The sequence below is a fragment of the Campylobacter sp. BCW_6873 genome (assembly GCF_001762365.1).
Lineage (GTDB): Bacteria > Campylobacterota > Campylobacteria > Campylobacterales > Campylobacteraceae > Campylobacter_D > Campylobacter_D jejuni.
On record NZ_MJWS01000065.1, the window covers coordinates 230686 to 288356 of the forward strand.

General features: G+C 30.9%; 56 protein-coding genes and 1 pseudogene (2 of these 57 only partly in view). 44 read left to right on the top strand and 13 right to left on the bottom strand.

Annotated features, from left to right (window positions below; genetic code table 11):
* From rpsF to AJ932_RS05060, 8 genes are all read right to left on the bottom strand, one after another.
* Window positions 1-57, bottom strand: partial view of a 30S ribosomal protein S6 gene (gene rpsF / locus AJ932_RS05025; RefSeq protein ID WP_002812868.1) — the 5' portion only. Its footprint begins 321 nt before the window's first position; 57 of the gene's 378 nt are visible here — the first part of the coding sequence; the start codon lies at window positions 55-57; its stop codon lies off the left edge, out of view.
* Window positions 58-143: 86 nt separating this feature from the next.
* A complete protein-coding gene (locus AJ932_RS05030; protein ID WP_002812869.1) occupies window positions 144-1010 on the bottom strand; it encodes a VirK family antimicrobial peptide resistance protein in 867 nt (288 codons plus the stop codon).
* Complete coding sequence (gene rseP, locus AJ932_RS05035) at window positions 1003-2109, bottom strand: RIP metalloprotease RseP (RefSeq protein WP_002812870.1); 1107 nt, start codon at window positions 2107-2109, stop codon at window positions 1003-1005. Before rseP ends, AJ932_RS05030 begins: the two co-directional genes overlap by 8 nt.
* Window positions 2106-2642, bottom strand: coding sequence for a CDP-diacylglycerol--glycerol-3-phosphate 3-phosphatidyltransferase (gene pgsA / locus AJ932_RS05040; protein ID WP_002812871.1), 537 nt, complete (start codon window positions 2640-2642; stop codon window positions 2106-2108). Before pgsA ends, rseP begins: the two co-directional genes overlap by 4 nt.
* Before the next feature lie 124 nt (window positions 2643-2766).
* Window positions 2767-3372, bottom strand: a complete 606-nt coding sequence (locus tag AJ932_RS05045) for an NAD(P)H-dependent oxidoreductase (protein WP_070278113.1) — start codon at window positions 3370-3372, stop codon at window positions 2767-2769.
* Window positions 3372-3992, bottom strand: coding sequence for an NAD(P)H-dependent oxidoreductase (locus AJ932_RS05050; protein WP_002869051.1), 621 nt, complete (start codon window positions 3990-3992; stop codon window positions 3372-3374). Before AJ932_RS05050 ends, AJ932_RS05045 begins: the two co-directional genes overlap by 1 nt.
* Before the next feature lie 63 nt (window positions 3993-4055).
* The gene (locus tag AJ932_RS05055) at window positions 4056-4481 is read right to left on the bottom strand and encodes a GNAT family N-acetyltransferase (protein WP_002777060.1); all 426 of its coding nucleotides are present in this window, start codon (window positions 4479-4481) and stop codon (window positions 4056-4058) included.
* 11 nt (window positions 4482-4492) lie between these two features.
* Window positions 4493-5581 carry a CinA family protein gene (locus AJ932_RS05060; protein WP_002853490.1) on the bottom strand — a complete coding sequence of 363 codons (1089 nt, stop codon included), beginning with the start codon at window positions 5579-5581 and terminating at the stop codon, window positions 4493-4495.
* 98 nt (window positions 5582-5679) lie between these two features.
* On the opposite strand from AJ932_RS05060, the gene ileS reads away from it, so the two are divergent.
* The 23 genes and pseudogenes from ileS to AJ932_RS05170 all read left to right on the top strand — a co-directional run bounded on the left by ileS (window position 5680) and on the right by AJ932_RS05170 (window position 30970).
* Window positions 5680-8433, top strand: coding sequence for an isoleucine--tRNA ligase (ileS, locus tag AJ932_RS05065; RefSeq protein ID WP_070278111.1), 2754 nt, complete (start codon window positions 5680-5682; stop codon window positions 8431-8433).
* Window positions 8427-8537, top strand: a complete 111-nt coding sequence (locus AJ932_RS05070) for a membrane protein (protein ID WP_002869114.1) — start codon at window positions 8427-8429, stop codon at window positions 8535-8537. Before ileS ends, AJ932_RS05070 begins: the two co-directional genes overlap by 7 nt.
* Window positions 8534-9895 carry an Asp-tRNA(Asn)/Glu-tRNA(Gln) amidotransferase subunit GatA gene (gene gatA, locus AJ932_RS05075; protein WP_070278109.1) on the top strand — a complete coding sequence of 454 codons (1362 nt, stop codon included), beginning with the start codon at window positions 8534-8536 and terminating at the stop codon, window positions 9893-9895. The genes AJ932_RS05070 and gatA overlap by 4 nt, the downstream gene beginning before the upstream one ends.
* Before the next feature lie 9 nt (window positions 9896-9904).
* Window positions 9905-11362, top strand: a complete 1458-nt coding sequence (gene guaB, locus AJ932_RS05080; protein ID WP_002852968.1) for an IMP dehydrogenase — start codon at window positions 9905-9907, stop codon at window positions 11360-11362.
* A complete protein-coding gene (gene xseB / locus AJ932_RS05085; protein WP_002853034.1) occupies window positions 11359-11532 on the top strand; it encodes an exodeoxyribonuclease VII small subunit in 174 nt (57 codons plus the stop codon). Before guaB ends, xseB begins: the two co-directional genes overlap by 4 nt.
* The gene (locus AJ932_RS05090; protein WP_002853489.1) at window positions 11525-12301 is read left to right on the top strand and encodes a carbon-nitrogen hydrolase family protein; all 777 of its coding nucleotides are present in this window, start codon (window positions 11525-11527) and stop codon (window positions 12299-12301) included. The genes xseB and AJ932_RS05090 overlap by 8 nt, the downstream gene beginning before the upstream one ends.
* Window positions 12302-12312: 11 nt before the next feature.
* A complete protein-coding gene (locus tag AJ932_RS05095) occupies window positions 12313-14286 on the top strand; it encodes an LTA synthase family protein (RefSeq protein ID WP_070278107.1) in 1974 nt (657 codons plus the stop codon).
* A 63-nt stretch (window positions 14287-14349) separates the two neighbouring features.
* Entirely contained in the window at window positions 14350-15648 is a 1299-nt protein-coding gene (gene murC / locus AJ932_RS05100; RefSeq protein ID WP_083261765.1) for a UDP-N-acetylmuramate--L-alanine ligase, read from the top strand.
* Window positions 15641-15991, top strand: coding sequence for a membrane protein (locus AJ932_RS05105; protein WP_002869116.1), 351 nt, complete (start codon window positions 15641-15643; stop codon window positions 15989-15991). The genes murC and AJ932_RS05105 overlap by 8 nt, the downstream gene beginning before the upstream one ends.
* The gene (locus AJ932_RS05110; protein WP_083261764.1) at window positions 15981-18191 is read left to right on the top strand and encodes an endonuclease MutS2; all 2211 of its coding nucleotides are present in this window, start codon (window positions 15981-15983) and stop codon (window positions 18189-18191) included. Before AJ932_RS05105 ends, AJ932_RS05110 begins: the two co-directional genes overlap by 11 nt.
* Window positions 18192-18199: 8 nt before the next feature.
* Window positions 18200-21457 (top strand): annotated as a pseudogene (locus tag AJ932_RS05115) (N-6 DNA methylase); the annotation flags it as partial.
* An 11-nt stretch (window positions 21458-21468) separates the two neighbouring features.
* Window positions 21469-21927: a restriction endonuclease subunit S gene (locus tag AJ932_RS11025; RefSeq protein WP_410002269.1), complete on the top strand. Its 459-nt coding sequence runs from the start codon at window positions 21469-21471 to the stop codon at window positions 21925-21927.
* A gap of 153 nt (window positions 21928-22080) precedes the next feature.
* On the top strand, window positions 22081-22782 hold the full coding sequence (locus AJ932_RS05120) for an SIR2 family NAD-dependent protein deacylase (RefSeq protein WP_002827318.1): 702 nt from the start codon (window positions 22081-22083) through the stop codon (window positions 22780-22782).
* The gene (locus AJ932_RS05125; RefSeq protein ID WP_002861777.1) at window positions 22775-23374 is read left to right on the top strand and encodes a LysE family translocator; all 600 of its coding nucleotides are present in this window, start codon (window positions 22775-22777) and stop codon (window positions 23372-23374) included. The genes AJ932_RS05120 and AJ932_RS05125 overlap by 8 nt, the downstream gene beginning before the upstream one ends.
* Window positions 23375-23377: 3 nt before the next feature.
* The gene (dapE, locus tag AJ932_RS05130) at window positions 23378-24475 is read left to right on the top strand and encodes a succinyl-diaminopimelate desuccinylase (RefSeq protein ID WP_070278102.1); all 1098 of its coding nucleotides are present in this window, start codon (window positions 23378-23380) and stop codon (window positions 24473-24475) included.
* A 9-nt stretch (window positions 24476-24484) separates the two neighbouring features.
* Window positions 24485-24676 carry a sulfur carrier protein ThiS gene (gene thiS, locus AJ932_RS05135; protein WP_002858367.1) on the top strand — a complete coding sequence of 64 codons (192 nt, stop codon included), beginning with the start codon at window positions 24485-24487 and terminating at the stop codon, window positions 24674-24676.
* Window positions 24673-25476: a thiamine biosynthesis protein ThiF gene (thiF, locus tag AJ932_RS05140; RefSeq protein WP_083261763.1), complete on the top strand. Its 804-nt coding sequence runs from the start codon at window positions 24673-24675 to the stop codon at window positions 25474-25476. The genes thiS and thiF overlap by 4 nt, the downstream gene beginning before the upstream one ends.
* 2 nt (window positions 25477-25478) lie before the next feature.
* A complete protein-coding gene (locus tag AJ932_RS05145) occupies window positions 25479-26255 on the top strand; it encodes a thiazole synthase (protein WP_070278098.1) in 777 nt (258 codons plus the stop codon).
* A gap of 2 nt (window positions 26256-26257) precedes the next feature.
* Window positions 26258-27403, top strand: a complete 1146-nt coding sequence (gene thiH, locus AJ932_RS05150; protein WP_070278096.1) for a 2-iminoacetate synthase ThiH — start codon at window positions 26258-26260, stop codon at window positions 27401-27403.
* Window positions 27393-27998, top strand: coding sequence for a thiamine phosphate synthase (locus tag AJ932_RS05155; protein WP_070278094.1), 606 nt, complete (start codon window positions 27393-27395; stop codon window positions 27996-27998). Before thiH ends, AJ932_RS05155 begins: the two co-directional genes overlap by 11 nt.
* On the top strand, window positions 27995-28885 hold the full coding sequence (locus tag AJ932_RS05160; RefSeq protein WP_002861771.1) for a helix-turn-helix domain-containing protein: 891 nt from the start codon (window positions 27995-27997) through the stop codon (window positions 28883-28885). Before AJ932_RS05155 ends, AJ932_RS05160 begins: the two co-directional genes overlap by 4 nt.
* A gap of 62 nt (window positions 28886-28947) precedes the next feature.
* Window positions 28948-29799: an ATP-binding protein gene (locus AJ932_RS05165; protein ID WP_002861770.1), complete on the top strand. Its 852-nt coding sequence runs from the start codon at window positions 28948-28950 to the stop codon at window positions 29797-29799.
* 7 nt (window positions 29800-29806) lie between these two features.
* Window positions 29807-30970 carry an MFS transporter gene (locus AJ932_RS05170; protein WP_070278092.1) on the top strand — a complete coding sequence of 388 codons (1164 nt, stop codon included), beginning with the start codon at window positions 29807-29809 and terminating at the stop codon, window positions 30968-30970.
* On the opposite strand, the gene murG is transcribed toward AJ932_RS05170, so the two are convergent.
* Both murG and ftsW read right to left on the bottom strand, forming a co-directional pair.
* Window positions 30941-31969 (bottom strand): undecaprenyldiphospho-muramoylpentapeptide beta-N-acetylglucosaminyltransferase, encoded by a 1029-nt coding sequence (gene murG, locus AJ932_RS05175; RefSeq protein ID WP_002870575.1) that lies wholly within the window; start codon window positions 31967-31969, stop codon window positions 30941-30943. The two genes, AJ932_RS05170 and murG, sit on opposite strands and share 30 nt — an antisense overlap.
* Window positions 31966-33129, bottom strand: coding sequence for a putative lipid II flippase FtsW (gene ftsW / locus AJ932_RS05180; protein WP_002870576.1), 1164 nt, complete (start codon window positions 33127-33129; stop codon window positions 31966-31968). Before ftsW ends, murG begins: the two co-directional genes overlap by 4 nt.
* A 139-nt stretch (window positions 33130-33268) precedes the next feature.
* On the opposite strand from ftsW, the gene AJ932_RS05185 reads away from it, so the two are divergent.
* Genes AJ932_RS05185 through AJ932_RS05200 form a run of 4 tightly spaced genes read left to right on the top strand, consistent with a single transcriptional unit; the run spans window position 33269 to window position 36495 of the window.
* Window positions 33269-34714 (top strand): acetyl-CoA carboxylase subunit A, encoded by a 1446-nt coding sequence (locus AJ932_RS05185; protein WP_002856595.1) that lies wholly within the window; start codon window positions 33269-33271, stop codon window positions 34712-34714.
* 3 nt (window positions 34715-34717) lie between these two features.
* Window positions 34718-34969, top strand: coding sequence for a hypothetical protein (locus AJ932_RS05190; RefSeq protein WP_070247870.1), 252 nt, complete (start codon window positions 34718-34720; stop codon window positions 34967-34969).
* Complete coding sequence (locus AJ932_RS05195) at window positions 34969-35688, top strand: arginyltransferase (protein WP_002870578.1); 720 nt, start codon at window positions 34969-34971, stop codon at window positions 35686-35688. Before AJ932_RS05190 ends, AJ932_RS05195 begins: the two co-directional genes overlap by 1 nt.
* Window positions 35689-36495 (top strand): adenylosuccinate lyase, encoded by an 807-nt coding sequence (locus AJ932_RS05200; protein WP_002861764.1) that lies wholly within the window; start codon window positions 35689-35691, stop codon window positions 36493-36495. It abuts the gene before it with no gap.
* 23 nt (window positions 36496-36518) lie between these two features.
* Here AJ932_RS05200 and cmeF read toward each other — a convergent pair whose 3' ends face one another.
* The 3 genes from cmeF to cmeD are packed head-to-tail and all read right to left on the bottom strand — an operon-like array spanning window position 36519 to window position 41550.
* Window positions 36519-39536, bottom strand: coding sequence for a multidrug efflux RND transporter permease subunit CmeF (gene cmeF / locus AJ932_RS05205; RefSeq protein ID WP_032603345.1), 3018 nt, complete (start codon window positions 39534-39536; stop codon window positions 36519-36521).
* Between the two features lie 2 nt (window positions 39537-39538).
* Window positions 39539-40279 carry a multidrug efflux RND transporter periplasmic adaptor subunit CmeE gene (gene cmeE / locus AJ932_RS05210; RefSeq protein ID WP_070210233.1) on the bottom strand — a complete coding sequence of 247 codons (741 nt, stop codon included), beginning with the start codon at window positions 40277-40279 and terminating at the stop codon, window positions 39539-39541.
* Window positions 40276-41550 carry a multidrug efflux RND transporter outer membrane subunit CmeD gene (gene cmeD, locus AJ932_RS05215; RefSeq protein ID WP_053872357.1) on the bottom strand — a complete coding sequence of 425 codons (1275 nt, stop codon included), beginning with the start codon at window positions 41548-41550 and terminating at the stop codon, window positions 40276-40278. Before cmeD ends, cmeE begins: the two co-directional genes overlap by 4 nt.
* Window positions 41551-41675: 125 nt before the next feature.
* On the opposite strand from cmeD, the gene lepA reads away from it, so the two are divergent.
* From lepA to AJ932_RS05300, 17 genes are all read left to right on the top strand, one after another.
* On the top strand, window positions 41676-43472 hold the full coding sequence (lepA, locus tag AJ932_RS05220; protein ID WP_044779192.1) for a translation elongation factor 4: 1797 nt from the start codon (window positions 41676-41678) through the stop codon (window positions 43470-43472).
* Window positions 43473-43548: 76 nt separating this feature from the next.
* The gene (gene mapA, locus AJ932_RS05225; protein ID WP_002861759.1) at window positions 43549-44193 is read left to right on the top strand and encodes an outer membrane lipoprotein MapA; all 645 of its coding nucleotides are present in this window, start codon (window positions 43549-43551) and stop codon (window positions 44191-44193) included.
* Window positions 44190-44765: a ComF family protein gene (locus AJ932_RS05230; protein ID WP_002880738.1), complete on the top strand. Its 576-nt coding sequence runs from the start codon at window positions 44190-44192 to the stop codon at window positions 44763-44765. The genes mapA and AJ932_RS05230 overlap by 4 nt, the downstream gene beginning before the upstream one ends.
* A 40-nt stretch (window positions 44766-44805) precedes the next feature.
* Window positions 44806-47397 (top strand): DNA topoisomerase (ATP-hydrolyzing) subunit A, encoded by a 2592-nt coding sequence (gene gyrA / locus AJ932_RS05235; RefSeq protein ID WP_044779193.1) that lies wholly within the window; start codon window positions 44806-44808, stop codon window positions 47395-47397.
* A 63-nt stretch (window positions 47398-47460) separates the two neighbouring features.
* Window positions 47461-47976, top strand: a complete 516-nt coding sequence (gene flgP / locus AJ932_RS05240) for a flagellar assembly lipoprotein FlgP (protein ID WP_002852972.1) — start codon at window positions 47461-47463, stop codon at window positions 47974-47976.
* On the top strand, window positions 47952-48401 hold the full coding sequence (gene flgQ / locus AJ932_RS05245) for a flagellar assembly protein FlgQ (RefSeq protein ID WP_044779194.1): 450 nt from the start codon (window positions 47952-47954) through the stop codon (window positions 48399-48401). Before flgP ends, flgQ begins: the two co-directional genes overlap by 25 nt.
* 56 nt (window positions 48402-48457) lie before the next feature.
* Window positions 48458-49759 carry a fla regulon two-component system response regulator gene (gene flgR / locus AJ932_RS05250; RefSeq protein ID WP_070210822.1) on the top strand — a complete coding sequence of 434 codons (1302 nt, stop codon included), beginning with the start codon at window positions 48458-48460 and terminating at the stop codon, window positions 49757-49759.
* The gene (locus tag AJ932_RS05255) at window positions 49759-50790 is read left to right on the top strand and encodes an aspartate-semialdehyde dehydrogenase (protein WP_044779196.1); all 1032 of its coding nucleotides are present in this window, start codon (window positions 49759-49761) and stop codon (window positions 50788-50790) included. The genes flgR and AJ932_RS05255 overlap by 1 nt, the downstream gene beginning before the upstream one ends.
* 8 nt (window positions 50791-50798) lie before the next feature.
* Window positions 50799-51305: a YqhA family protein gene (locus tag AJ932_RS05260; protein WP_002852919.1), complete on the top strand. Its 507-nt coding sequence runs from the start codon at window positions 50799-50801 to the stop codon at window positions 51303-51305.
* A 51-nt stretch (window positions 51306-51356) separates the two neighbouring features.
* Entirely contained in the window at window positions 51357-51548 is a 192-nt protein-coding gene (locus AJ932_RS05265; protein WP_002853004.1) for a mini-MOMP protein, read from the top strand.
* Window positions 51549-51556: 8 nt separating this feature from the next.
* Window positions 51557-51991, top strand: a complete 435-nt coding sequence (locus AJ932_RS05270; RefSeq protein ID WP_002853959.1) for a c-type cytochrome — start codon at window positions 51557-51559, stop codon at window positions 51989-51991.
* A gap of 30 nt (window positions 51992-52021) precedes the next feature.
* Entirely contained in the window at window positions 52022-53137 is a 1116-nt protein-coding gene (locus tag AJ932_RS05275; RefSeq protein ID WP_044779198.1) for an ABC transporter substrate-binding protein, read from the top strand.
* Between the two features lie 21 nt (window positions 53138-53158).
* Window positions 53159-54268 (top strand): ABC transporter substrate-binding protein, encoded by a 1110-nt coding sequence (locus AJ932_RS05280; RefSeq protein ID WP_032603343.1) that lies wholly within the window; start codon window positions 53159-53161, stop codon window positions 54266-54268.
* A gap of 18 nt (window positions 54269-54286) precedes the next feature.
* Window positions 54287-55183 (top strand): branched-chain amino acid ABC transporter permease, encoded by an 897-nt coding sequence (locus AJ932_RS05285; protein ID WP_002852952.1) that lies wholly within the window; start codon window positions 54287-54289, stop codon window positions 55181-55183.
* A complete protein-coding gene (locus AJ932_RS05290; RefSeq protein ID WP_002881777.1) occupies window positions 55183-56235 on the top strand; it encodes a branched-chain amino acid ABC transporter permease in 1053 nt (350 codons plus the stop codon). The genes AJ932_RS05285 and AJ932_RS05290 overlap by 1 nt, the downstream gene beginning before the upstream one ends.
* Window positions 56232-57002, top strand: coding sequence for an ABC transporter ATP-binding protein (locus AJ932_RS05295; RefSeq protein WP_053872352.1), 771 nt, complete (start codon window positions 56232-56234; stop codon window positions 57000-57002). Before AJ932_RS05290 ends, AJ932_RS05295 begins: the two co-directional genes overlap by 4 nt.
* Window positions 56989-57671 carry the 5' portion of an ABC transporter ATP-binding protein gene (locus tag AJ932_RS05300; protein WP_002852965.1) on the top strand. It continues 13 nt past the right edge of the window, so only the first 683 of its 696 coding nucleotides appear in the window; the start codon lies at window positions 56989-56991; the stop codon falls past the right edge of the window. The genes AJ932_RS05295 and AJ932_RS05300 overlap by 14 nt, the downstream gene beginning before the upstream one ends.

Here is a 57671-nt window from a genome sequence, read left to right on the forward strand (position 1 = left end):
CACTTCCTCTTCGGTAAGTGTTGGTTTTAAGATAAATAAAACCTCATAATGTTTCATCTTTTCTCCTTATGGATATTAAAGCCCATTTTCATGAGCAAGGATTTTGCATAAAGCAAGACTAGATTATATCAAAATATACTTAATTAGTCTTGAATATCCAATGTCTTATCTAAATTTACTTTGATTTCTTCAAGCATGGCAAAACGTTTTTTATACATGGAGCGTTTTTGTGAAGGGATTTCTTCTAGGTTTTTTTGCGAGTGGTGGAGCTTGTAGTATTTGTGTTTATCGATTTTTATTAATTCTCCACCATTTTCTAGCCAAATTTTTTGATAATCTACAAAATATCCTTTTTCTTTTCCTTTTTGAGAACGGATTTGATTTTTTTCATGTACACCTAAAGTAGCTTGAAGTTTTAAAATTTCACAAAGCATCTTAGAGCATTCTATAAGTAAAGCAACAGGGCGCAAACCATGACATTTTTTAGTTAAAATTTTATTAATTTCTAAAATATTAAAATCTTTGTATTTATATCCTTGTATGCAAGAAAGTAGAAGATTATTTTCTAAAGTAAAGCAAAAATTACATTGTGAAATAGTGTATTTTTTAAATTTTAAAGAAAAAGCCCAAAAACCTTCTTCGTAAACATTATGGTTATATCCTAAAAAAAGCTCAAAATCTTCATCAAAAGAAAAAATCATTTGTTCTTCGGGAAGAAATTTAAAACAAGTAAGTCCCTTATCAACATCATAAATAAGTGTTTTAACGCGTTCATTTGCTTTAAAACTTTTATCGCAAAATCTTCTTATAGCATTGTAGCAAGCATAGGGTCTTTGAGAGAAAAAGTCTTTTAAATGTTTATTTTTTTCTTCATTAAGCGTTTTTTCTAGAAGCCTTACTTGAGGAAAATATAGAATTTTTCTTGCTTGAAAACGTAAATAGCGCCAAAAGATGATACTTTTTCTTCTATCAGTAAAATTTGGAATAGGGTAGGAAAATTTTTTATTCACCTGCAATCCTTGATATATCATTATAAGTTGCAAAGAGCATTAAGCTTAAAAGTATTGCCATGCCTGCGTAACTTAAGTATTCAAAAGCACGCTGTGGAACCTTGCGTCTAAAAATCATTTCATAAAGATTAAAAAGTATATGTCCTCCATCAAGCATAGGAATAGGTAAAAGATTTAAAATGCCTAAATTTATGGAAATTAAAGCAGTGATAAATAAAAGCAAAGTAAAGCTATTTTGTGCAGCCTTTGAGGTAATTTCAGTCATGGTGATAATACCGCCTAAATTTTTTGCTTCAACTTCACCACTTATGAGTTTTATTATACCCTTGATGATGAGTGTAGAAGCTTGAAAACTTTCTTGTATGGCATATTTAAAACTTTCTAAACCTTGATGTTTTACAAGAGTGCTTGTCCCATTTGGACTGACTCCAAGTTGAGGTTTTTCAACGATTTGTCCAAAGTCATTATATCCTTGTCCTATTTTTGGAGTTAGGGTAAATTCTAAATTTTTTCCTTCTCTATCGATTAATATTTTCAAAGGCTCTAAACTTAAATGCTTTGAAATTTCATCAAAGCTTTGAATTTTTACACCGTTAATTTCTAAGATAGTATCATTTTTTTGAAGTCCTATTTCTTGTGCAGCAGAGTTTGGCGCTATGTTTCCTATTTGCGGAGCAAGTTTGTTTAGACCTAAATTTCCTATGATAATATAAAGAAAAAAAGCTAAAATTAGATTAAAAAATGGTCCAGCAAAAAGAATATAAATCTTTTTTAAAGGACTTAAAATGCTATAGCTATCTTTGTCTAGATTTTCAAAACCAGGACGCATATCATCTTGTCCTTTAAGTTTAACATATCCTCCAAGTGGCAAAGCACTTAAGCGATAGTTCGTGCCTTTAAATTCACGCTCTATAAGACTTTTTCCAAATCCTATGCTAAAGACTTCAACTTTTACACCCAAAGATCTTGCAGCTAAAAAATGTCCTAATTCGTGAAAGAAAATTAAAAATGAGATGACTAAAACAGTTGCTAAAAATTCAATAGAATAAAATTTAATTCCCAAAATCAAAATAACAATTAAAAGCAATAAAGATCTCATTTTTCTCCTTTTTTCTGAGCTTTTATATAAGTATAGATGTATTCAAATCCAGAATAAAGAGTTAAAATCAAAGCTATGTAAAGTAGAATTTCTCCGCCTATCCACTCCATGATTAGAAATCCTATCGCAGTCATTTGAAAAGCGGTTTTAAGTTTGCCTGCAAAAGAAGCATTGACATTTAAATTTTCACTGATCATTACAACTCTAAAACCTGTGATAAAAAATTCCCTTACTAGTATAATATAAATTACCCATTCATTAGCTTTTCCTGTAAGTAAAAGCCCTAAAAAAGCTGCTAAAACAAGCATTTTATCGGCTAATGGATCTAAGATTCCGCCTAGTTTTGTAGTTTGTTTCCAAGTTCTTGCGATGTATCCATCGAAAAAATCACTTAAAGCTGCTAATGAAAAAGTTAAAGCAGCAAAATAGTTAATCCAACTTTGATGAATATTTTCAAATTTATGAATTAACAAAAAAAATAGCAAAGGCGCTAAAACCATTCTAAAAATCGCCAAGATATTGGGTAAATTCATAACAAGCCTTGTGAAATTAAATGTAAAATTATAATCAAAATTGTATAAAATTTAAGCAAAGACTTAGTAAAAATACAAAAAAGAATCAGTTTATTTTTATTTAAATTTTGCTTAAAAGCAAAATTTAAATAAATTTTACAAATTCATCAAAACTAAAACGATTTTTTTGAGGATTTTTTTTATCGTTGCAATATCCTAAAGCCACCACCAAACTTGATCTTTCTTTTTGAATATCAAGTGATAAATAAGAATCAAGCTTTTCTTTATCAAAACCACCTATAGTGCAGCTTGCTATATTTAAAGCATTAGCACTGTAAAGTATGCTAGCTAGAGCTATATGAGCTTGTTCTCTTGCATAAGATATTTTTTGTTCTTGATTTAGAGATTTTAAAAAAGGCATATAAGTATCTAAGCGTTTTTGCATTTCTGTTTCACTCATATCTCTTTTTCTAAGTTTTTCTTCAAAATAATCCAAAAAATCAAGTCTTGAAATGATTATAATTAATGCAGCACAATCTTTTACATGTTTTTGTTGATTGCAAATTTTAGAAAGTTCTTCTTTTCTTTTCTCATCTTGCACTACTATAAATTTCCAAGGTTCCAGTCCCAAGGAACTGGGGCTTAATCTTGCTATTTCTAAAATAGAATTTAAATCCTCTTTTTTGAGTTTTTCATTTTTAAAATTTCTACAAGAATATCTTGTGCTAAAAATTTCAAGTTCTTTTTTCATTATTTTTCCTTGTAAAATTCGACGACTTCATTAAAATTTAAGCGTTGAGTAGAATATTTTGGTTCATGGGCTTTATATCCTAAGGATAAAATTACAGCAGTTTCAAAAGGATAAGTTAAATTAAGAAAATTATCAACCCTAGCTTTTTCAAAGCCACCTATCATACAAGAATCAATACCTAAGCTCATTGCAGCTAGCGACATTTGCATCATAGCAAGATAGCATTGAAGTTGTGCGTAATGATAGAGTTCATTATCATTCATTGCATTGGTTTTATGGGTGTAAATTTCTAAAATTTTTTGAAAATTTTCTTCGCTAGAACCTGAGAAACGACGCACTTGTTTTTGTGCAAATTCATCTTTGCTTTGAAGATCTTTTCTTGCTAGAAAAATGATATTATGACTCGCACTTGCTACATTTTGTTGATTGTAACATAGGGTTGAGAGTTTAAGATTGTGTTCTTTTTGTTCTAATACTACAAATTTCCAAGGCTCAAATCCATGTGAGCTTGGGGCTAAGACTCCACTTTCTAAGATAAAATGCAAATCCTTTTCATTGATTTTTTTATCATTAAAAAGTTTACAAGCTCTGCGTTTTGAAATTAGTTCTTTAAAATTCATTTTATTCCTTAAAATCAAAAATAATAATATTAATTATAAAATGCAAAGCTTAATCAAAAAATATTATAGTTTGATATTTTTCTTAAAAACAAAACCGGATTTTTCAAAACCCATTTTTTGGATATAAAATTCATGAGCTTGTGTTCTAAAAAAACTTGAACTTAGTTCTAATTCTTCATATCCTTGATCTTTTGCCCAAATTTGGATTTTTTTCAAAAAAGCTTGACCTATACCTTTTCCTCTTAAAGCTTCATCTACGACAAAATCACAAATATAAAGACAATGATTATGATAAAGTACATTAAAGGGCATGACTCCACAAGCTGCTTTGTAGCTTCCCTCATTTTCATAGGCAAAAAGTTTATAATGTTGAGTTTGTGTAGCAAGTTGGATTTTGTCTAAAAAATCTTTCAAAGATAGGTTATTTCTTAATTGTTTTATCAAGGGATAAATTTTTTCCAAGTCTTCTTTTAGCTTAATTTCTTTCATTTTTAAATCCCTTAAATTTCAAAAATCTCAGGTTTTAATTTTAAAAGTAGGCAAAAAGTTGCTAAAACAGCTTGTTCTTGCATAAATTCACGATCTCCATCTAAATAAAGCGTTTCTTGGATAAAAGTTCCATCTCTAAACATTGCGCCTATATAAATAGTGCCTGATTTTATTTTTCCCTCATCTTTTTCGCCAACTACTCCGCTAATAGCTAAGGCAAAATCAGGATTAGCCGTTTTAAAAATACCTTTTAGCATAAAATAAACACAACGTTCACTGTATTCGCCATTATTTTCTAAGACGCTTTCGCTAATTCCAAGCCATTCGTGTTTGATGCGGTTGGAATAACTTACAATAGATCCTTCAAAAATTTCACTTACACCTGAAATTTTGGTTAAGGTGCTTGCACAAAGTCCGCCTGTGCAACTTTCAGCAAAAGAAATTTTTAATTTTTTTTCTAAAAGTTTAGAGCTTATAAAATGTATAGGATCTTTACCTAAAAACACCTTTTGTCCAAAAAGATTTTTTACGCTATTTAAAAAACCATCAAGTTTTCCAAAATTAGCGCAAGTGGCCTTAATAAGCACAAGATTATCTAAAAACTTGGTTGATTTTATACTTATCTCATAAGATTTTGTTAGGGTTTGCAGTAGTAATATAGCGCTTTCATCATCCATGCCAAAAATGCAAAAATATGCAAAATTTAATTTTATATGCCCAAGAAGATCAGGTAATTTTTCGCTTGGATTTATTTTAACGACATTAATTTTTGAATTTGAAAAATTACATACAAAGCTATTTTTACTAAATTCTGCTTTATCTGGAACCAAGGTATCATCTTTTAAGATAAGATTATCATCATTTAAAGTTGCTAAAATTTTAGCAACAGTCGCATAATGCAAAGGGCTTGTAAATAAAGTGATAAAATCATACTGATTTAAGAGATTTTCAAGCAAAAAGGGTAAATCTTTATCGGTTTTATTTTGTATGCGAATTTCGTTAATTTCTTTAAATTTTTCTTCATAAGTTCTATAAATATAATTTTTGAATTTTTCGTTTATAGTAAGCTCATCTCCTATAAGATAAAGCAAATGTTTCATAAATTTTCCTTTTTTTCTTATAATTATAGCCAAAAACAAAGTAGAAATTAAAGCTAATTTGAGTAGAATTTAAGATTATTAAAAATTAGGTGGAAAAAATGGACTACAAAGAAACTCTACTTTTGCCCAGCACTACTTTTGCTATGCGGGCGAATTTAGCGGAACTTGAACCGCAAAGATTTAAAAAATGGTTTGAGCAAAATTATGCTTATGAAAAAATGAAAGAAAATCGCAAAAATGCGAAAAAAAGTTTTACCTTGCACGATGGCCCCCCTTATGCTAACGGACATATTCATATAGGACATGCTTTAAATAAAATTTTAAAAGAAACTATTATCAAAACGCATTATTTTAAAGGTGAGAGTGTGCGTTTTACTCCAGGGTGGGATTGTCATGGTTTACCTATAGAACAACAAGTAGAAGTAAAGCTTGGAGAAAAGAAAAAAAGCTTAAGCAAGAAAGAAATTCGTGAGTTTTGCAGACAACATGCGAGTGAATTTGTAGATATCCAAAGAGAAGAATTTAAAAATTTAGGCATTATTGCGGATTGGGATAAGCCTTATTTGACTATGAAATTTGAGTTTGAAGCAGCGATTTATAGAACTTTATGTGAGATTGCTAAAAAAGGCTTACTTTGTGAGCGTTCTAAACCTGTTTTTTGGAGTTGGGCGGCAAAGTCAGCTTTAGCGGAAGCTGAAGTAGAGTATCAAGATAAAGAAGATTATTCTATCTTTGTGGCTTTTGATTTAGATGTAAAAGCTTGCGAAAAATTAGGCGTTTCAAAAGCAAGAGCAGTGATATGGACAACTACGCCTTGGACTTTGGTGGCTAATCAAGCTATAGCCTTAAATCCTAACGAAAATTATGTGATCACTAAAGAAGGTTTGATTTTTGCAAGTGCTTTGCTTAAAAGCATGGTAGAAAAAGGACTTACAAGTGGAGAAATTCAAAAAGAACTCAACGCAAAAGAATTTGAAAAACTTGAAGCTATCAATCCTTTAAATGGAAGAAAATCTGTTTTAATCATGGGTGAGCATGTATTGATGGATGGTGGAAGTGGACTTGTACATACTGCACCAGGACATGGCGAAGATGATTACTATGCTTGTTTGAAATACGGTATTGAAGTTTTAATGCCTGTTGATGATAGTGGATGTTATGATGAAACTTTAAGAGCTAAAGGGCTTTTGCCTTCTCATTTGCTTGAAGAGTTTATAGGTCTTCATATTTTTAAGGCCAATGAAAAAATTTTAGAACTTTTAGGCGAAAAACTTTTACATTCTTCTAAATTTATACACTCTTATCCATTTTGTTGGAGAACGCATAAGCCTGTGATTTATAGAGCTACTAAACAATGGTTTATTTTAATGGATGAACCAAAACTTCAAGGAAAAACTTTAAGAGAGTGTGCAAAAGAACAACTTTTAAAAACAACATTTTATCCGCAAAGTGGGGTAAAAAGAATAGGTTCTATGGTGGAAAATCGCCCAGATTGGTGTATTTCAAGACAAAGGGACTGGGGAACGCCTATAGCCTTTTTTAGAGATAAAAACACTAAAGAAGTGATTTTTGATGATGAACTTTTTGACTTTGTAGCAGCTATTTTTGAAAAACACGGTGCTGATGCGTGGTGGGAGTTTGAAATCAAAGATTTAATTCCTACAAATTCAAAATACAAAGCTGAAAATTTAGAAAAAGTATATGATATTTTAGATGTTTGGTTTGATAGCGGAAGTACTTTTAATGCAGTTTTAAATAGCGGACTTTATGACGCAGGAGAAAAAAGAGCAAGTATGTATTTAGAAGGAAGCGATCAGCATCGGGGTTGGTTTCAAAGCTCTTTGCTTGTAGGTACAGCGATCAATGAAAGTGCACCTTATGAAAGCATTTTAACTCATGGTTTTACCACTGATGAAAAAGGGCAAAAAATGTCTAAATCTAAAGGCAATGTGATTGCTCCTGAATATGTAGCAAAAACCTATGGAGTTGAAATTTTAAGACTTTGGATACTTTTAAGTGATTATTCAAGTGATTTAAAAATTTCAGACAATATCTTAAAACAAGTAGGCGAACAATACCGCAAAATAAGAAACACTATAAGATTTTTACTTGCTAATACAAATGACTTAAAAGATTTAGAAGTTAAAGAATTTAGTTTTATTGATAAATGGATATTAAGTCGTGCAACTAAAGTTTTTAAAGCAAGTAAAGAAGCATTTTTTGCTTATGAATTTGCTAAAGGTTTTAGTTTGCTTTTAAATTTCTTAAGTGCGGATTTAAGTGGGATTTATCTTGATATCAGTAAAGATAGACTTTATTGCGATAGTGAAAATGCTCAAAGAAGAAAATCTGCTCAAGTGGCTATGGCTTTGATGGCAAAAGAGCTTTTAAATTTACTTGCTCCAAATTTAAGCTATAGTGTAGATGAGGCTCTAGAACATGCTAATGTTTTAATCAAAGGCGATGCAAAAGATGTATTTGATCTGAGTTTAACTCAAGATTTTGATTATGATTTTGGTATAGATGATACATTTTTAATGAGCGCTAGAGAGAAATTTTTTGAACAAATTGATATACTTAAAAAAGATAAAATTATTAAATCTACTTTGGAATTAAATTTAAACATCAGTTTTAATAAATTCCCAAATGAGGAATTAGCCGATTGGTTTATGGTAAGTCAAATCAGCAATGAAAATGAAGAAATTTTGGCTGAATTTGAAGTAGAGAATGAGAAATTTAAAATCACCAAAGCTTCACTTTGTAAATGCCCAAGATGTTGGAAACTTCAAAGTAAAAATGAAGAAACACCTTGTTTAAGATGTGAAGAAGTTTTAAAAGGAGTTCAATGCTAGAAAATCCGATTCCAAATAGTATTATCATCACAACTATAGCGGTGGTTTTGGCTTTTAGTGCTTTAGCAGTATTTTTGATCAAAAAAACAAAGGAAAATAAATGATAACTTTAAAAGAAGCTTTAAAATACTCCAAAGAAGAACTTGAAAATTTAAAAAAAGAACTCAATGAAAAAGCAAAAAAAGAAAAAAAATTAGGTGCTTATATTGAACAATTTTTAGATAAAGACTTAAGCGTTTCAGGTGAAGGTGTGCCTGTAGCTATAAAAGATAATATCAGCGTAAAGGGCTGGGAGCTTACTAGTGCGAGTAAGATTTTACAAGGTTATATTGCTCCTTATGATGCAAGTGCGATTGTTAATTTAAAAGCTAATGGTTTTTCTCCTTTTGGGCGTTGCAATATGGATGAATTTGCTATGGGAAGTTCAACAGCGAGTTCTTGTTATGGAAAAACTTTAAATCCTTTAAATTTTGAGCGTGTTCCAGGTGGGTCAAGTGGTGGAAGTGCTGCTGCGGTAGCGGGTGGCTTGGCTTTGGCAAGTTTGGGTTCTGATACAGGTGGATCTGTACGCCAACCTGCGGCTTTTTGTGGTTGTGTAGGATTTAAACCGAGTTATGGAAGAGTGAGTCGCTATGGCTTAGCTTCTTATTCTTCAAGTTTGGATCAAATCGGGGTTTTAACGCAAAATGTAGAAGATGCGGCAATTTTATATGATGCGATCGCAGGATATGACAAAATGGATAGCACAAGTGCAAATATCGAGTTTATCAAAACCGTTCCAAATTTAAATGCAAATAAAAAATTAAAAATCGCAGTGATTGAAAATTATGTCAATGATGCAGATAGTGAAGTAAAAAACGCACTTTTAAAAACCATAGATATGTTAAAAGCTAATGGACATGAGATTGTATATAAAAATTTGCTTGATTCTAAGTTTGATATTGCGGCATATTATATCATCGCAACAGCTGAAGCAAGTGCAAATTTAAGTCGTTATGATGGGGTGCGTTATGGCAAGCGTTCTGAAAATATCCAAAATTTAAAAGAAATGTATGTAAATACACGCAGCGAAGGTTTTGGCGAAGAAGTAAAAAGAAGAATTTTGTTAGGAACTTTTGTTTTAAGCAGTGGATATTATGATGCGTATTATATCAAAGCACAAAAAGCTAGAGCTTTTATCAAGACAAAATATGAAGAAATTTTGCAAGATTGTGATCTTATTTTTATGCCTGTAACTCCTACAACGGCTTTTAAATTTGATACTCAAAAAAGCCCTATGCAAACTTATTTAGAAGATGTTTATACTATCTCTGTAAATTTAGCAGGGCTTGGAGGCATTAGTGTGCCTGTTGCAAAAGATAAAGAAGGGCTTAATATATCAGCACAACTGATTTGCAAAGCTTATGATGAACAAACCTTGTTAGATGGGGCTTTAAGTTTAGAACAAATGATTAAAAATTAAGGATGAAAGATGAAAATTGTAAAAAGAGCTTTAACTTTTGAAGATGTATTATTGCGTCCTGGGTATTCTGAAGTTCTACCTAAGGAAGTAAAAATTCATACTAAACTGACAAAAAATATCACTTTAAATATGCCTTTAATCTCTGCGGCTATGGATACAGTTACTGAACACAGGGCTGCTATTATGATGGCAAGACTTGGAGGACTTGGAGTGATTCATAAAAATATGGATATAGCCTCGCAGGTTAGAGAAGTAAAAAGAGTGAAAAAAAGTGAAAGCGGGGTGATTATCGATCCTATTTTTGTAAGTCCTAAAGCAAGTGTTGCAGAGGCTTTAGAAATCATGGCAGAGTATAGAATTTCAGGTGTTCCTGTAGTAGATGAAGATAAGAAACTAATAGGCATACTTACCAATCGTGATTTAAGATTTGAGAGCGATTTTTCAAATTTGGTTGAAAATGTTATGACTAAAATGCCTTTAATCACTGCTCCAAAGGGTTGTACTTTAGATGATGCGGAAAAAATTTTCAGTACCAACAAAGTAGAAAAACTTCCTATAGTTGATGAACAAGGACGCTTGGAAGGACTTATCACTATAAAAGATCTTAAAAAACGCAAAGAATATCCTGATGCCAATAAAGATAATTTTGGAAGATTACGCGTGGGTGCGGCTATAGGAGTAGGACAAATGGATCGTGTGGATGCTTTAGTTGAAGCGGGTGTTGATGTTGTTGTGCTTGATTCTGCGCATGGACATTCTAAGGGTATTATTGATACAGTAAAAGCGATTAAAGCTAAATATCCAAATTTAGATCTTATCGCAGGAAATATCGCCACTGCAGCTGCAGCAAAAGCACTTTGTGAAGCAGGAGTAGATGCGGTTAAAGTAGGTATTGGGCCAGGAAGTATTTGTACCACACGTATTGTTTCAGGTGTGGGTGTGCCTCAAATTTCAGCCATTGATGAGTGTGTGGAAGAAGCAAATAAATTTGGCGTTCCTGTGATAGCTGATGGTGGAATTAAATATTCAGGTGATATTGCAAAAGCTTTAGCCGTAGGTGCGAGTTCTGTTATGATAGGATCGCTTTTAGCTGGAACAGATGAGAGTCCAGGAGAGCTTTTTACTTATCAAGGAAGACAATATAAGTCTTATCGTGGTATGGGTTCTCTTGGGGCTATGCAAAAGGGAAGTTCAGACAGATACTTTCAGCAAGGTACTGCTCAAGATAAACTCGTTCCTGAAGGTATAGAAGGGCGCGTTCCTTATGTAGGAAGTATAAGAAGCGTGGTGCATCAACTTTTAGGAGGTTTGCGTTCTTCTATGGGTTATGTTGGAGCTAAAGATATAGAAGATTTTCAAAAAAGGGCTGAATTTGTTGAAATTACTACCGCAGGGCTTAAAGAAAGTCATGTACATGATGTTACTATCACTCATGAAGCACCAAATTACAAGGTCAATCATCAATGAGTTTTGAAGAAAATTTAAAACACGCTAATGAATCTTTGGAAAAATTAAACAATCAAGAGCTTGCCTTAGATGAAAGTGTAAAAATTTACAAAGAGGGTTTAGAAAGTATCAAAAAAGCAAGACTTGAGCTTGAAAAAGCAAAATTAGAAGTGGAGCAAATCGATGAGTAAAATAGCGGCTTTACAGTTTCCAACTTTAGCTTTAAGTGAATCAAGGCTTGATTATTATCTCAAAGCTTCAAAAGACAATGGGGCAAATTTAGTAGTTTTGGGCGAATATGTGATCAACAGTTTTTTTACAGAACTTTTGCATATGCCAAAAAATATGATAAAAGAACAAAGTGAAGCTAAAAAAGAAAGCTTGATTAAACTTGCTAAAAAATACGAATTAGAAATCATCGCTCCTTATGTAAGCGTTGAAGCTAAAAGTTATAAAAAACTTTGCTTAAAAGTGACTCCAAATGGTGTTAAAAGTTATGAACAGCAAATTTTAATGCCTTATGAACATTGGAATGAAGAAAAATTTTTCAGCAACAAAACTCCATCAGAATTAAAAATTTTTACTTTTAATTATGAAAAATTAAAATGTGCTTTACTTTTTGGTTTTGAGACACATTTTGATATTTTTTGGCAACAGATTATGGCGAAAAAAATTGATTTGGTTATCGTTCCTAGTGCTTGCACCTTTGAAAGTAAACAAAGATGGGAAGAACTTTTAAAAACAAGAGCTTTTTTAAATTCTACAAGCATTTTAAGAGTAAATCGCATAGGCAAAACAAAAGATGAGTGGAATTTTTACGGCGATACTCTGTTTATCAATGCTTTTGGCGAGATAGAAAGTAAATTAGGTTCTGAAGAAGAAATGCTTATTATAGAGCCTAAAAAAAGTGATGAAGCAAGAAAACTTTGGGGTTTTGATAAAATTCTTAAGAATTTTTAAAGAAGGTAAATATGAGAAAAATTTTACTTCAAATTTTTATTTTTAGCGTATTATTTATAGTAACTTTTGCCATTAATCGTATTTTAATGCAAAATTCTTTCATCCCTACAGGTTTAATTAGTGATAAAAATGAAATCTTTTTAATGTATCTTTTGGGTGTTTTTCATGATATAAGATTTTTAAGCGCAGCGTTTTTACCATTCTTGTTTTGTGGTTTTTTAAGTTTAATTTTTTCTAATATAAAAATAAATAATAAGTTAGTAATATATAGTAAAAATTTTTATTTCATTTTTTCAAGCGTTTATATAATTGTTCTTTCTTGTCTTTGTATAGGATTTTCTTATGTAAAATACTATTATTACGAAATTTACAAGACTAAATTTGATATTTTTATGTTTACTCTAAAAGATGATAATACAAAAACTATTTTAAGTATTATTTATCATGATTATCCAATTTTAAAAATTTTAGCTTTAATGTTGATTTTTGGAGTTTTTGTATTTTTTTTAAATTTGAAAATATTAAATTTAAAGCTAAAACCTGTTAATTTAAGATTATTTCCCTTGATAGCTTTAAATTTAATATTAATTATTGTTTATGTTATAGCCTTAAGGGGCCCCTTTAAGCATGTGGCTATAAATGTACAAAATTATTCTTTTAGTGAGTATAGTGTTGTAAATGATACAATGTTAAATCCAATTATGGCATTTTCTTGGGCTTTAAAACAATATAAAGAAGAAGCGGCTTTGAAGGTTATCACACCTTTGAAAGCACAAGAACTTAAAGAAAAACTTTTTGATTATTTGCATCAAAGTCCTATAAATCTAAAAGCTGAAAAGAATCATCCTAGTGTATTTGTTAACTTAATGGAAAGTTTTGGGCTTAATTTGGCTGATTTTACAAATACAGAACATAATTTTTTAGGTTCATTAGATAAACATTTTAAGCAAGATTTTTTATTCAAACGCTTTTTGAGTTCTAGTAATGGAACTATACCAAGTTTTGCAAACTTATTTTTTGTAAGTCCATTTTCTAATATTTCTACAAGTAAATTTCAGAAAACTTATTTGGATTTAACACCTATTGCTGTTTATAAGAAAGCAGGATATAAGGTGATTTTTGTAAGTGCAGGTAATGGATCTTGGCAAAATATTAAAAATTATCTCAGTATTTTGGGAGTAGATGAGATTATAGATGAAAATATTTTAATGAAAGAGTATAATGGAGCAAAAGATAGTGAAAATGGTTATGGGATAGCTGATGAGTTTTTATATAAAAAAGTTTATGACTTGCTTCAAAAAAATCCACATAAAACCCTTATAATTGCTCTTACCATATCCAATCATCCACCTTATAAAATTCCACAAAATGATTTGCCAAAATTACAAAACATTCCACAAACTTTGCTTAATATGCTTCCTTATGAAAAAGATAAACAAGATAATATTATCAAAGCTTATACTTATGCAAATAATGAATTTGGAAAATTTCTAGATAAAGTAAAACAAAGTCCATTTAAGAATAGTGTTATTATAGCAGCAACTGGAGATCATAGAGTACGCGAAATGAGTATGGATTTAAATTCCCAAAAAGCTTTTGCTTATAGTGTACCTTTTTATCTTTATATTCCTAAGGATTTGCAAGATAATATTTATTATGATAAAGATCGTGTAGGATCTCATAAAGATATTTTTCCAACTCTTTATGCTTTAAGTTTAAATAATGTCAAGTATTTAAGCGTAGGCGGAAGAAATATGTTAGCAAGACCAAGTGATGAGAAATTAGAATTTGGGATCAACGATGCTGTATGGATTGATAAAAAAGGTATTTATAGTGGCGGTAAAGGGTATTATTTTGAAAGTAATGATACTTTAAAAGATATGAATAAAGCTTTTAACCTTGATGGTTATACTAAAGACTTTGATAAATTTTATAGAGAGTTAAATTTATATCAATTAGCCGAGCGTTTAGGCATTTCAAAATAGGATTTATATTTTCTTTTTAGTAAAAAAGTGCTAAAATTTAGCCTTTAAAGTATAAAGGTTTAAATGATGCAAAATATCCATTTTATCGGCATAGGCGGTATAGGAATTTCCGCTTTAGCAAGATTTTTAAAAGAAAAAGGTTTTAAAATTAGCGGAAGTGATCTTAAAGAGAGTAAAATCACTAAAGAACTAGAAAAAGAAGGGGTTAAGGTCAGCATCCCTCATTATAAAGACAATATTTTAAACAAAGATTTAGTTATTTATTCTGCTGCTATCAAAGAAGAAAATCCTGAATTTAAATACGCTAAAGAATTAGGCATTAAATGCCTTTCACGCAAAGAGGCTTTACCTCTTATTTTAGAAGATAAGCGCGTTTTTGCAGTTGCAGGAGCACATGGAAAAAGTACGACTTCAAGTATTTTAGCTTCTTTGCTTGATGATGCTTCTGTGATTATCGGAGCGATTTTAAAAGAATTTGGTTCAAATATGATTTATAAAGAAAGCCAAAACCTTGTTTTTGAGGCTGATGAGAGCGATAGTTCTTTTTTAAATTCAAATCCTTATTTGGCTATAGTTACTAATGCAGAAGCAGAGCATTTAGATCATTATGGCAATGAAGTTTCAAAACTCCATCATGCTTATACGCAGTTTTTAGATGTGGCTAAAATTCGCGTGATTAATGCTGAAGATGAGTTTTTGAAAAATTATAAAAATGAGTCAATCAAACTTTATCCAAGCAAAGATATCAAAAACTGCACCATGTGTATAGAAAATTTCAAACCTTTTACAAGTTTTGAGTTAAAAGATTTAGGTGAATTTAAGGTTTTTGGTATGGGATATCATTTAGCTCTTGATGCGTCTTTGGCGATTTTGGCGGCTCTAAATTTTTTAGATATAGAAACGATAAGAACTAGGCTTAAAAATTATCAAGGTATTAAAAAGCGTTTTGATATTTTACATGCTGATGAAAATTTGGTTTTAATCGATGATTATGGTCATCATCCTACTGAAATAAAAGCGACTTTAAGTGCAGCACAAGAATACGTAAAATTAGGTGGATATAAAAAAATCACAGCTATCTTTGAACCTCACCGCTACACGCGTTTGGCTACAAATTTAAAGGAATTTGCAAAGGCTTTTGAAGGTGTTGATGAGCTTGTAATTTTACCTGTTTATGCTGCAGGAGAAGAGCCTATAGAACTTGATTTAAAAGCGGTTTTTCCTAAGGCTTTATTTGTAGAAGATATCAAAAGAGAGGGTAAATTTTTAGTAGCTTCCAAGGGACAGGTTTTTGAAGAAGGGCTTATTATAGGTTTTGGTGCAGGAGATATCAGTAATAAATTAAGGCAAAAAAATGAGTAGGGTTTTTTTATATTTTTTAATTATTTTAATTTTAGCCTTAATCACTTTTGCTTTGCGTGAAAAATTAGGCAAAAAAACCAAACCTTTTTTTGGTATTTTACTTGTGATTTTTATTGTTTTAGCAGTATTTTTTGAATTTGAAAACACACAAAAAAGTCATTTAAGAACAGATATTATCGTAGCTTTTAATCAAAATAAAAATATTTTATGTAAAGATATCAATGTTTCTAAGGCGTATTTTAATTATGAATTTGGTACAGGAAGTTTTATTTCAAAGGATAATAATCAAAGTTTTAATTCTTTAATCATAGATATTAAAGATTGTAGGTTAAATGATGAATGATACAAAAGAAGAATTGATCTCAAAGCTTGATTTAAACAGCTATTTAGAAGAGTTTAAAGCCCTTTTTGCAAGAGATAAGGAGATTTTTTTACAAGGAGATTCTAATCTTCATTTTAAACGTATACATGAGCTTTGCGAGGTGGAATTTCCTACTATGCCAGAGCTTAGCAATCTTGATAAAGCCTTAGTGCATTTAAGCAAGCAAGGAATTTTACATTTAGATGAAATTTTTGAATTTGTAAAAATTTTTCGTTATTTTGAAAAGCTAAAAAAATTAAAACTAGGAACAAATTTAGACTCTTGGTTGCAAAAGATAGAATTTGTTAGCGGGGCTTTGGAGCTTTGTTTGAATTTCGATGAGAAAGGGGAATTAAAAGAAAGTTTAGATGAAAGACTTGTAAATCTTAATGCTGCTTTAAGATTAAAAAATGAAAACATAATAGTTGAGTTTAAGAAATTTTGCCATACAAAAGCTTTGATGCCTTATCTTATCGATACACAAATCCATCTTATAAGCAATCTTGAAGCCTTGCTTGTAAGAGGCGGGTTTAATCACGCTATTAAAGCAAAAATCATAGGTAGAAGTAGCGGTGGCGGCTTTTATATCGTGCCTTTAAGTGTTGAAAATTTGCAAAATGATATAGAAAAAATCAAAAATCAAAAAGAAGAAATTTATTATGAATACGCTAAAAATTTCTCAGCTTTTTTAGCAAAAAACCTACCTTTTTTAAAATTTATCAATACAGCCTTTGATCTTTTTGATCATTATAGTGCTAGGGTTTTGCTTGCTAAAAAAAAGGATTTTGAATTTGTTTTGTGTGATCAAAGTACGGATTTAGTGCTTAAAAATTTCGCTCATCCTGCCTTAAAAAATCCAAAAAGCGTGAGTTTGGAATTTAAAAAACAAGTTTTAATCATCACAGGGGTAAATGCAGGTGGAAAATCCATGCTTTTAAAATCCATGCTAAGCGCAGCATTTTTAGCTAAACATCTTTTGCCTATACATATAAAAGCAAGTGAAAGTAAAATCGGTACTTTTAAAGAATTTGATGCCATCATAGAAGATCCGCAAAATGTTAAAAACGACATTTCAACTTTTGCAGGAAGAATGTTGCATTTTTCTAGACTTTTTTCTAAGAAAAATTTGCTTTTAGGTATAGATGAAATAGAGCTTGGAACAGATTTTGAAGAAGCGGCTTGTTTGTATAGCGTGTTAATTTCAAAACTCATAGCTAATAATCTTAAAATCATCATCACCACGCACCACAAACGCCTTGCTATGCTTTTAGCAAAGAATGAGCAAGTTGAACTCATCGCTGCTTTATATAACGAAGAGCTTTCACGCCCAAAATATGAGTTTTTAAAAGGTACTATAGGAAAATCTTATGCCTTTGAAACGGCTTTGCGTTATCAGATTCCGCCGAATTTAGTTAGCGAGGCTAAAAAGCTTTATGGCGAGGCTAAAGAAAATTTAGAAGAGCTTGTGGGTAAAAATATCAATCTTGAATTAGAACTAAAAGCTAAGCTTGAAAATGTCGAGAAAAAAGAGCAAAAAGTCGATGAAATTTTACTTTCTTTAAAAGATCAAAAAGAAAAAAATGAACAAGAATTTCGTACGAGTTTGAGAAATTTAGAATTTAAATTTCACAAAGCCATAGAAGAAGCTAAAAAAACTATACAGCTTAAAGATACAAAAGATAAGCAAAGAAGTCTTAATAAAGCCAATGAGCTTAAAAAAGAAATCATCTTGCCAAGTATGGAGCAAAATGAAGAATTGCGTGTGGGGGATTTTGTAAAATATGAAAAAATTAAGGGTAAAATCATAAGCATTTCTAAAAACGATGCTATGGTTGAAAGCGATGGGATCAAACTTCGTGTGCCTTTAAAACTGCTTAAAAAAAGCACTCCTACACCTAAAATAAGTCCAAAAACAAGCATTAGTGTGGCAAAACCGACTAATCTTAGCGTTAGCTTGGATTTGCACGGGCTTAGGAGTGATGAAGCTATTTCAAGGCTTGATAAATTTATTTCAGATGCTTTGCTTGCAGGCTTTGATGAAGTTTTAGTTTACCATGGTATAGGAACAGGAAAGCTTGCCTTTGCGGTAAGAGAGTTTTTAAAAACTCACAAAAGTGTCAAAGGCTTTAATGACGCACCGATCAATCAAGGTGGCTTTGGTGCTAAGGTGGTAAAATTATAAGGAAATAAATGATTACAAAAGATAATTTAAAACAAGTTTTAAAAAACTTAGGCTTTAAAAATAAAAATGAAAATTATGTAAAAACAATCAATAATTACACTCTTTTAATAGATTATAAAAACCAAAGTATTAATTATCCAAAAGAAATAAAAATTCACGATAAAACTACTTCTAATTTTTCACACCCTGAAAATTTTGTAGTTTTTGAATGTGTGCATAGACTTTTAGAAAAAGGTTATAAGGCTGAATATTTAGAGTTAGAGCCAAAATGGAATCTTGGCAGGGATAAGAAAGGCGGTAAAGCTGATATTTTAGTAAAGGATAATGAAAACAATCCTTATTTAATTATAGAATGTAAAACCACAGATTCTAAAAATAGTGAGTTTATAAAAGAATGGAATAGAATGCAAGAAGATGGAGGACAGCTTTTTTCTTATCTCTAGCAAGAAAAAGGTGTAAAATACCTTTGTCTTTATACAAGTGATTTTATTGATAAGTTGGAATACAAAAACTACATCATACAAGCTTACGATAACGAAGAATATCTAAAAGAAAAAGAATTGCAAAATTCTTATAAAAAATCTAATAACAATATAGAACTTTTTAAAACTTGGAAAGAAAGTTATGAACTGCAATATTTCGAGCAAGGTATTTTTGAAACAAATGTCAATGCCTATAAAATTTTAGAAATTACTCCAACTTTTGATAATCTTAAAGAACTTAAAGAAGAAGGCAAATATCACGAATTTGCAAAAATTTTACGCAAGCATAATATATCAGGCAAGGAAAATGCCTTTGATAAACTTGTAAATATTTTTCTTTGCAAAATTTATGATGAAACTTTTAATAAAAACAATCTCAAATTTGGATATTTTGGTGTAATGGCAGATACTTATGCAAATATGCAAGATAGATTAATGTGGCTTTATAAAGAAGCTATGAAAGAATTCTTAGGAGAGAAAATTACCTTTGTATCTAATGAAGATATAGAAAAAGACTTTAAGCAATTAAAGATAAAAACTTTAAAAGAAGTAATGCAAAATTACATCAAAGAATTAAAATTTTATTCAAATAATGATTTTGCATTTTTAGAAGTGCATAATAAAGAATTATTCTTAAAAAATGCACTTGTATTAAAAGAAATAGTAGAGCTTTTTGCAAATTACAAGCTTACCCAAAACTCTACAAATCAATTTTTAGGCAATCTTTTTGAACTTTTTTTGCAAAAAGGTATGAAGCAAGATGAAGGGCAGTTTTTTACCCCTATTCAAATTTGTGAATTTATTATGTATTCTTTACCGCTTCACGAAATGTTAAGCAAAAACTCTAAAGCTTTAAGGGTGATTGATTATGCTTGTGGTGCTGGACATTTTTTAAACACCTATGCCAATGAGCTTAAGCGTTATCTAACAGAAGATGAGCTTAAAGAGCATTATAAAAATATTTATGGTATTGAAAAAGAGTATCGCTTAAGTAAGGTTTCTAAGGTATCAAGTGCAATGTATGGGCAAAATGAAATCAATATTTTATACGCTGATGCACTTGCTTCTTTTGAATTAGCAAATACAAATAATTTAGAAGGAGAAAAAGCAAAACCACAAATAGAATCAAATAGTTTTGATTTGCTTATAGCAAATCCGCCTTATTCTGTAAAAGGATTTTTAGAAACTTTAAGTGATAAATCTAAAAATACTTATAAACTTTTCAACGATGATATAAACATAGAAACAAATAATTCTATCGAATGCTTTTTTTGTGAGCGAGCAAATCAAATTTTAAATGATAATGCTAAAGCTGCTATTATCTTACCAAGTTCTATTTTAAATAAAGATTCTATTTATAAAAATACAAGAGAAATATTATTTCAAAATTTTGATTTTATTACCATTGTAGAGCTAGGTAATCAAACATTTGGAGCAACAGGGACAAATACGATTATTTTATTTTTACGCAAAAAAGAAACTTTTAAACAAGAAAATCATCTTATTTCTCAAGATTATAGTTTGATTAAAGAACGCATAGAAGCTGAAAATTTAAAAGACAATGAAAGCTTTTATCAAAATTATCTAAGTGCATATTGTGATTTTAGAAAATTTGATAAAGAGCTTTATAGCAATTTTTTAAATGGAAACTTAGATTCTAAACTCACAGAGCTAGAAGCCTTTAAAGATTATCGCAATGCATTTAGGCAAACAAGTGATTATAAAAAACTTAAAGAATCTAAAATTTATAAAGAAAGTAAAGATAAGCAAGATTTAGAAGATAAAGCCTTTTTAGCTTATGCTCAGGCAATAGAAAAGGATAAATTGCTTTATTTTAGTCTAAGTCTTAATCAAGAAGTTTTAATCATAAAATCTCCAAGTGATATAAAAGAACAAAAGAAATTTTTAGGTTATGAGTGGAGTAATAGAAAAGGTGATGAAGGTTTAAAAGAATTGCACGAGCCTTATTTGAGCCCACTTTTTGAAAGAGGCAATCCACAAAATGAGACTAAGCTTAATACTTTAATCTACAAATCTTTTTTAAATACGCTTGATGTTATCCCGCAAGAATTACAGACTTATGCTACAAAAGCAAGGCTTGTTGATATGATGGATTTTGAAAAAGTGGAATTTAATAAAGCTATAAGTTTAAATCCAAAAACTCAAAGAGAAGAAATAAAGTCTCAATACCCATTGGTTAAATTGAAAATTTGTGGAGATTTTTTCATGGGAGGAACACCATCAAGAAAAAATATAAATTATTGGAATGGGGATATTAAGTGGCTAACAATTAGCGATTACTCTAATCGTCAAGTTATTATGGATACTAAAGAAAAAATTACAAGAGAGGGTTTTAAGAATTCTAATGCAAAAATGATACAAAAAGGTGCTGTTGTTGTTTCAATTTATGCAACTATTGGTAGAGTTGGAATATTAGGCGAAGATATGACAACAAATCAAGCTATAGTAGCTATTATTCCAAATAAAGAATTTATAAATAAATATCTTATGTATGCTATTGATTATTTTAAATTTCAATTATATAACGAAGTTATTATAACTTCGCAACAAAATATAAATTTAGGAATCTTGCAAAATATGGTTATTCCAAAACCACCGCTTGAAATTCAAAAACAAATCATAGCAGAGTGTGAAAAGGTAGAAGAGCAGTATAACACAATAAGAATGAGTATAGAAGAGTACCAAAAGCTAATCAAAGCAATACTTCAAAAATGTGGTATTATAGATGATGGGGGGGGTATGAGCTAAATTCTATTTTAGATAAAATTAATAATTTGTGTAAAATAAATTTGGATAGTGAATTTTTATCATCATTTAATAAAACAATTAAAGAATATGCTTTATCAAATCCAATTTTTAAACTAAGTATTGGAAAAAGAGTTTTAAATAATGAGCTGCTTGAAAATGGACAAATTCCTGTTTATAGTGCAAATGTGTTGGAAGTATTTGGATTTGTTAATAAAGAAATTTTGCAAGATTATGATAATGATTCTGTTTTGTGGGGTATAGATGGAGATTGGATGGTGGGATTTATACCAAAAAATAAAAAGTTTTATCCAACTGATCATTGTGGGGTATTAAGGGTTGATGATACAAAAATAAATGCTAAATACATAAGTTTTGTTTTAAATGAAGCTGGTAAAAAACAAGGATTTTCAAGAAAACTTAGAGCTTCAATAGATAGAATAAAAGCATTAAGGGTTAAACTTCCTTCTTTGGAATTTCAAGATTAAATAGCAGATATAACTGACAAGATTGAGAAAAAAATCAATGAATATAAAATAGAACTTGATAGATTAGAAAAAGAAAAAGAAAAAATCTTGCAAAAATATTTATTTTCTTAAAGCATTTTTCGCTAAACTTTGTAAATTTTATAAGGTTTAGCGATGAAAAACATTATGATATTAAGCGGAGCGGGTTTGTCTGCTCCAAGTGGGCTTAAAACTTTTAGAGATAATGATGGACTCTGGGAAGAATACGATGTTATGGAGGTTTGCTCTGCAACAGGTTTTAGAAAAAATCCTAAAAAGGTACTTGATTTTTACGATGCAAGAAGGGCACAACTTCAAAATGTAAAGCCAAATCATGCTCATGAAAAAATCGCACAATTAAAAGAAAAATGGGGTAAAAATCTTTTTGTCATCACGCAAAATGTAGATGATTTGCTAGAGCGTGCAGGGTGTAAAGATGTAGTACATTTGCATGGCTTTTTGCCCGAACTTCGCTGCTTAAAATGCGAAGAAATTTTTAATATAGGCTATGAAAAAATCACAGATAAACAATGCCCAAAATGCAAAAGTAAGGATTTAAGACACAATATAGTTATGTTTGAAGAGCAAGCTCCTGCTTATGCTACGCTTTATTCTTTGTTAAATCAAACTTCGCTTTTTATCAGCATAGGCACAAGTGGGGCGGTTTTGCCTGTAGGGCGTTATGCTTCAATGTGCGAAAAAAGTATTTTAAATATCTACGAAAAAGATGCAAATTTAGAGCGGTATTTTGATAAAATCTATATAGAAGATATTATAAGCGCTATTGATAAAATCGCACTTGATATAGAAAATTTTATGAAAGATGGTAATGTTTGATTCTTTTTTAAGTGGAGTTTTTTTGGGCTTTGGAGTGAGTGTTCCTTTTGGACCTGTAAATATTTTGATTTTAACTTATGCACTAAAAGCTTTTAAAAATTCCATAGCTGTAGGACTTGGAGCATTTAGTATAGATATGCTTTATCTTTTTTTGCTTCAATTTGGGCTTTTAAATTTCTTGGACAATGTTATTTTTATGCGTTCTTTGGCGATTTTTGGTTTTTGTTTTTTAACTTATATGGCGTACTTGATGCTAAGAAAAAAGAAAGAAAGCTTAAATTTAGAGCATAAAGAATTTAAAGAAAGTCTTTTGAAAAGTTATATTAAAGGAGCTTTTTTAAATGGTTCAAATCCTTTTGTGATAGGATTTTGGCTTAGTGCTGCAAGCGTGGTTTTAAGTAGTGATCATGCTTATTTGATGACTTTAGGACTTGTTGTGGCTATACTTTTTTGGGTAAGTGCTTTAGCTTTTGTGGTGGCAAGATATAGTCATGTTTTTAGTGCAAAAGTTGTTTTTATAATCAATATAATTTCAGCTATAATTATAGAGTATTTTGCTCTTAATTTATTATATAAAACTTTCTTAGGATAAAAAATGAATGCAAAAGAATTTTTAATCGAACTTTTAAAATTTAAATCTGTTACGCCAAATGATGATGGAGCTTTAAATTTCATCGCTATGGAACTGAGTGATTTTGAAGCTTTTTTTATAGAAAAAGAAGGCATTAAAAACCTTTTGCTCACTAAAAAATTTAAAGATGAGGGTGATCATTTAGCTTTTGGTGGGCATGTAGACGTGGTGCCTGCAGGCGAGGGTTGGAGTAGCGATGCTTTCGTGCCTATGGAAAAAGAAGGCTTTATCTATGCAAGAGGTGCTCAAGATATGAAAAGCGGAGTAGCAGCCTTTGTAGATGCGGCAAAGAATGTAGATTTTAAAGGAGCAAGACTGAGTCTTATTTTAACAAGTGATGAAGAAGGCGAAGCTATATATGGAACTAAGGCTGTTTTAGAATGGATGCAAGAAAGAGATATGCTACCTGATTATGCCGTGGTTGCAGAGCCAACCTGTGTTAAAAAAATCGGCGATAGTATCAAAATAGGGCGTCGTGGTTCTATCAATGGAAAGCTTTTAATCCGTGGAAAACAAGGGCATGTTGCTTATCCTGAAAAATGTATCAATCCTGTGCATGATTTTGCGCCAGTTTTAAAGCTTTTAGCGGGTTTTGATCTTGATCCTGGAAGTGCTGAATTTAGTCCTTCAAAAATCGTTATTACTGATATTCGTGGAGGTATGGGGGTATGTAATGTTACGCCAAATGATTTAAAACTTATGTTTAATGTTCGCAATTCCCCTGATACAAGCTTAGAAGATGTAAAAAGCTATGTAGAAAAAATTTGTCATGGTTTAAACTATGAGTTAGAGCTAAAACAATCAAGCGAAGCTTTTTTGACAAATATCGATAATAAAATCGTTCAAAAAATGAATGAAAGCGTTCAAAAAATCACTCATGAAGTGCCAGAGCTTAATACTAAAGGCGGCACAAGTGATGCAAGGTATTTTGCAAAATACGGTGTAAAGGTAGTGGAATTTGGGGTTTGTAATGATAGAATTCACGCTATTGATGAAAGAGTAAGTATAGAAGAATTTGAAAAACTTTGCCTTGTTTTTAAAGACTTGATAGAAAATTTTTAAAGGTTTAAAATGATTATCAATGGACAAAAGCTTGAGTTAAAAGAGCTTAAATTTATGGATTTTATCAAAGAAAAAGGTTTTAAAATCGAACTTATCGCTTTAGAATTAAATGGAGAAATCGTACCAAAAAGTGAGTTTGAAAATTTGATTTTAAAAGAAAACGATAAAGCTGAAATCGTAAGCTTTGTAGGAGGCGGTTGATGAGAGTGAAATTCAATGGCAAAGAACTTGATACAGACTTTAAAACAAGTTTGGAATTTTTTGAAAATATCAGCAAAAATGAAAATGATGTTTGGATTATCAATGGTTTTGCAACAAAAGAGAATATCGCTTTAAACGAAGATGATGAGCTTTTTTGCATAGAAAAAAATACTTTACCTCCAAAAGATGCACTAGATGCTATGATGAGAGCAAGACATACACCAAAACTTCACGATAAACTTAAAAATGGGCGCGTGGCAGTTTGTGGTTTAGGTGGGCTTGGCTCACATATAGCGATAAATTTGGCAAGAAGTGGAGTGGGGTTTTTAAAGCTGATTGATTTTGATGTGATTGAGCCTAGTAATTTGAATCGTCAAGCTTACCGTGTAAGTGATTTGGGTAAATTTAAAACCGAAGCTTTAAAGGAGCAAATTGGCGAGATTAACCCTTATATCAGCGTTGAAATTTGCACTTTAAAAATCGATGAGAATAATTTAAAGTCTTTGTTTAAAGATATAGATATAGTTTGCGAAGCCTTTGATAGTGCTATTGCAAAAGCGATGATGGCACAAAATTTTCATAGATTTTACAAAGATAGTATTTTAATCTGTGCTTCAGGGCTTGCGGGCTATGGTGATAGCAACAGCATACAAACAAGAAAAATTGCTAAAAATTTTTATGTATGTGGGGATTTGGTAAATGGTGCTAAGCTAGGAAATGGACTTATGGCACCAAGGGTAAATATTTGTGCAGGACATCAAAGTAATCTTGTTTTAGAGCTTTTAGCAAATAAGGAGTAAAAATGCAAGAAAATTTAAAAAATGATAAATTAAAAATAGGCAAATACGAGTTTAATTCAAGATTTATTTTAGGTTCTGGAAAATATTCGCTAGAGCTTATAAAATCAGCCATAGAAGAAGCTAAAGCGCAGATTATCACTCTAGCCTTACGCCGTGCAAATACAGGGGAAATTGCTAATATACTTGATTATATCCCTAAAAATATCACACTTTTACCCAACACTTCAGGCGCAAGAAACGCCGATGAAGCCTTACGTATTGCAAGGCTTTCAAGAGAGCTTGGTTGTGGAGAACTTATCAAGATAGAAGTGATAAGCGATAGTAGGTATTTGCTGCCTGATAATTATGAAACGATTAAAGCTTGCGAGCTTTTAGCTAAAGAGGGTTTTACACCCCTACCTTACATGCATGCTGATCTTTACGCAGCTAGAGCTATGCGTGATGCAGGAGCTGCGGCTATCATGCCTTTGGCAGCGCCTATTGGGAGCAATAAAGGCTTATGTGCTAAGGAATTTATACAAATTTTGCTTAATGAAATTGATTTGCCTATCATTGTAGATGCGGGTATTGGAAGTCCTGCACAAGCTTGTGAAGCTATGCAAATGGGAGTAAGTGCGGTGATGGTAAATACAGCCATAGCTGAAGCTAAAGATATAGCCTTGATGGCTAGAGCTTTTTCTTTGGCGGTAAATGCGGGAAGAGTGGCTTTTTTGGCGGGTTTGGCAAGCGTGAGCGAGGCTAAAGCAAGTTCTCCATTAACAGGCTTTTTAAGGGATTAATCATGCAAGATTATATGCAGCATTTACCTCATATGCAGGAAATAAAAAGCGAAATTTTAAACAAGGTTTTAAGTCAAGTTCAAAGCTATGATGAGAGTCAATTTAGCGCTAAAGATGTTAAAAATGCTTTAAATCAAACACATTTAAGTATAGAACATTTAAAAGCTTTGCTTTCAAGCGCAGCAGAAGATTTCATAGAAGAATTAGCCTTTAAATCCGCTAAAGTCAAGCAAAAATATTTTGGAAATTCTATCTCTCTTTTTACCCCACTTTATTTGTCAAATTATTGTAATTCTAAATGTGTTTATTGTGGTTTTCAAAAAGGTAATAAAATCGCAAGAGCTAAACTAAATGAAGTTGAAATTCACGAAGAAATGCAAGCCATTGCTAAAAGTGGTTTAGAAGAAATTTTAATGCTAACAGGCGAGGGTAGGGAGTTTGCAAGTGTAGAATATATAGCAAATGCTTGCAAGATTGCTAGAGAGTATTTTAAGGTTGTAGGTGTTGAAATTTATCCTATGAATGAAGACGAATATAAAATTTTACATGAAAAGGGTTGTGATTATGTGACTGTTTTTCAAGAAACTTACAATCCTTTAAAATATTCTAAAATTCATTTAGCGGGTGAAAAACGCATTTTCCCTTATCGCTTTAACGCTCAAGAAAGAGCTTTAAAAGCGGGTATGCGTGGAGTGGCTTTTGGGGCGCTTTTAGGCATAGATGATTTTAGAAAAGACGCCCTTGCTACGGCACTTCATGCACATTTTTTACAACAAGCTTATCCTCATGCTGAAATTTCTATTTCGGTGCCTCGTTTAAGACCTATTATCAATAATGCTAAAATTCATCCTAAAGATGTGAGTGAAAAACGCCTTTTACAAGTGCTTTGTGCTTATAGGCTCTTTTTGCCTTTTGCGGGCATTACTATTTCAAGCCGTGAAAGAATAGGTTTTAGAGATGAGGTTATTAAGCTTGGGGCTACTAAAATGAGCGCAGGAGTTAGTGTGGGTATAGGTGAACATAAGGGCGAGAAAAAGGGCGATGGGCAGTTTGAAATTTCAGATGATAGGAGCGTGGATGAAATTTTAACTATGCTTAAAAGATCAAATTTACAAGCTGTGATGAGTGATAGTATCTATGTGGGATAAAAAAATCATTGCTATAAGCGATAGAAAATGTGTAGAAATAGACTTCTTAAAGCAGATTGAAAAACTTGCTAAGGCTAAGGTAGATGCTATAGTTTTAAGAGAAAAAGATTTAAGCGAATTTGAGTATTATGACTTAGCAAAAGAAGTTTTAAGCATTTGTGCAAAGCAAAAAGTGACTTGTTTTTTGCATTTTTTTGATAGGGAGTGTTTAAAATTAGGACATCGTTATTTTCACGCACCGCTTTCTTTGCTAAGAAAAGAGCCTAAATTAGTAAAATATTTTCATGTACTTGGTACTTCAGTCCATAGCAAAGAAGAGCTTTTAGAGGCGATGAGCTATAAGGTAAATTATGCTTTTGCAGGGCATATTTTTGAAAGTTCTTGCAAGGTGGGTTTAGAGCCTAAAGGGCTTGATTTTTTAAAATCCTTGCTTGAATTTAGTCAAATACCACTTTATGCTATAGGCGGTATCAATGCTCAAAATATAGAAAATTTTAAAGATATAAATATAGCAGGCGTTTGTATGCGTGAAATTTTAATGAAAGAAAAAGATCTTAAAAAGTATCTTTTAGAATGTAGGCAAAATTTACGATGAATAAAATTCTTTCTTTACCAGAAGATTTAAAGCAATTAAAAGGTGTCAATTATAAAAAAATTAAATCTTGCACTTTTGCTAAATATACACAAACGGATACTTCGCATTCTACTTTTGTTAATATAGGAAGTCATCTTTTAACTTTTGTTCGCAAAGGATATAAAATTTTACACACTGCATCAAAAGATTATAAGATTAACTCTTATGAAACTTTGTTTTTAAAAGCTGGGAGCTATACTTTAAGCAATGTAGGACTTAGTAAAGGAGTTTATGAAGCTTATTTATTTTTTTTTGACAATGCATTTTTAATTGAGCTTATTTATAAGTATAAAGATTTTTTTAAACTAGATCAAAAGTTTCAAAACTATGAAATTTTTTGGGTAAAAAATGATAAGATTTTGCAAGGAATTTTGGAAAGTTTTTCACCGCATTTTGAAGAAAATACGCAAATTTTAGATCCTATAGTGAGTTTGAAATTTGAAGAGATTTTTTTACATTTGCTTTTAAATAAGAATATTTATTTTATTAGTTTTTTATCAGGAATTTTAAAAGAATTTCGCCTTGATCTTTCCCAACTTTTTGAGTATTGTGGTAGAGAATTTTTAAGCGTAAATGAAATGTCTAATTTTGCGAAATTAGATTTAGCAACTTTTTCTAAAGAATTTAAGAAATGTTTTGGACAAAGTCCTAAAAAATGGTTAGATGAAAAAAGGTTGCAAAAAGCAAAGATTTTACTTAAATTTTCTAAAAAAAATATTAATGAAATAGCTAATGAGTGCGCTTTTTCTTCAGTAGCTTGGTTTATTGAAAGATTTAAAGAGAAATATGAGCAAACTCCTAAGCAATATCAAAAAACAAAAAACTTGTATTTTTTATCAAAAAACTAGCACATTTTTTTTATCTAAATAAATATAATTCAATGAAAATATTTTTAAATAAAGGAGAAAATATGAAAAAATATGTTTTAAGTTTAGCGCTTCTTGGAAGTTTGCTTGGTGCAAGTGAATTAAAATATCAAGAATTTGATGGTTTTAAAAGCCCTGAAAGTATTTTTGTAGATAAAAACTATGTTTATGTATCTAATGTAGGAGAAAAACTTGAACCTTTGGCGAAAGATAATGATGGATTTATTTCTAAGCTTGATAAAAATGGCAAAGTGCTAGAATATAAATTTTTAACCCATCTTAATGCACCAAAAGGCATGATGGAGATTGGAAAAACTCTTTATGTGGTAGATATCGATGTTTTACGCGGTTTTGATCTTAAAACTAAAAAAGAAATTTTTAATTTACCTATTAAAGGTGCAATCTTTTTAAATGACATAGAAAAATTAGACGACAATACGCTTTTGGTTAGCGATACTGGCACAGGACTTATTTTAAAGGTTGATTTAAAAACTAAGCAATATGATGAATTATTAAAACTTGATTTAGTAAAATTTGGTGGTCCAAATGGGTTATATCTAGATAGAAAAAAACATAAGCTTTTTATAGCTGGTTATCATCCTGATGGTGTAAGTGGCGGTGTTGTAATGGCTTATGATTTAAATACAAAAGAACTCAGTATAATTAAAAATGAAAAAGAATCTTATGATGGAATAGTTCCTTATAAAGATGGTTTATTGGTAAGTTCTTGGGGAAATAATCTAAATGGATATATTTATAATTTAGATAATGTTAAATCTGTAAAACTTGAATTTCCTTTGATGAAAGGTCCTGCAGATATATTTATTGAAGGTAATATTTTATGGATTCCTAAGATGGCAGAAGGTAAAATATTCAAAGTAGAACTTAACAAATAAGGCTTTTATGGCTTCTTTTAAAAAGATATTTTGGATTAATGTTATTATTGTTATTATTGTAGCTTTTAATCTTAGAGCCCCAATTACTGCAGTGGGGCCTATTATTGATATTATTAAAGATAAGTATTATTTAAACTCAACCGTAGCGGGCATACTTACAAGTCTTCCTTTGATAGCTTTTGGAAGTATTTCTTTTATTGTGGGGTATTTTTCTCCTATTCGTGCTATTGTTTTTGGAATTTTTTTAATTTTTTTAGGCGAAATTATTCGTTCTTATTTTGGTGTATATGGCTTATTTTTAGGAATGTTAGCAATGGGCTGTGGTATAGCAATTGCAAATGTTTTACTTCCTAGTTTTATTAAAGAAAAATTTCCAAAAAAAATGGCAAGTATAATGGGAATTTATAGTCTTGTTTTGAGTATTTCTTCGATTATGGGTATTGCTTTAGCTATACCTTTGCTTAGTGTATTTGATTTAGCTGGAGCTATGTTTTTCTGGGCTATTTTTTCTTTTGTAGCTTTAGTAGTTTACTATCCTCAAGCTAAAAATGGTAGATTTTTTCGCATTAAGAAAAAAGCTTATAAAAAAATCAATCTTTTTACAAATTTAACAACTTGGAAAATTACTCTTTTTATGGGATTTCAAAGTTTTTTAGCTTATTCTTTGTTTTTTTGGTATGTTCAAATTGTTGTAGAAAAAGGATTTGATAAAGAATTTTCTACAAATATGGTTCTTTTTGCTCAACTTGTTGCAGCTCCAGTGTCTCTTTTTGGCCCTTTACTTTTAGGAAAATTAAGGCAAAATTTACATACTTTTTACATAGCAAGTTTGTGTAGTATGTATGTGATCGCTTTTGCCATGCTTTTTGTTTTTGATAGCAAAATTTCTATTATCATCAGTGCTTTTATCATGGGCTTTCCATGGGGTGGGGTTTTTGGTATTGCATTGCTTTTTATCGCTCAAAAAAGTTCAAATACCCAAGTAGCAGCAAAGCTTTCTGCTTTAGCTCAAGGTTTTGGATATTTAATCGCAGCACAAGGGCAGTGGATTATAGGCTTTTTACATGATAAATTTGAGAATTTTTCACTTGCTATTTTGATGTTGATTTTTGTAGGGATTTTGGTAAATATCTTTGGATATTTATCGTATAAAAGCCAAGTTATCAGATAGTGCTTTTTCTAGTAAAATATCCCCACCATTTTTTTGTGCTATATTTTGCAATCTTGTGGAAATATCTTCTAAGTTAAGTTTTAACATTGCTTTGAAAAAATCATCAAGATTGATCGAATCTTGCGTGAAAATTTGACATAAAGCTTGATCTTGTAAAAATTTAGCATTAAAGTATTGATGATTTTTAGCTGCATGAGGATAAGGTATGAAAATAGCAGGCAAGGTGTTAGCACAAAGTTCAAAAAGGGTGCTTGCACCTGCTCTTGATATAGCTAGATCTGCATTTTTCATTTTTTCTTCCAAATTTGAACTAAAGTCAAAAACATCAGCTTGGATATTTAAGCTTTGGTAGTGTTTTTTGCATTTTTCAAAATCATTTTTTCCACATTGATGGATGATTTTGATATTTTGTTCTTGAAGCTTTGGGGCGAGATTTAAAGCTAGTTCGTTTATAAAACTAGCTCCTTGTGATCCTCCTAGGAAAATAATATTTTTTAATTCTGTGCGAGTCCTAGCATTATCAAAAAATTTATTTGCCACAGGATAAGGACTAAATTCTTTTTCAAAGGCGCTAAAAAATTTTGTAGCGAAAGGTTTTAAAAGCATGTTTAAAGAGCCACTTTTTGAATTTTGCTCGTGTATAAAAAGAGGCAAATGTGAGAATAAAGCCGCAAAAGATGCAGGAGCTGCACTATATCCACCTACACTAAAAACGGCTTGGATGTGGTATTTTTTAAAAATTTCTCTACAATCTTTGGAGAGTTTTAAGGTGTGGAGTAAAGAACTAATTTTGCCAAATTTGTTTTGATTAACCACTCCTTTAGAGCTTAAAAAAAATTTTTCCTTAAAACGTACTTCATTTTCAAACCAAGCTTTATCTTGACCATTTTGACTACCTATGTATACACATTCTATATTTTTTTTAATCGCACTTTCTAATAAGCAACGCACTATGGCCAAATGTCCTCCAGTTCCGCCACCTGTTAAAGCTATTGTCATAATTTAACCTTTTTTGAAATCATTAATACATATCCTATACCTATACAAATTGCCCACATTGAACTTCCTCCATAACTTAAAAGTGGAACAGCCACACCTTTTAGTGGAGTAAGAGAAATAATACCAAAAGCATTCATAAAAAAGGAAAAAAGTAAAAGTAAGGCTATGCCTGAACAGAAAATAAAATCTTGTTTAGCTTCGCATCTTCCTGCAATTCTAAAAATTCTTAAAATCATCCAAAGATAAATATAACAAATAACTCCAAGACCCAAAAGTCCTATTTCTTCAGTAATTCCTGAAAGAATAAAGTCAGTATGTACTTCACTTAAAAAGCCTAATTTAAAAGTTCCAAGTCCTAAGCCTTCGCCAAACATTCCTCCATGGGCTATAGCATTTAAAGAGTGCGAAATCTGATAAGGTTCGCTGTTGCTACTTACTCTTAAAGCATTTGCCAACCAATCAGGAAGCATAGGTAAAAAAGCATCTTGTATATTCCCCCACCAAGAAGCAATTCTTTGAATTCTTCTTTGATTACTAGAAATTACCATTATACCTATCATCATAATGATTAAAGTTCCAAAAGCAAAAAGTCTTTTACTAGCTCCTGCAAAAAAAGCTAAAGCTAGAATTAAAAAGAAAGAAATTATACTTTGTCCTAAATCGTTTTGAGTGATATAAATATATCCTATAACTATAGAAGCTAAGATACAATAAGGCAGAAGAATTAGAGCCTCGTGTCTGATAGCTTTTTTGCTATCATCAATACGCCTTGTATAGCTCCATGCTAAAAAATAAATCAATCCTATTTTAAAAAATTCCACAGGAGAGATAGAGAGTGGGCCTAAGCGTATCCAGCGTTTAGCTCCTCCGCTAGCTGTTGCTAGTGCAGAAGGTAAAAATGGTAAAATGATGATAAAGATAAAAGAAACAATCAAAATAGCTAAAATAATTTTTTTAGAAAGTGCTTTATCAGGATCCAAACGAGAAATAAAAAACATTATAAGTATGCCACTAATTCCAAAAAAAAGCTGACGAATAAAAAAATGAAACTCGCTATAGTCAAGAAAAAGAACAGTAAAAGCTGTAAGAGAGTATGAAAATACTATTCCTATGGTGATTAAAATACAACTTAAATAAAATAATCTTTTATCAGCAACCATTATAATTATAACTTTTCTTTATTGGAATTAAAATTTTAAAAAGTTTTATTATAACTAAAATAAATTAAATTTTTTGCTAAGTTTTTGTAAGGAAAATTTGCTAAAATTAACAATAAAAATATAACAAAAAAGGCAAATTATGAATCAAATCCATAAAATTCTCATAGCAAATAGAGCTGAAATAGCTGTTAGAGTAATCCGTGCTTGTAGAGATTTACATATTAAAAGTGTTGCAGTTTTTACAGAGCCTGATCGTGAATGTTTGCATGTAAAAATCGCAGATGAGGCATATCGCATAGGAACGGATGCTATAAGAGGATATTTAGATGTTGCTCGTATTGTCGAGATTGCTAAGGCTTGTGGTGCTGATGCGATCCATCCTGGTTATGGATTTTTAAGTGAGAATTACGAATTTGCTAAGGCTTGTGAAGATGCTGGAATTATTTTTATAGGTCCAAAATCTGAAGTAATTCATAAGATGGGAAATAAGAATATCGCTCGTAAGTTAATGGCTAAAAATGGTATACCTATTGTTCCAGGGACTGAAAAATTAAATTCCTATAGCATGGAAGAAATTAAAATTTTTGCTGAGAAGATTGGTTATCCTGTTATTTTAAAAGCTTCAGGTGGTGGAGGTGGACGCGGAATTCGCGTTGTTCATAAAGAACAAGATCTTGAAAATGCTTTTGAATCTTGCAAAAGAGAAGCTTTAACATACTTTAATAATGATGAAGTATTTATGGAAAAATATGTAGTTAATCCTAGGCATATAGAATTTCAAATTTTAGGAGATAACTACGGAAATATTATCCATCTTTGTGAAAGGGATTGCTCTATCCAAAGAAGACATCAAAAGGTAATTGAGATAGCACCTTGCCCTGGAATTTCAGATAATCTTAGAAAAACCATGGGTGTTACAGCTGTGGCAGCTGCTAAGGCTGTAGGTTATACAAATGCTGGAACTATAGAGTTTTTGCTTGATGATTATAATCGCTTTTATTTTATGGAAATGAATACAAGAATTCAAGTTGAACATCCAATTACTGAAGAAATTACAGGTATTGACCTTATTGTAAGACAAATTCGTATTGCAGCAGGAGAAATTTTGGACTTAGAACAAAGCGATATTAAACCTAGGGGTTTTGCTATTGAAGCTAGAATTACTGCTGAAAATGTATGGAAAAATTTTATTCCAAGTCCTGGAAAAATAGGAGAATACTACCCAGCTCTTGGACCATCTGTTAGGGTTGATAGTCATATTTATAAAGACTATACTGTGCCGCCTTATTATGATTCCATGCTTGCAAAGCTTATTATTAAAGCAACCAGTTATGATTTAGCGGTTAATAAACTTGAGCGTGCTTTGAAGGAATTTGTGATTGATGATATTAGAACAACGATACCATTTTTAATTGCCATTACAAAAACAAGAGAATTTAGAAGAGGGTATTTAGACACCTCTTTCATAGAAACACATATGCAAGAATTATTAGAAAAAACAGAAGATCGTCATCAAGAAAACAAAGAAGAAGTTATAGCTGCAATAGCTGCTACGCTTAAAAAAATACGAGAAAGTAGAGAATAATAGATGGATTTTTTAGACAGTCTTAAAAGTATTAAAAAAGAAATGCAAGCTAACGCCAATACTCCAAAATTAGCGAAGAAATCAAGCAAGAGTGGTGCAAGTGTAAAAAATTTAGAAAAACTAGCTAAAGATATTCGCGAAAAAAATCAAGAAGCAAACATAGATAAGGAAATGCAAGAAATTTTCTTAAAGCAAGAAAAACTACAGGATGAATTTTCCGGATTTATCAAAAATGCAGATATTAAGAAAATTTAATGCTTGAGATTGGTTTTTGTACTCTTGAAGATCAGTGTCCTTACTTAAAAGATAAACGCTCAAGAATAGAGTATAAATACATTGAAAATTGCCCTAAAGAAATCAATAATGGGCTAATAAAACGAGGTTGGCGTCGTTTTGGTAGGTATTTTTCACGCCCTATTTGTAAAGATTGTGATGAATGTTTAAGTCTTAGAATTTTAGTTAATGAATATAATTTTTCAAAAAGTGAAAGAAGGGTTATAAATAAAAATATTAACACCAAAGTTATGCTTAGAACACCCAATTTAAGCAATGAACATTTGTTTTTATATGATAAATACCATCGTTTTATGGAAGAAAAAAAGAACTGGAAGCGTTATGATTTAAGCTTTAAGCAGTATTATAATCTTTATGTCGATGGTTTTATGAATTTTGGATATGAGCTTGCATTTTATATAGAAGATAAGCTCGTTTGTGTTGATTTGATTGATATTTTAGAGGATGGAATTTCAAGCATTTATTGTTTTTATGATCCTGATTTTTCGTATTTTTCTTTGGGTAAATTTTCTTTGCTCAATGAAATACAAATAGCTAAAAAAATGAACTTAGATTATATTTATCTTGGGTATTTTGTAAAAAAGTGTCAATCTTTATCTTATAAAGCCGATTATACACCCAATGAAATTTTAAAAGGCACTAAAGAGCTTTTTGAAAATGAGGTTTTATGGGAGAAATAGATGCAAATCGTGCAAACTTTAGAAACTATCAATGTTAATACAGATGATATTAGCGTATTTCAGTATTTTAAAGACTTGATTACTAAAAATTTCACAAAGGTCATAGGACGAAAAAATAAAATTTTTTCTTTTTTTGAAGAAAATGAAATTCCACAGCGTCGTTATTTCTTAAAAGTTTTAGATCAAAAATATCGCAAAAGTACAAATGAAGGTATAGAGAATTTACAAGATGCTCATTTTAAAACTTTTAGATTAAATTTTGAGCAAAATAATATGCTTAAGCCTATGTTGTTTATCAAGATTGATTTTGCTGCGGGTAGAATTTTGATGAAGTTAAGCTCTAATGAAAAATTATTTGTTACCTATATAAGAAATTATTTTCAAGATCATAATATAGAATATAATGAAATGACAAATATTCTAATTTTAGAATATAAAAACGAGAATACTCTTGAACTTTTTGAAGCTTTTGCAGATGAGAGCGAGCATTTAAAATATTGCGTGAATTTTGAAGTTGACCGAGAAGAGTATAAAAAATTTCGCCAAAATATTCACAATAAAGAAAATATGAAATGGAAATTTAATGCTTTAGCTAAGCTTTTTAGTAATTATTTTAATACTTTAGAATGTACTCCGCAAAATGATCTTAGTGAAATCAGACAAAAATATTTGATTTTGGTAAAACTTTATCATCCTGATTTTCATCAAGGAAAAAGTGCAATAGAAAAAGCTTACGCAAGAGAACAGTTTGAAAAAATACAAATTGCCTATGATAACTTAAAAGCACTTTATAAGAATAATACTTAAAAAAATTAAATTAATCATTTTGGTTAATTTAATTTTTCTCTCTCATAAATTTTTCTTAATTTGCTATCTAGCTTAAAACAAAATTTAAAAAGTGCAGGTACTACGAGTAAGGTAAGCAAAGTCGAACTTATAAGTCCAAAGATAATAGCTATTGCCATAGGAGAATTAGCTTCATAGCCCGCACCCCTTGAAAGAGCGAGTGGGAGCATGGCAAAAATCATAGCAAAAGTTGTCATCAATATAGCCCTTAAGCGTGATTTTCCAGCGATTAAAAGAGCTTTATCGGGATCTAAACCTTCATGGCATTTTTTATTGGCCACATCCACAAGTAAAATAGCATTTTTCCCCACCATACCAAAAAGTAAGATGATGGCAATAAGTACAAAAAGCGAAAAATTATGCCCTGTGATAAAAAGTCCTATAGAAGCTCCGCCAAAGGCTAAAGGCATGGTTATCATGATGATTAAAGGCAGAATAAAACTTTCATAAAGTGCGGCTAAAACAAGATAAATTAAAACAAAAGCAAGTACTACTGCCATAGCAAAACCTTGCACGGTTTCACCTAAAAGATTGATAAAGCCTGAAAAAGCATAGCTAAGACTTGCATTATTATTTAAAATTTTATCCATATTATCTAGTAAAAGTTTTTGCACCGCTCCTAAGGAAAGATCATTTACTCCAGCTGTGATTTTCACAGAGCGGTTTTTATTGTAACGATTGATAGTTTTTAAATCCTTACTGTATATAAAATCCACCACGCTTGAAAGTTCTAAATTTACACCTTGGTTGTTTTTAATACTAATGCGTTTTAAAGCTTCTATGTTTTTTTTAAATTCTGGAGCAAAACTTAGGATAATATCATCTTTTGAATTGCCTCTATCCATACTTCCTACGCTAAGTTGCGAAAAAGAATACCCTAAAACCCCAGCGATATATTCAGGATTGACATCTAAAAGTTTAGCTTTTTCTTTGTTGATGCGTAAGGCTACTTCATCTTTTGTAGCATTAGCATTGTCGCTTATATCTACAATGCGTGCATTAGTGCCCAAAATTTCTTTTGCTCGAGAAGCAGCTTCTTTTAGAGTGTTTAAATCATCTCCTAAGATTAAAAACTGCACGGGATCATCAATGCCTGCACCCTCTATCTTTGGAAGTTCTAAAATTTTGATTTTTAAACTTTCATCTTGAAATTTTTGACGATATAAACTTACTATAGCACTTTGTCTTAAATTTCTTTCGTCTAAATTTTTAAGTTTAACATAAATTTTAGCCTTTGTAGCATCTTTGGCATCATCATAGCCTACAAGTAAAAAAGCGTATTTGACATTGCTATCATTTTTGATTTTTTCAAGCAAATTTAAACTTTTTTCTTTCATGGCTTCTAAACTTAAATCCTTTTTGCTTTCAAGTAAAACTTGAATTTCGCTATCATCTTCCATAGGTAAAAAATCAAGTCCTATACGGGTAGCTAAAGCAAAAGAAAGCCCTACAAAAACAAGAGTGGCTAGGATAAATTTTGCTTTATTTTGTAAAATTTTATAGAGTAAATTTTCATACTTTTGCTCTATTTTTTCAAAAAAAACTTCTGTTTTTTCATAAAACTTACTTTCTTTTGGATTTAAAAATCTTGCTCCAATACTAGGTATTAAAAATACAGAAACCAAAAAGCTTATCACTATCCCACTTGCAACGCTTATGCCTAAGGCATTGAAAAAAAGCCCTGGTATAGAGTTCATATAAGAAATAGGGATAAAAACACAAAGTAAAACTATACTGATGCTTAAAACGCTAAAACCTATTTCGTTGATACCTAAAAAAGCAGCTTGTAAAGGCGGATAAGTTTTTAGTTTTTTAGCAATATTTTCAATCACTACTATAGCATCATCGATAAAAATTCCTATGCTTAAGGTTAAAGCTATGAAAGTTAAGCGGTTTAAATCATAGCCTAAAAGATCGATAATAAAAAAAGTTGAAATGATAGAAGTAGGTATAGCTATGCAAGCAATGAGAGTTGCACTTAAATTTCTTAAAAATAAAAATACAATTACAAGGGTTAGAAAAATTCCCAAAACCATATCAAAAATCACTTGAGAAAGGTGCTTGTGGATATTTAAGCTTTTATCGTAAAGCACATTAATGCTTATATCTTTTGGAATTTGTTTTTCTAAAATAGGCAAGGCATTTTTGACATTTTTAATCATTTCAAGGGTATTATAATTTGTGATTTTTCCGAGTTCTAAAAGCACCCCTTCTTTACCTTCGTATAAAGCACTTTGTTTTTCATCTTCATAAAGGCTTGAAATATTAGCAATATCGCTTAAAAATACCCCTGTTTTTATGCGAAGATTGCTAAGTTCTTCTAAATTTGTGGCTTCAAAATAGCCTTTGATGATATAGTTATCTTGATTGTTATTAAGTTCGCCAAGGGCTTGTTTAAAATTTTGACTTTTGATAATATTTGCTACATCAAGAGCATTAAGATTGTATTTTCTAAGTTCATTTGGTTTTAATTCTATGCGAATTTGGGGTTCTAAAAAACCCTTAGCTTCGATTTTACCTACTCCTTCAACTCTTTGCAAAAAAGGTTTTATTTTATCATTGATTTCGCGCATGAGTTGTAATTTATCTTTAGAATATAAAAAAAGCGAAATAGCAGAACCAGAATCTGAGCTGATTTTTTCAATTTCAGGCTTAGAAGGTAGGCTTAAAGTTCCTATTTTATCACGCACATCATTAGCAGCTACTTCAAGATTTTTACCTAGTTTAAACTCGACTACACTCACACTAAAATTATCATACGCAGCTGAGGTTATGGTCTTTACTCCATCAATCTCACTTAGAGCATTTTCTATTTCTTTAGTGATTTTTGATTCTACGAAATTTAAATCCCCATTTACCTTGCTTGTAATCTTTATAAGAGGTATGGAAACATTAGGAAATAAATTTACACTCATGCTAAAAGCAGAGATTAGTCCAAAAATCATAAGAGCTAAGAAAAACATTAGCACAGTAATTGGTCGGTTTATAGCTAGTTTAAACATTTTTAATCTTTAGTGATGATTCTACCTTCGCCAAAAAGCCCTGGTGTTAAATTTGTAGTTTGCACTTCAGCATAAATTTTTCTTGTTTTTACTTCTATACTTGGATAGATAAGGCTGATTTTTCCTTTCAATTCTGTACCATTTTGATCGATTTTGTAAAAGAAATCATCGCCTAATTTAACTTTATCTTTGTATTTTTCATCAAAACTTAAAATCAGTTTGCTTTGTGGATAGGAAAAAATTTCTATTAAAGGTTGAGCTACTCCTCCTACTCCTTCACCCACTTGTATAAATTTATTTGCGATAATAGCATCATAAGGTGCGCGCAATTCTTTTTTTGTCATGATATTTTTATAATAAGCTATATTGATTTTTGCTTTGTTTAAATTTAAATTAGCTGCATCAAACTTAGCTTTCATATCTTCATAGCTTTGTTTGTCTATAACATTTTCTACAGCTTTGATTTTTTGCATTTTGCTTTTGGTATTTTCGTATTCTACAAGAGCAAGTTGATAAGAATTTTGGGCATTTTGAAGAGCTATTTTTTCACTTTCTTGATCAAGAGCAAGTAAAAGTTCTCCTTTGCTGACTTTTTGTCCAATTTCTACAGGAATTTTTTGAACTAAACCTATGCTTTCAAGGGCAAGTTTACTTTGTTTTGATGCTTCTACATTGAAACTTGCATAAATTTCTTCGCCAAAGGCGCAATTAAAAGCAAGAAGTAAAAATAGAATTTTTTTCATTCTTTAACCTTTGAATTAAGATCTATACCTGCATTAAAATAATAATTTGCTTTAGTAATTTCAAATTCATTTTTAGCAAGCTCTAAATCGCTTTGTGCTTTAAATTTAGCCTCTAAAGCTTGAAGATATTCCACATAAGAAACAAGTCCTGCTTGGTATTTTTTATCTACACTTTCAAAAGCTAAATTTGCAGCATTTAAGCTAAGATTAAGAGCTAAAATTTGTTCTTGTAAAACTTTTAAACTTTTGTCTAAATAATTTAATTCTTCTTTATTTTTTCTCTCACTAAACCTTGCGTTTGCATTGGCTATTTGAACGTTTAAACGCTCTTTTTCAACTTCTTTAGCCCTTGCATTGAAATCAAAAATTTTCCATTCCATACCTAAAATAAACTGATTACCTTGAGAATATTTTTCTAAGAATTGATCCGCTAAATTTGCAAAAGGAGCCGGAACTTTTGGATTATAATTGTTTTTATAAAAGTTAAAATTATCTTGAATATAAAATTTTGGAAAATATTCAGCTTTTGCTAAATTTACACTTTCTTTAGCAAGATTGATTTGTTCTTTAGCTATCATTACTTCATAGTTTTGACTTTTTTCTTGTTGCGGATTTTCTAAAAAAGCATTCCCTTGCACTTTAAAATCTGTATCGCTTAAAATTTTAATCTCTTTTTGTATATTGGCAAGTTTTAATTCATTTTGACTGAGCTCTAATAAGCTTAAATGATATTTGGCTTTAATGCTTTCAAGTTCATGTTTAGGGCTAAGTCCTGCATCGTAAAATTTTTGCAATCTTTCAAAAGTTGATTTTAAAAAAGCTACTTTTTGTTGATTGGCTAGTAAAATTTTTTCAAGACTTAGGGTGTTGAAATAAAGTGTGATTGCATTTAAGGCAAGGTAATTTTTGCTTTGTTCTTTGTCTAAAAGGCTTAATTTTTCTTTGCTTTCTAAAGCCCTTAAATTGGCCTCTCTAGCACCCCCATCAAAAAGCAAAAAATTAAGAGAAACTTTAGCAAATAAACTTTCTTGTGGATCGATAATGAAGCGATCTTTATTGTTGGCTACATAAGCTGAGTTTAGACCAAGAGAGGGTAGGTAATTTCTAAAAGCTTGTTCTTTGTCCAAATTTGCTTGTTCGCTTTGCATTTGTTTAATGAGATAGGATTCGTTATTTTGACTTAGTGCTATAAATTCGTGCAAATTAGAAGCTAACATTGCTAAGGGATAAAGAGCTAAAAACATAGCTGATTTTAAATATTTTTCAAACATTTGATATTTTAGTATGCTTTATATAAATTTCAATTGAAGTTTTTTATATAAAATAAAATTTATTTGTTTTAAACATAAATTTTGTTAAAATCCTAGCTTTAAAATTTTATATTTAGGATGAAATTTTGTCGGTAAAAAATATTAGAAATTTTTCTATTATAGCTCATATAGATCATGGAAAATCTACTCTTGCAGATAGGATTATTAGCGAGTGTGGTGCTATTAGTGATAGGCAGATGAGTTCACAAGTTATGGATACTATGGATATAGAAAAAGAGCGTGGTATCACTATAAAAGCACAATCGGTGCGTTTAAATTATAAATTTAATAACGAAAATTTTGTTTTAAATCTTATTGATACTCCTGGCCATGTGGATTTTTCTTATGAAGTGAGTCGTTCTTTGGCAAGTTGTGAAGGGGCTTTACTTGTAGTAGATGCTTCTCAAGGTGTTGAAGCACAGACTATAGCTAATGTTTATATAGCGCTTGAAAATAATCTTGAAATCATTCCTGTGATTAATAAAATCGATTTGCCTAATGCTGATATTGAAAAAGTCAAGCATGAAATCGAGCATATTATAGGCATAGATTGTAAAGACGCCATTTGCGTGAGTGCAAAAACAGGAGTGGGTATAAAAGAGCTTATAGAAACAATTATTACTAAAATCCCTGCACCAAAAACAGATGATGAAGCTCCTACTAAGGCTTTAATTTATGATTCTTGGTTTGATAATTATTTGGGTGCTTTGGCTTTAGTTAGGATTTATGAAGGAAGTATTGCTAAAAATGATGAAGTTTTAGTCATGAGTACGGATAAAAAACATATAGTTCAAGATCTTTTTTATCCTCATCCTTTAAGCCCAATTAAAACTCAATCTTTACAATCAGGTGAAGTAGGCGTGGTGGTTTTAGGGCTTAAAACTGTAGGTGATGTACAAGTAGGCGATACTATTACTTTAGTAAAAAACAAGGCTAAAGAAGCCATAGGCGGTTTTGAAAAGGCTAAAGCTTTTGTCTTTGCAGGACTTTATCCTATAGAAACGGATAAATTTGAAGATTTAAGAGATGCTTTAGATAAGCTAAAACTTAACGATAGTTCTATTACCTATGAGCCTGAAACTTCTTTGGCTTTAGGCTTTGGTTTTAGGGTAGGGTTTTTAGGACTTTTACACATGGAAGTGATCAAAGAAAGACTTGAAAGAGAATTTAATCTTGATTTAATTGCTACAGCTCCAACTGTGACTTATGAAATTTATCAAACCGATGGAGAACTTGTTAAAATTCAAAATCCTAGCGAGCTTCCTCCTGTTAATAAAATCGATCATATAAAAGAGCCTTATGTTAAAGCCACTATCATTACTCCAAGTGAATTTTTAGGGAATTTAATCACTCTTTTAAATCGCAAAAGAGGAATACAGGTTAAAATGGACTATATCACACCTGAGCGTGTTTTGCTAGAATATGATGTACCTTTAAATGAGATTGTGATGGATTTTTATGATAAATTAAAGTCCTTAACAAAAGGCTATGCGAGTTTTGATTATGAACCTATAGAATTTAGAGTAGGGGATTTGGTAAAACTTGATATTAAAGTGGCGGGTGAAAATGTTGATGCGCTAAGCATTATCGTGCCTAATGAGAAAGCACAAAGTAAAGGAAGAGAGCTTGTTAGCGCTATGAAAGAAATAGTTCCTAGACAGCTTTTTGAAGTGGCCATTCAAGCAAGTATTGGAAATAAAATCATCGCAAGGGAGACTGTTAAATCCATGGGTAAAAATGTGACAGCAAAATGCTATGGTGGGGATATTACTAGAAAAAGAAAGCTTTTAGAAAAGCAAAAAGAAGGTAAAAAAAGAATGAAAGCTATAGGTAAGGTAAATTTACCTCAAGAAGCTTTTTTGAGTGTTTTAAAGATAGATTGATGATAAATTTAAAACTTGGCTTGAAATTTGCTTGTATTTTTAATACAATTTTAAAATAATTTTCTAAGGAGAAAAAATGTTTAAAAAATTTTTGATTTTTATAGTGCCTATTTTATTTTTGAGTGCTTGTGCAACTAAACAAGATACTTTTGCTCAAGTTAATCAAATTTCTAGAAATTCTCAATGCAGTTCTTGCGAAAGTCCTGATGGCTTTGAAGCAAAGATTAAAGGGCTTTTATACATTAGCGATGTTGGAATTCAATGTTGTGCCAATAAACGCACTTTAGACACTGGTATTGCTTTAAAAAAGGTTTATTTGCATAGATTTTATGATTTAAAAGAAGGACAAAAAGTTTTAAATGCTAAAGGGAAAAAGTTATTTGTTGATGTGAATTTTAATGCGGTATTTTATACTTATTTAAAACAAGAACTTGAAGCTAGAGGAATAGTTGTGCTTGACAATAACGATCAAAATTCACCTTATGTGAGTAAGATTGATTTAGAATTTATATCTTATGGAGCAACTCAAGATACTACAGGATTACATTCAAAACTAGTAGGAGTTTTACAAGTTAGCGATATAAACAAAAATAAGAAATTTACAATCCGCACCAAGCAAGATGTACAAGGTTTCGATGATCTAAAAGAAACAACTTTTTATACTCATTTGTTAATAAAACAAATGGCAAATAAAGCAGCTAGTTTAATCTCTGAACTTTGAGGTGTATAAATTGCGGAGCTTTTGCTCTGCTTTGCTTTTGTGATTTATGTGAGCTAGAGCTTTCTGAATTTTCCTTAAATGTAAGAAAGCTTGATAATAATTTCAAAGTCTATTCTTTTTATAAATACCATGAAATACAACACTTGCTTCACTCTAAACATTATTTTTATGGTTATTTCGTTTATAAAATGCTTGCTAAATTAAGTTTTGCAAAATTTAAAGATTTTTTTGATCCTAGAATGACAATTAATGTTATAGCTTTAGATGATAAGGTTGAAGATATGCTTTATTCACATTCTGCTATTTTAGCTAGATATCTTAAAACAAAATTTGTAAAACCTGTTTTTAATATTTTAAAAGCACAAAATCATATTAAATATTCTGGAAAAAGTTTAGAATTTCGTCAAAAACATAAAAGAAATTACAAACTCTTAAAAACCATTCACGAACCTGTAATTTTAGTAGATGATATTGTAACAACTGGTTCTAGCCTTTTGGAAGCTAAAAAAGTTTTAGAAGAAAATAAAATTTCTGTACTTTTTGCTCTTGTTTTAGCTGATGCAAAAGTTTAATATGCTATAATCAAAACTTTGAACTAATAGAAGGATTTTTATGGAGAATATTTTTAGCAAAGATTCTGATATTGAACTTGTAGATATAGAAAATTCTATAAAAAGTAGTTATTTAGACTATTCTATGAGTGTTATTATAGGTCGTGCTTTGCCTGACGCAAGAGATGGTTTAAAGCCTGTTCATAGAAGAATTTTATATGCTATGCAAAATGATGAGGCAAAAAGTAGAACAGATTTTGTCAAATCAGCCCGTATAGTGGGTGCTGTTATAGGTCGTTATCACCCACATGGAGATACAGCAGTTTATGATGCTTTGGTTAGAATGGCTCAAGATTTTTCTATGAGATATCCAAGTATTACAGGACAAGGCAACTTTGGATCTATAGATGGTGATAGCGCCGCTGCGATGCGTTATACTGAAGCAAAAATGAGTAAACTTTCTCATGAGCTTTTAAAAGATATAGATAAAGATACGGTCGATTTTGTTCCAAATTATGATGGTTCAGAAAGTGAACCTGATGTTTTACCTTCTAGGGTTCCAAATTTATTATTAAATGGTTCAAGTGGTATAGCTGTAGGTATGGCGACAAACATCCCGCCTCATAGTTTAAATGAGTTGATAGATGGGCTTTTATATTTGCTTGATAATAAAGATGCAAGCTTAGAAGAGATTATGCAGTTTATTAAAGGCCCAGATTTTCCAACAGGTGGAATAATTTATGGTAAAAAAGGTATTATAGAAGCTTATCGCACAGGGCGTGGTCGTGTGAAAGTGCGAGCTAAAACTCATATTGAAAAAAGGACAAATAAAGATGTTATTGTTATAGATGAGCTTCCTTATCAAACCAATAAAGCTAGGCTTATAGAGCAGATTGCAGAGCTTGTTAAAGAAAAGCAAATTGAAGGAATATCTGAAGTAAGAGATGAGAGCAATAAAGAAGGAATCCGCGTTGTTATAGAGCTTAAACGTGAGGCTATGAGTGAAATTGTTTTAAATAATCTATTTAAATCTACCACTATGGAAAGTACTTTTGGTGTGATTATGTTGGCAATTCACAATAAAGAACCTAAAATTTTCTCTTTGTTAGAACTTTTAAATCTTTTCTTAACCCATAGAAAAACAGTTATTATTAGAAGAACGATTTTTGAACTTCAAAAGGCAAGAGCAAGAGCTCATATTTTAGAAGGTCTTAAAATTGCACTTGATAATATAGATGAAGTGATTGCTTTAATTAAAAACAGTTCTGATAATAATACCGCAAGAGATTCTTTGGTAGCTAAATTTGGTCTTAGTGAGCTTCAAGCCAATGCTATTTTAGATATGAAACTAGGTCGTTTAACAGGACTTGAAAGAGAAAAAATCGAAAATGAACTTGCAGAATTAATGAAAGAAATTGCAAGACTTGAAGAAATTTTAAAAAGTGAAACCTTGCTTGAAAATTTAATTCGCGATGAATTAAAAGAAATTAGAAGTAAATTTGATGTGCCACGTATTACTCAAATTGAAGATGATTATGATGATATTGATATTGAGGATTTGATTCCTAATGAAAATATGGTTGTAACTATTACCCATCGTGGTTATATTAAGCGTGTGCCTAGTAAACAATATGAAAAGCAAAAACGAGGCGGAAAAGGAAAATTAGCCGTTACGACTTATGATGATGATTTTATAGAAAGTTTCTTTACGGCAAATACACATGATACGCTTATGTTTGTAACAGATCGTGGACAGCTTTATTGGCTTAAAGTTTATAAAATTCCTGAAGGCTCAAGAACGGCTAAAGGAAAAGCAGTGGTAAATCTTATTAATTTACAAGCTGAAGAAAAAATCATGGCTATTATTCCAACCACGGATTTTGATGAGAGTAAATCTTTATGTTTCTTTACTAAAAATGGTATTGTAAAGCGTACAAATTTGAGTGAATATCAAAATATCAGAAGTGTAGGAGTTAGAGCGATCAACTTGGATGAAAATGATGAGTTGGTAACTGCTATTATTGTTCAAAGAGATGAAGATGAAATTTTTGTCAGTGGTGGTGAAGAAAATTTAGAAAATCAAGAAATTGAAAATTTAGATGATGAAAATCTTGAAAATGAAGAGAGTGTAAGCACACAAGGTAAAATGCTCTTTGCAGTAACCAAAAAAGGTATGTGTATCAAATTCCCACTTGCTAAAGTACGTGAAATCGGTCGTGTAAGTCGTGGGGTGACGGCTATTAAGTTTAAAGAGAAAAATGACGAATTAGTAGGTGCAGTTGTTATAGAAAATGATGAGCAAGAAATTTTAAGCATAAGCGCAAAAGGTATAGGAAAACGCACCAATGCTGGAGAATATAGATTGCAAAGCAGAGGTGGTAAGGGTGTAATTTGTATGAAACTTACAGAAAAAACCAAAGATCTTATTAGCGTAGTTATAGTAGATGAAACTATGGATTTGATGGCTCTTACAAGTTCAGGCAAGATGATACGTGTTGATATGCAAAGCATTAGAAAGGCAGGGCGTAATACAAGTGGCGTCATCGTGGTTAATGTGGAAAATGACGAGGTGGTTAGCATCGCTAAGTGTCCTAAAGAGGAAAATGATGAGGATGAGTTAAGCGATGAAAACTTTGGTTTAGATTTGCAATAAGTTTAAAGTTGGAACGCTTATTGCTTTTTATTTTACTAATTACAATATTTTGAAGGTGTAAAAATGAAAAAAATTTATTTTATGCTAGCAATAGCAGGAATTTTCGCTGGTTGTGTACCAAGTGCAAACAGTGCAACTAAAAATTCAAGTGCAAATAGCACTGCTCCATCTCAAGATGTTATCGTGCAAAAAGTCGATAAAGATGATGTGCGTGATATTATCAGAGAAGAAAAAATGTTGGCTCCAGATGCTAGCGAAACGGAACTTAGTTTTACAGCAGTTGGTGAAGGGATTGCTCCGATGAATACAGTTTCTACTGCTCAAGCCCTAGCTTTAGCAAAAAGAGCAGCGATTACCGATGCTTACAGACAGCTTGCAAGTAAGCTTTATGGTGTGAAAGTGAATGGTAAAGACACTGTAAAAGATGCAATGCTTAGAAGTTCAACTATTACTGCGCAAGTAAATGGTTTGATAAAAAATGCAAGTATTATTGATGAGAATTTTAATCAAGGGCTTTATAGAGTAAACTTAGAACTTAAAATCGATGCAGACAAGTGGAAAGAATTGTTTGCTTATTAATTTTTCTTAGCTTTAAGCTTTTTGCCCAAGATGAATTTATTTTTTGGGCAGAGCTTTCTAGTAAAAATTTCATTCTCTTTCATCAAAATCAAAATTTATCCTTAGCAATGACGCAAAGCGAAAATATTGAAGAACAATGGGTATGTGAAATTTCTTATAGTGATCAAGATTTAAAAGTTTTACCTCGAACTTCTTTAGGATTAATTGATGATAATATGCTAAAAACAATTAAATTTAATTTTTTAAATTCTCATAAAGATGAGTTAAGTGATTGCTTTATAGGAGCTAAAATCAGTGTTAAGGATATTGTTAATACCGACTTATTACGTGCTCAAAGTGAAACTTATATTAAAATTTTACCTTTGCGTTTTACCGTGGAATTTGGCGAACAAAATGCGATAATTTATTATCTTAAAAAAAAGTAAATTCAAAATTAAGCGCAAATTCGATACTATAGCAGAAATTTTTTAAAAGGCTTAGGATGAATTTAGTCATAGTAGAAGATGATATTAATATGCGCAAATCCTTAGAAATTGCATTAGCAGAGTATGAAGAATTTAATATTAAATCTTATAAATCTGCTACTGAAGCTTTAAAAAAAATAGATGAGAATACAGATTTGATTATTACAGATATTAATATGCCAGGAATTGATGGCATAGAATTTGTTAAAGCCTGTGAAAATAAATATGATTTTATTATTATGACAGGAAATGCTACTTTAAACCGTGCTATAGAAGCGGTTCGTTTGGGAGTAAAAGATTTTTTAACCAAGCCTTTTGATGTTGATACTTTAGTCGAGGCTATTAAGCGTGCTAAAATCATAAGAGAAAAAACAGCCGATAAAAAAAGCAAAAAAAATGAAAAAAAAGAAGAAAATAAAGATTTTTTTTCAACTTCTCCTAATTTAGAAAAAACACTAAATTTAAGTCAAAAAGCGGCTAAAACTGATGCCTCTGTAATGTTTTTTGGAGAGAGTGGAGTAGGAAAAGAGGTATTTTCTCGTTATATTCACACTCATTCTAAACGCTTTAATAAGCCTTTTGTTGCTATTAATATGGCAGCCATTCCTGCAAATTTGATTGAAAGTGAGCTTTTTGGTTTTGAAAAAGGTGCTTTTACCGATGCCAATGCAACTAAAATAGGGCTTTTTGAAATGGCTAATGAGGGTACTTTGTTTTTAGATGAAATTGGCGAAATGCCTTATGAAATTCAAGCCAAACTTTTAAGAGCTTTGCAAGAAAAAGAAATCACACGACTTGGAAGTACGAAAAACATAAAAATAGATGTAAGAATTATCAGTGCAACTAATGCAAATTTAGATGAAAAAATAAAAAATGGCGAATTTCGTTCAGATTTATATTATCGTTTAAACACTGTTCCTATTAATATCCCGCCTTTAAGAGAGCGTAAAGAAGAAATTTTAGGTATAGCTCAAAAGGTTTTAGAAGATACTTGCAAAGAATATGATTTTAAGAAAAAACAGCTCAGCCAAGAAGCTAAAAATGCTTTACTTGAATATGATTTTCCTGGTAATATTAGAGAATTAATATCCGTCGTGCAAAGAGCTTGTATTTTAAGCGAAGATGATGAAATTTCAAGCGAAGATTTGTTCTTAGAAGCTAGAAGTATAAAAAAAGATGTAAAGAATTTAGAGAAAGAATTGATTTGTGAAGTTCTTTTAAGTGTAGATTATGACAAGGATCAAGCTTCTCAAATTTTAGGTATGGATATAAAAATTTTAAATGAAAAAATTAAAAAATATCAAATAAAGGATAAGTAATGTCAAAAAAACAAAAAATAGCCATTGTGGGTGCTACTGGTGCGGTTGGGGAAGAGCTTTTAAATGTTTTAGATGAACTTGATTTTCCAGTGGAGAGTATTTTACCTTTAGCAAGTGCAAAAAGTGTAGGTAGTGAAGTAGAATTTAAAGGCAAAGCTTATAAAGTCAAAGAGCTTACTGAAAATGTATTTAAAGAAAATCCTATTGATATTGCTTTTTTTAGCGCAGGTGGAAGTGTGAGTGAAAAATATGCTAAATTTGCAGTAGAATCGGGCGCTGTTGTTATTGATAATACAAGTCATTTTAGAATGGAAAAAGATGTTCCTTTGGTGGTTCCTGAATGCAATCCTGAGGATATTAAAGATTGGAAAAAAACAGGGATTATTGCTAATCCAAATTGTTCTACTATACAAATGGTACAAGTTTTAAAACCTTTAAATGATGCATTTAATTTAAAGCGTGTTGATGTAAGTACCTATCAGGCTGCAAGTGGAGCAGGAAAAGAAGGAATGCAAGAATTGGTCGAAGCCATGCAAAGTTTTTTTGCTTTTAAACTTGATGAATTTGAACCTCAAACTTTTCCTTATACTTTGGCACTTAATCTTATTCCACAAATTGATGTTTTTATGGATAATGATTACACTAAAGAAGAACTTAAAATGGTCAATGAAACTCAAAAAATTTTACATAAAAATTTAGAAGTTTCGGCAACTTGTGTAAGAGTGCCTGTTTTAAGAAGTCATAGCGAAGCCATTACTATGCATTTTGAAAAAGAAATAGATGTAAAAAAAGCTAAAGAAATTTTAGAAAAAGCACCAAGTGTTGTTGTCATAGATGATCCTAAAAATAAAAAATACCCTATGCCTTTAATGACTAGCGATACTAATGAAACTTATGTAGGAAGAATTCGTGCTGATGTGTATGATAAAAAAACACTCCATCTTTGGTGTGTGGCAGATCAAATTCGTGTAGGTGCTGCAACAAATGCTGTGCGTATTGCACAAAAATGGTTAGAATTAAAAAATAAATAAGGAAAAAAATGTTAGAGAAAATATTTGAATCTTTACTTGTTAGAAGTCGTATTGTTACAATTTTACCCGTAATTTTTGGTTTAATTGGAGCTTTTGTATTGTTTTTTATTGCAAGTTATGATGTTTTAAAAGTTATATTTTATACTTATAATTATTTTTTTGATGCAGGTTCTAATGTGGATTTGCATGAGGATGTGGTGGCTTTAATTATAGGAGCTGTTGATCTTTATCTTATGGCTTTAGTTTTGTTTATTTTTTCTTTTGGAGTTTATGAGCTTTTTATCAGCGAAATAGAAGAATTTAAACAAACAAAACAAAGCAAGGTTTTAGAGGTGCATAGCTTAGATCAATTAAAAGACAAGCTTGCAAAAGTTATCATTATGGTCTTAGTGGTAAATTTCTTTCAAAGGGTTTTGCAGATGAAATTTGCTACTCCTGTGGATATGGCTTTTCTTGCTGGATCGATTTTAGCTCTTTGTGTAGGACTTTATTTTTTACATAAAGGTGGTCATTAACAAGGATTATCTTTTTTTGATATAATCGTTTTTTGTGTTTAAAGAATAAAAATGAAAAAAATATTTTTAATTGGTATGATTTTAAATCATTTTGTTTTTGCAGCTCCGTTAGATGAAGTCTTTAAAGATATAGAAGTTTCAGGGACTGTTCGTTATCGCTATGATATTAAAAAAGAAAAAAAATACAATAAAAAAACACATAGATATCAAAATAAAACACAAACGGAAATTACAATAAAATAAGGAAAATCATGATTATACGATGGTTGTTTATTAGTTCAATATTTGTTGTTGCGCTTTTTGGTATTAACTTGAAATCATTTTTTACTTATACCTTTGATGCAAATAAGCAATATGATATGGAAAAAGCGAAGGCTTTGTATTTTCAAAATAAATGCAATACTTGCCATGGAGATAATGCTGAAAAGAGTGTTATAGGATCTAGAATTTTAAAAGATATGTCTCCTGAGGATATTAAAGGAGCTTTGATAGGTTATACTCTTGATAGTAGTAGCTCTACAACAGCTTCTCAAATGGCTTTTTATGCTAGAAATTTAAGCCACGAGGATATAGATAATATTATTGCTTATATTAAAGGTGGAAATTTTGCTCTTGATTTGCAAGTAAAAGACCTTCTTGAAGAAGAACCTGCGCAAAAAACAAAACATAATATATTTCTAAAATAAAATGTAAAAACTATAATTAAAAGGAATGCTATGAAAAAACTAACTTTAACTTTAAGTGTTTTAACTATGGTAAATTGCTTATATGCTAAGGATATTAATATAGGAGTAGTTTTACCTTTAACTGGAACTGTGGCAGCTTATGGGCAAGATGTTTTTAACGGAATTGAACTGGCTAATAAGCTACAACCAAAACTTTCAAATGGAGATGTTATTAAACTTATCACAATAGATACAAAAGGAGATAAACTTGAAACTTCAAACGGAGTTAATCGTTTAATAGCAACAGATAAAGTCCTTGGGATTATTGGTGAAGCTACAACTCCAAATACCATTCAAGCTATTTCTATAGCAGAAGAGAAAAAAATTCCTCTAATAGCTCCAGTGGCATCTGGAGATAAATTGCTAGATAAAAAGAAATATGCAAGTAGAGTTTGTTTTAAAGACAGTTTTCAAGGAGATAAATTTGCTACTTATGTATCTAAGGATTTAGGGCTTAAAAATGCCGTTATCATCATAGATCAAAGCAATGTTTATTCTTTAGGTTTGGCAAGAGCTTTTGAAAATTCTTTTAAGAATAATGGTGGGAAAATTATAAAAAAACTTGTTATTAATTCAGGAGATAAAGATTTTAGAGCTGTGGTTTCTCAACTTAAGAGTTTAAAGCCTGATTTTGTTTATATGCCTATTTATCATCCTGAAGCTGCTTTAATTGCGAGACAAGCAAGACAAATTGGTTTTGATAAACTTTTAGCAGCAGGAGATGGTGTTAATAATCAAACTTTTATAGATCTTGGCGGAAGTGCTGTTAATGGAGTAGTTTTCACTGATAGTTTTGATTATAACAATCCATCTACACAATTAGGAAAAGATTTTGTTGCAGCTTATGAGAAAGTTAAAGGAACAAAAGAACTTCCAGCATTTTCGGCCATGGGAGCTGATGCGTATTTTGTAATGTTGAATGCTATGAATGCTTGCGTTGATAATCTTAGCAGCGAATGTATTAATAGCAAAATTCATCAAACTAAAGATTTTCAAGCTGTTGGTGGTGTGATTAGCATAGATGAAAGCGGTAATGCTATTCGTTCTGTTGTGATTAAAGAAATTCAAAATCAAAAACAAAATTATAAAACAATTATAAATCCATAATTACTAAAATAAAGGTAGAGAATGAAAAAAAGTTTAATTTTAGCAAGTATTCTAAGTTTAAGTTTAAGCGCTGCGGAAGTCAAAATAGGAGTTGTTTTACCACTTAGCGGAGCTACTGCAGCATATGGACAAAGTGCACTAGAAGGGATTAAACTTGCAAATTCAATGCAATCAACTTTAAGTAATGGAGATAAGGTTTCTCTTGCTATTATTGATACTAAAGGTGATAAATTAGAATCTTCGAGTGGAGCAAATCGTTTAGTTTCTCAAGATAAAGTTATAGGTCTTATAGGGGAAATGGTTACTGCTAATACATTGCAAGTTATGCGCGTAGCAGAAGATAATAAAATTCCATTGATCGCTCCTGCTGCAACTGGCGATAGATTGCTTGATAAAAAAATATATTCTTCTCGAGTATGTTTTATGGACAGTTTTCAAGGTTCATCTTTAGCAAAATATGTTTTTTCAAAACTTAATTACAAAAGTGCTGTTATTGTAGCAGATCAAAGCACTGACTATTCCTTAGGTTTAGCAAAAGCTTTTGAAAAACAGTACAAGTCTAATGGTGGTCAAATTCTTAGAATTTTAAGAGTTAATTCAGGTGATAAAGATTTTAGAGCTATTGTAGCTCAAGTTAAAAGTTTAAATCCAGAATTTATTTTTTTACCGCTTTATTATAGCGAAGCTTCTTTATTTGCAAGACAATCAAAACTCGCAGGTTTAAATATTCCTATGGGTTCTGCAGATGGAGTTGCTGATCAAACTTTTATTAGTTTAGCTGGAGATGCAAGCGAGGGTTATATTTTCACAGATAGTTTTGATGCTAATAATCCAACTACAAAATTAAGCAAAGAATTTATCAGTGTTTATGAAAAAGCTAAAGGAACAAAAGAAGTTCCAAATTTTTCGGCTATGGGTGCTGATGCGTATTTTGTAATGCTAAATGCTATGAATGCTTGCGTTGATAATCTTACTAGTAAGTGCGTCAATGAAAAAATTCACCAAACTAAAAATTATCAAGGTGTTTCTGGTGTTATTAGCATTGATCAAACAGGAAATGCAACTCGTTCTGTAGTGGTTAAAGAAATTAAAAATCAAAAGCAAAATTATAAAGATATTATCAATCCTTAAAGGAAAAATAGAAAGATTATGGATTCTACTTTATTTTTACAACAACTTGTTAATGGGCTTAGTTTGGGTAGTATGTATGCTCTTATTGCTGTTGGTTATACTATGGTTTATGGCGTGTTAAGACTTATTAATTTTGCTCACGGCGATATTATGATGGTTGGTGCTTATGCAGCTCTTTTTTGCATGACTAATCTAAATGTTCCTTTTCTAGGAGCTTTGTCTTTGGCAATGATTTTTGCTGCCTGTGTTGGAATAGCTACAGATAGAATCGCTTATAAACCTTTAAGACAGGCTCCTAGAATTTCATTGTTGATTACAGCAATCGGTATTAGTTTTTTCTTGCAAAATCTTTTTAATATGCTTTTTACTTCAACACCTAGAACTTTTACACCGCCAAGTTATTTTGAGGAAAGTGTTAATTTTGGTGGAGTGATAACAACTTATGGTTCTTTAATGGTTCCTGCTCTTACATTTGTTATTTTAATAGCAGTGTTATGGATTTTGTATAAAAGCAAATATGGTATAGCTATTCGTGCTTTGGCATTTGATATACAAACAGTAAATTTAATGGGTATAGATGCAAATCGTATTATTGCTATAGTTTTTGCCCTAGGTTCAGCTTTGGCAGCAGTTGGGGGTGTTTTTTGGGCTGCAAATTATTACTCTGTTGAACCTACTATGGGAACTTTAATAGGTTTGAAAGCTTTTGCTGCTGCCGTTTTAGGAGGTATAGGTTCTGTAGTAGGTGCAGTTTTGGGTGGACTTATTATAGGATTTACTGAAGTTGTTGTTGTGGCTTTTTTTCCAGATTTATCAGGCTTTAAAGATGCATTTGCTTTTATTTTTTTGGTGTTTATATTGTTATTTAGGCCTACGGGAATTTTAGGTATAAATTTTGAAAAGAGTAGGTTTTAATGATGGTTAAAATTAAGGTTTCACATTTAATCTTTTTAATTGCTTCAATTATTTTTATTTTCATTTCTCCTTATATTTTTGGGGACTATGGATTAAACATTGTTAATCAAATTGCTATTTTTATTATTTTGGCTGTGAGTTACAACCTTATTAATGGTGTAACTGGACAATTTTCACTAGAACCCAATGGATTTGTTGCGATTGGAGCTTATGCAGCTGCTTTAGTTCTTTTAAGTGCTGATGCAAAAAATGATCAGTTTTTTTTAGATGGTCCTAGTTCTTTTATTTTAGCTATCCATTCAAATTCCTTTATTCTAGCTTTAATTGTAGCTGGAATTTGTTCATCTTTGCTTGCCCTGATTTTAGCTTTTGCTGTATTTCGCGTGAGAGGGGATTATTTAGCTATTGTAACTTTAGGCTTTGGAATAATTATTAAAATAGCTGCTATTAATTTTCCTTCTATTACTAATGGCTCAAGAGGACTGGTAGATATTCCACAATTCTCCACGATCTATTGGACAGGTGGTATTGCTATTGTAGCGGTTATTTTAATTTTAAATATAGTTTATTCTAAATATGGTCGTGCAATGAAGGCTATAAGAGATGATGAAGATGCTGCAAGTGCCATGGGAATAAATACTTTTTGGATAAAAACTTTAGCTTTTGGCACTTCAGCATTTTTAGAAGGTGTAGGTGGTGGACTTTTAGCTTGTCTGTTGACTACCGTATCTCCAACTCAATTTGATTTTTTACTTACTTTCCAGCTTTTGATTATTATTGTTTTGGGTGGACTTGGTTCTACTACAGGTGCTATCATAGGTGCGATATTGGTTATTGGTGGAAGCGAGTGGCTTAGATTTTTAGATGAGTTAAATATAAAAATAGATTCTTTAAATCTTGATATCCAATCAACACCAGGACTTAGAATGGTTGTTTTTTCTATTGTTCTGATTTTAGTAATGCTTTTTGCAAGAAAAGGCATAATGGGTTATTACGAGTTGAGTGATGTGATTAGAGGGATTAAAAAGCGTTTTAAAAGGAGTAAAAAATGATTTTGGAACTAAAACAAATTTCAAAAAGTTTTGGTAGTGTTAGGGCTATCAATGAAACTTCTTTTAAAATCAATGAGGGTGAAATTTTTGCTTTAATTGGACCTAACGGGGCTGGTAAAACAACTCTTTTTAATATTATAACAGGTAACTATAAACCTAGTTCAGGTTCGGTTGAATTTCTAGGAGAAAGAATTGATCACTTAAAACCTCATAAAATTGTGCATTTAGGAATAGCTAGAACATTTCAAAATATTAGACTTTTTTCAAGTATGAATGTGCTTGAAAATGTTCTTATTGGTTTTAATAAACAAATGAAATATAATATTTTTGAAGCCTTTTTGCATTTAGGACGTTTTGGAAAAATAGAACAAGTATTTAAAGAGAAGGCTTATGCAATATTAGAAGAACTTGGTATTGCAGAATTTGCTCATGAAAAGGCTACTAGCTTAAGTTATGGACAACAAAGAAAAGTTGAGATTGCAAGAGCAATGGCTACTCGGCCAAGATTATTATTGCTTGATGAGCCAGCCGCTGGGATGAATAGCTCTGAGAGCGATGAACTTGCTGAGCTCATTTTTAAATTACGAAAAGATTATAAAATTAGCGTTTTACTTATAGAGCATGATATGAAATTTGTAAATAAATTGTGTGATCGCGTATTGGTGCTTGATTATGGAAAAACAATTTTTGAAGGTAAACTTTGCGATGCTGTAAATCATAAAGAAGTAATTGCTGCGTATTTAGGGGATTTTGATGCTAATAGTTAAAGATTTGCATGTTTATTATGGATTAATTGAAGCTGTTAAAGGGATTGATTTTAAAGTGGAAACAGGTCATATTGTTTCTCTTATAGGTTCAAATGGAGCAGGTAAAACTTCAACTTTAAATGCGCTTTTAAATTCAGTTAAAAGAACTGGTGAGGTTAATTTCTTAGGTTATGATACTAAAAGACATTTAACTCATACTTTAGTTCAAAAAGGTATAGCTTTAGTTCCTGAAGGAAGGCGTGTTTTTATCAATTTAAGCGTAGAGGAAAATTTAAAAATAGGTGCTTTTAATAATGCTGAAAATTATGAGCATTTAAGAGAGCAAATGTATAAACTTTTTCCAAGACTTGCAAGCAAAAAGCATGCTTTAGCTGGAACATTGAGTGGAGGGGAAGCGCAAATGCTTGCGATTTCAAGGGCTTTAATGAGCGAACCAAAACTTTTGATGTTGGATGAGCCTTCTTTGGGACTTGCTCCAAAGATTGTGGGCGAAGTTTTTGATATTATTGTGCGTTTAAAAGAAGAGGGTATAACTATTCTTTTGGTAGAGCAAAATGCTTATTCTGCATTAAAAATAAGTGATTATGCTTATGTTTTGGAAAATGGTCGCATTGTAATGGAAAACGAGGCTAAAAATTTAATAGGTGATGATGAGATTAGAAAGAAATA

Bases quoted from the DNA above. Each gene is read 5' to 3' on its own strand.
- rseP (WP_002812870.1), bottom strand. From the start codon at position 2,109: ATGAGATCTTTATTGCTTTTAATTGTTATTTTGATTTTGGGAATTAAA.
- pgsA (WP_002812871.1), bottom strand. From the start codon at position 2,642: ATGAATTTACCCAATATCTTGGCGATTTTTAGAATGGTTTTAGCGCCT.
- AJ932_RS05045 (WP_070278113.1), bottom strand. From the start codon at position 3,372: ATGAAAAAAGAACTTGAAATTTTTAGCACAAGATATTCTTGTAGAAAT.
- AJ932_RS05050 (WP_002869051.1), bottom strand. From the start codon at position 3,992: ATGAATTTTAAAGAACTAATTTCAAAACGCAGAGCTTGTAAACTTTTT.
- AJ932_RS05055 (WP_002777060.1), bottom strand. From the start codon at position 4,481: ATGAAAGAAATTAAGCTAAAAGAAGACTTGGAAAAAATTTATCCCTTG.
- AJ932_RS05060 (WP_002853490.1), bottom strand. From the start codon at position 5,581: ATGAAACATTTGCTTTATCTTATAGGAGATGAGCTTACTATAAACGAA.
- ileS (WP_070278111.1), top strand. From the start codon at position 5,680: ATGGACTACAAAGAAACTCTACTTTTGCCCAGCACTACTTTTGCTATG.
- AJ932_RS05070 (WP_002869114.1), top strand. From the start codon at position 8,427: ATGCTAGAAAATCCGATTCCAAATAGTATTATCATCACAACTATAGCG.
- gatA (WP_070278109.1), top strand. From the start codon at position 8,534: ATGATAACTTTAAAAGAAGCTTTAAAATACTCCAAAGAAGAACTTGAA.
- guaB (WP_002852968.1), top strand. From the start codon at position 9,905: ATGAAAATTGTAAAAAGAGCTTTAACTTTTGAAGATGTATTATTGCGT.
- xseB (WP_002853034.1), top strand. From the start codon at position 11,359: ATGAGTTTTGAAGAAAATTTAAAACACGCTAATGAATCTTTGGAAAAA.
- AJ932_RS05090 (WP_002853489.1), top strand. From the start codon at position 11,525: ATGAGTAAAATAGCGGCTTTACAGTTTCCAACTTTAGCTTTAAGTGAA.
- AJ932_RS05095 (WP_070278107.1), top strand. From the start codon at position 12,313: ATGAGAAAAATTTTACTTCAAATTTTTATTTTTAGCGTATTATTTATA.
- murC (WP_083261765.1), top strand. From the start codon at position 14,350: ATGATGCAAAATATCCATTTTATCGGCATAGGCGGTATAGGAATTTCC.
- AJ932_RS05105 (WP_002869116.1), top strand. From the start codon at position 15,641: ATGAGTAGGGTTTTTTTATATTTTTTAATTATTTTAATTTTAGCCTTA.
- AJ932_RS05110 (WP_083261764.1), top strand. From the start codon at position 15,981: ATGATGAATGATACAAAAGAAGAATTGATCTCAAAGCTTGATTTAAAC.
- AJ932_RS05120 (WP_002827318.1), top strand. From the start codon at position 22,081: ATGAAAAACATTATGATATTAAGCGGAGCGGGTTTGTCTGCTCCAAGT.
- AJ932_RS05125 (WP_002861777.1), top strand. From the start codon at position 22,775: ATGTTTGATTCTTTTTTAAGTGGAGTTTTTTTGGGCTTTGGAGTGAGT.
- dapE (WP_070278102.1), top strand. From the start codon at position 23,378: ATGAATGCAAAAGAATTTTTAATCGAACTTTTAAAATTTAAATCTGTT.
- thiS (WP_002858367.1), top strand. From the start codon at position 24,485: ATGATTATCAATGGACAAAAGCTTGAGTTAAAAGAGCTTAAATTTATG.
- AJ932_RS05145 (WP_070278098.1), top strand. From the start codon at position 25,479: ATGCAAGAAAATTTAAAAAATGATAAATTAAAAATAGGCAAATACGAG.
- thiH (WP_070278096.1), top strand. From the start codon at position 26,258: ATGCAAGATTATATGCAGCATTTACCTCATATGCAGGAAATAAAAAGC.
- AJ932_RS05155 (WP_070278094.1), top strand. From the start codon at position 27,393: ATGTGGGATAAAAAAATCATTGCTATAAGCGATAGAAAATGTGTAGAA.
- AJ932_RS05160 (WP_002861771.1), top strand. From the start codon at position 27,995: ATGAATAAAATTCTTTCTTTACCAGAAGATTTAAAGCAATTAAAAGGT.
- AJ932_RS05165 (WP_002861770.1), top strand. From the start codon at position 28,948: ATGAAAAAATATGTTTTAAGTTTAGCGCTTCTTGGAAGTTTGCTTGGT.
- AJ932_RS05170 (WP_070278092.1), top strand. From the start codon at position 29,807: ATGGCTTCTTTTAAAAAGATATTTTGGATTAATGTTATTATTGTTATT.
- murG (WP_002870575.1), bottom strand. From the start codon at position 31,969: ATGACAATAGCTTTAACAGGTGGCGGAACTGGAGGACATTTGGCCATA.
- ftsW (WP_002870576.1), bottom strand. From the start codon at position 33,129: ATGGTTGCTGATAAAAGATTATTTTATTTAAGTTGTATTTTAATCACC.
- AJ932_RS05185 (WP_002856595.1), top strand. From the start codon at position 33,269: ATGAATCAAATCCATAAAATTCTCATAGCAAATAGAGCTGAAATAGCT.
- AJ932_RS05190 (WP_070247870.1), top strand. From the start codon at position 34,718: ATGGATTTTTTAGACAGTCTTAAAAGTATTAAAAAAGAAATGCAAGCT.
- AJ932_RS05195 (WP_002870578.1), top strand. From the start codon at position 34,969: ATGCTTGAGATTGGTTTTTGTACTCTTGAAGATCAGTGTCCTTACTTA.
- AJ932_RS05200 (WP_002861764.1), top strand. From the start codon at position 35,689: ATGCAAATCGTGCAAACTTTAGAAACTATCAATGTTAATACAGATGAT.
- cmeF (WP_032603345.1), bottom strand. From the start codon at position 39,536: ATGTTTAAACTAGCTATAAACCGACCAATTACTGTGCTAATGTTTTTC.
- cmeE (WP_070210233.1), bottom strand. From the start codon at position 40,279: ATGAAAAAAATTCTATTTTTACTTCTTGCTTTTAATTGCGCCTTTGGC.
- cmeD (WP_053872357.1), bottom strand. From the start codon at position 41,550: ATGTTTGAAAAATATTTAAAATCAGCTATGTTTTTAGCTCTTTATCCC.
- mapA (WP_002861759.1), top strand. From the start codon at position 43,549: ATGTTTAAAAAATTTTTGATTTTTATAGTGCCTATTTTATTTTTGAGT.
- gyrA (WP_044779193.1), top strand. From the start codon at position 44,806: ATGGAGAATATTTTTAGCAAAGATTCTGATATTGAACTTGTAGATATA.
- flgP (WP_002852972.1), top strand. From the start codon at position 47,461: ATGAAAAAAATTTATTTTATGCTAGCAATAGCAGGAATTTTCGCTGGT.
- flgR (WP_070210822.1), top strand. From the start codon at position 48,458: ATGAATTTAGTCATAGTAGAAGATGATATTAATATGCGCAAATCCTTA.
- AJ932_RS05255 (WP_044779196.1), top strand. From the start codon at position 49,759: ATGTCAAAAAAACAAAAAATAGCCATTGTGGGTGCTACTGGTGCGGTT.
- AJ932_RS05260 (WP_002852919.1), top strand. From the start codon at position 50,799: ATGTTAGAGAAAATATTTGAATCTTTACTTGTTAGAAGTCGTATTGTT.
- AJ932_RS05265 (WP_002853004.1), top strand. From the start codon at position 51,357: ATGAAAAAAATATTTTTAATTGGTATGATTTTAAATCATTTTGTTTTT.
- AJ932_RS05270 (WP_002853959.1), top strand. From the start codon at position 51,557: ATGATTATACGATGGTTGTTTATTAGTTCAATATTTGTTGTTGCGCTT.
- AJ932_RS05275 (WP_044779198.1), top strand. From the start codon at position 52,022: ATGAAAAAACTAACTTTAACTTTAAGTGTTTTAACTATGGTAAATTGC.
- AJ932_RS05280 (WP_032603343.1), top strand. From the start codon at position 53,159: ATGAAAAAAAGTTTAATTTTAGCAAGTATTCTAAGTTTAAGTTTAAGC.
- AJ932_RS05285 (WP_002852952.1), top strand. From the start codon at position 54,287: ATGGATTCTACTTTATTTTTACAACAACTTGTTAATGGGCTTAGTTTG.
- AJ932_RS05290 (WP_002881777.1), top strand. From the start codon at position 55,183: ATGATGGTTAAAATTAAGGTTTCACATTTAATCTTTTTAATTGCTTCA.
- AJ932_RS05295 (WP_053872352.1), top strand. From the start codon at position 56,232: ATGATTTTGGAACTAAAACAAATTTCAAAAAGTTTTGGTAGTGTTAGG.